A 56888-nucleotide genomic window follows, 5' to 3' on the forward strand; every position below is an offset into this window, starting at 1 on the left:
AGGGAGTGTAGTTTGCTGCACAAAGCCCGTCGAAGGGTCTGTGTAAAGGCTTGCCGTAATCGCCATCGATTCGCGGTCAATTGGGTTATCACTCGATAAAGAAGATGGTCTTTCGACTGTGCCATTCGTATACAGGTCTCCAAAGCAGCTTTCATCTGTCGCAATATTGTCGGGTGAATTCCAAAATGGAAGGGTGCATAGACTTTCTTCAGATGCAGGTGAAGCTTGAAGTAAATTACCAACCAACATGGTGGCGATGGTGCCAGTAAGGGCTACAGCGCTTCCTTGGCTTGCTTCATTGCCGATCAAATCATTAAATAACATCCAGGAGGAACCACGGAGAGCCCCACCTAGGCCCTCAGGCGCAGTGTTATCGAGAAAGATTGAGTTGAGAATCAGAGACTGTCCGTCATTGCCAAGATTAATTGCGCCCCCATCGCCGGTTAAAGCGGTGTTGGATTCAAAAATAACCCGAGCAAGGCGCACAATGTCTGCATCGATTGCTCCTCCGTTATCAGAAGCCTCGTTAGATGTGAAAGACCCGTCTGTAACAGTTACAAGTGTTGTGCTATAAATCGCGCCACCATCGTCTGCCGCCTGGTTGCCAAAGTAATGAGTATCGGAGATGTTTAATTGTGTATTTGTTACATCGAGAGCGCCTCCATCATTGTCTAGCGATTGATTGAGAAGAAAACTAGAACTTTGAATATTTAGCTCTGAATCACGGGCGCCGATTGCACCACCTTCTTCATAAGAGGTGTTTGCGAAAAACTCAGTGCTCTCTATATTCATAAGCTGATTATCAATATAGAGCGCACCACCGCTCGAATCTTTGGAGATGTTATGTGAAAACGAAGAATTTGAGATTGAAGAATTTGCCGGAGGTGGTGTGTCTTCGCCCCCGTCGTATTCGTAGTTCTCGAGATAAATCGCACCCCCACTTGTCCAGCTAAAATTGTTCACAAAAGTGCTTTCACTCACGCTTAGTGATCCATTATTAAAAATCGCACCTCCACTTTGCCCAGCATTATTTCCTAAATCTATATATTCTCTCTCATCTTTAGGCTCACCCGTGATTTGAAGTATTTCAATAAATTCGTCTGGACTGTAAGCCGGATTTGTAATCATAGATCGCCAATCAAGTGGCTTAGATTGGTCTAGCAGATAGGTGATGGACTCTCGGCTATCGTAGTCACGATTTGGTTCGGTCTCTTGGGTATCAATCACCAAGCCAGAGACTTGAAGTGGATACCGAATTGGTTGACCGTCACCTCTGTCGGTCCCCATGAAAAAACATTGTCCGTCGTAATCAAGGTACTCCGGATACAAATTACAATCTGGATTGGGAACCCAACCCATGATTTCCAACCCGTAATTGGGATTGGGTAGATTCTGTGGCACATTAATGTTGTAGTCGGGATTGGGTTCTGTGATCTGAGGGTTAAAGTCAGGGTTATCAATAGTTTGACGAGTATCTCGATCTAGGTTTTCTTCAATACTCACCACTGGGTTGAAATCTGGGTTAAGAATTTCAACTGCGCCAAAAGTTGAATTCTCTACCGTCACTGACCCCCAAGCATTGATTGCGCCTCCGTCATAGTCAGCGCTATTTGCATTTAAGGCACTTCCATTTACTGACACTGAAGAACCAGAAAATATTGCACCTCCACTTCCGCCCTCCCAAGATTCATAACCTTCTAGTGCCTTATTGAGTTCTAGCGTTGAATTGTGAACGGTGACCGAATTATCTGTATAAATTGCCCCGCCATCACCGCCTGAAGGAGTTGAAAAAGGGATCTCTGATCCGTCATACCAACCTCCGGCAATATTCCGACTTAACACCGAATCTTCAACTATGACGTTACCGCCAGCAAAAATCGCACCACCATGATTTTGCGAGAGACTGTCAGTGACTTGAGTGCGGTGAAGTTCGACCGACCCACTCGCTGATATTGCGCCACCTGAACTCTCTGACCAGTTGTCATCGAGAACTGTCTGGATCTCTAGTTCCACAGAGCTGGAGATTGCAGTCACGCTCTCACTCGCAGAGATCGCACCTCCATTTGACGAGGCGTAGTTACTAGATATTTCCGTTGCAGTTGTTGTGGCGCCCATAATGACGCTCTGAGCGTTGATAGCGCCCCCAGAGCCATCTGCGGTGTTACTTGAAATTGTGGAACCTAGAACCGTCACACTCTGAGCCGCGAAAATAGCGCCGCCGTCACCTGAAGCGCTCAGACTGCCTGATCCACTGGCCGAATTTTCTGAGACTACGGAATCTGTGATTGTTACATTTCCTGCAGAATTAATTGCGCCACCGTTGCCACCGGTTGAAGAGACTACGTATGTATCTTCTGACTGAGCCGCTTGCCCCGAACGATTGTTAAGGATTTGAGCCTGTGTGACGCTCACATCCGCGCTCGCAGATATTGCGCCACCATTTCCTTGCGCAGCATTCAGGTGGAGCTGAGACTCCACCCCTCGGTCGTCGAGGGCCACAATTACAGAAGATGCCGCGATTGCACCACCATCGCCAGTGGCTGTATTCATATTTAAAGCTGATCCGAGAACTGTCACAGTGCCTTCAGCGTTTATGGCGCCACCATTTGTCGCAGCACCTCCGTCTGGGGTGATTGCAGAATTACCCGTGAGCGTCGATCCTTCAATTCGGACATCGCCCGACGATGTAATTGCAGCCCCACCTGTTTTTGAAACGGAGTTGATTATTTGTGAGTCCTTTATAACTAATTCAGGAGTAAAGGTGGCGTCCCCTTCTGGGGTTGTGACAATGGTTTGGTTCACTTCGATAGCCACCCCTGGCTCCGAGCGCGTCCCCGAACCAAAATTGGGATTTGAATTTGAATCGACAGTGATATGTTCAATTTTTACCTGCGTGTCTGCCCCGTCGACCTGAATTTCCGCTTGGTTGGGAGAGTTGATAGCAATCAGTGGCTCACCTGATCCGATGCTTACACCTCTCTTGATTGTGAGAATCGGAGCAGAATTTCCAAGGTCCGGAGCCGTAATCGTTAGGTCTGAACGGACTTCTAGCGTGCTTTCCAGGGTTATGACAACGGGATTTACTGAAGATGCCGTCGATGCAGTCACCTGCCCTGAAGAGTCTCGAGAAATCCCAAAGAGCGAATCGGCGAATCCAATTACATTTGTGGCGCGCGTACTGACATTCGCCTCAGCGACGGCAGACCTCAGCGTGTGTTGGTTCTCAATAATCAATAAGTCGTCGCCATATGAGACCACACAATAATCATGGCTCCCGAAGCACCCATCGGCCCACGCAGTAGTCAGGCCGGCAGAGATCCCTTGAAGGAGCGCGACAGTTAAAGTGATAGCTGAGGCTCGCAAGAACTTACTTTGAACCCGAAAGCATGTGGAAGTTTGAACTTTATTGTGTGGTGAGCGCATAAGTTGAGGTTATTAAGCCTCTTTTGAAATTATTCTTACAGAGAGGGATAACCCTTTAACTTTGTAGGGTTTTCCCTCAAAAGAATTAAAGTAATTCGCAAGTGGTGAATAATTGGGATATGTCTCTGGCCCGAGTACTTATTGTCGAAGATGATCCGTTTATCAGAAGCGCCATGACGACACTACTTCAAAAAAGTAACTTTGAAATAATGGCAAGTGTTGGATCTTCTCGTGAAGCTATGGCACTTTTGAAATCGGATAAGCCTGAGGTCTTATTGGTAGATCTCGACCTGGGGCCAGGTCCCAATGGAATAGATATTGCTCATGCTCTTCGAGAAGATAACCCCACACTAGGCGTCGTCATTTTGACCTCATTCAGCGATCCCAGGCTCTTTGTCAAAGGAAATCGAGCGCTACCAACCGGGTCGCTCTATTTGACTAAATCTCGCATTAACGATTTTAATCTTCTGTACACCGCCATTCTGCGGGCGAAGCATTATCCACTCGCCACCACGCGTCGCTCAGATCTTCACCCCAGTGAATTATCAGAAACTCAAATTGAGATATTAAGACTGGTTTCTGAAGGGTATACAACAGCAAGTATTGCAACTCAGCGCGGCGTCACCGAAAAATCAATTGAGGCAGCAATATCGCGAATACATCAGATATTAACTTTGCCGCGGACAAAAAATTTGAACCCTCGAATACAACTTACCCGTGCCTACTTTTCCTTAACTGGAAAAACTCCACCCGGGGAGATACATGACTAAGTTCCAATCTGATAATCAAGTATCAAAGATCTCAATCTCGAAAGAATCCTTTCTCCTCTATGCACCTATTTCAGTAATTTCCGTTCCTTTAGCAATTACCGAACAACTAACACCTGAAAAATTATTGACATCATTACTTGGGGGTATTTCTGCAACCATTTTATGTGCTTTTTACTTTGTCATATCCTCAAGATTTGTTCGAAATTTCACGCGAACGAAAAATATCTCGAGCTATTTTGTTGCAAATCTATTATTTATCATGAGCATCGGAGCCATACGTGGACTACTGGTGTACAAGATATTTACGCTCGCAAACATTACAAACCCAACATCGATATCGATAAGAGTGCTCACCTCGACGGCCACTACGCTGTTCTGGCTATGCAGTATTTCTGTAATCGTAAATGATTTTCGCAGTTACCGTGACAAACTAGAAACCCTCATACGTACATCACTCTTTAACTACATGAAAATTGAGAAGAAGCCAAGGCATCAATCCGTCGACTTGAGTCAGGAATTTGAATCGATTGAAACGATGTTGCGGCAGGTACTGGGGGAGATAAATACCAACGCGCACGATAAAAATGCCCTGATCGCGGCTGCAACTCATGTAAAAGGAATCATTGATCAGGTAGTTCGGCCCCTTAGCCACAGACTCTGGGTCGATAGAAATAGCCTCATCCCTCGGATTAAGGTTCGCGATACCGTCATCGACGGTATCCGTCTCTTAAAAGTTCCTCCCCATACAGTTTCTAGTCTCCTATTACTTCTTAGCTTATTTAATCTCTCAGCTGATTATGGAGTCAAAAGGGGGATTGGCGGTTCGCTTGCCTTATGTTTCACCAGCTTCATCCTATTCTTTTTTATTCAGAAATACACAATACGAGCAGAAAAAAATCTATTTCTAAAAAAGCTCTTTTTGCTCTTTCTCATAAGTCTTTCAATCAGCGTGGTAATTTACATACTGAATGTTTTTGGTTTTAATCTTGAAACAGCAGAGTACAGTTTTGTATTCGTTCCTTTGATAATGTTTTTATCAGTTCTCATTTCTATTCGAGAATTGACTGTAAAAGACAGAGATTATCTAGTCGAACAACTTGAAAAGAATCGAATCACCGCGACAGACAATCAGTACAATCAAATTTCTAATAACGATGCAGCATCATTTCTGCATAATTCTTTGCAATCCGAACTGTTAGCTTTGAGCCTACAACTCGAGAATATTGCCAAGAATCCCGACTCGGAACGAACTCGCGCAATACTCGAACAGATTGGCGCTCGAATTAATCGTTCCATTGGTGAGGAATTTCAGGACTTTGATGAAGCGCCGATTGATCGGCTCCACCGAGTAATCTCTGCATGGGAAGGGATTGTGGAAATTCACACGGATATCCCCGAAGAAGCATTTGAAAATCTACGTCGAAATCGGTTACTGGTGCAAATTATTGAGGAAGCCATCAATAACGCTGTCAGATCTGCACAATCGAAAAGGATTGAAATTCGTGGCAGGCTAGGAAGCGATGGAAAATTGCTGCTGATTATTCGAAATCAAGGGAGTTGGGATCCTCAGGAGCGACGAAGTTTTGGAAGTGATTGGTTGGATGAAGTGGTTGCGGGGAATTGGAAAAGGCGCAGAGAAGGCGATTGGACGATTCTTGAGATGAAAATTTAAGCAAACACTCGTAATGCTCCTGAAATAGCTCGCCCCAACATAACATTCGGTAATGGGAAGCAAAAAGTTTAATAGAGCTCTTTTCTTACCATTAACTCTTTCACTTCAAATTATTTCTAGTCCAGTTGAGGCCTCTAATCCTCAAAACCAGCCCATCATTATCAATGTCGTTGGTGATGTCCATGGGGAAAGTGCGATTAATCGAAAAGCTATCCCTGCTTTGAAGAAGTACTTTGCAGATGGCGACCTCAATATCTTCAATCTCGAAACTTCAGTTACATCTGAGACTAAGAAAGAAGAGAAGGAATATAACTTCAAGACCGATGTCCGGTTTTTAAAGTCGTTACGCGCCGTCGGTTTTAACGTTGCCAACGTTGCCAATAATCACAGCTATGACTATGGACTTGATGGATTCATTGATACTTTACAAAATTTGAGATCCACCGGTTTTACCTATGTAGGTGGTGGCAGGAATAGCGAGAGCGCCTACCAAGGTCGCATATACACAATCAATGGAATCAAGATTGCACTTCTTGGTCTTGCCAAGGTTCACGGTGGACCTGATTCAATCGCAAGGAAGGATAAAGCCGGCACCACTAATGGTTATGACTCAGCTTCATCCGAAGCGGCAATCACTCGCCTTGATAAAGCAAGTGATGTACTCATCGTTCTTACCCACTGGGGAGAAGAAGGCACATTTACTCCAAGAAACTATGAGATTGCCAGCGCAAAGAAGTGGACCTCACTTGGTGCTGACATCATCGTAGGAAGCCATTCGCATACTCTTCAGCCAATTACCTATGTAAATAAGAAGCTTGTGGCCTATTCACTGGGCAACTTCATCTTTTATTCATCGCATATAGATAATCGAAAAACGGCAATCCTTAAGATTCAAATCAATTCGAAGAAACGCATCTCTTACAAAGTCAAGCCATTCATAATTAATAATCTGACGAAGGTCCCAGAAATCGAAGTTTCTGAAGCTACGGTTTAGGCAAATACAACAGTGCGATGACCGACGATAAAGATTCGATCTTCGGCATATAACTTCACTGCACGAGCAAGAACTCGACGTTCAATATCGCGACCCAGCGCAATCATCTCTTCTGGAGTTGCTGAATGGTTCACGTGCGCAACATCTTGTTCGATGATCGGACCTTCATCCAGATCAGCAGTAACAAAGTGAGCTGTTGCGCCAATAATCTTTACGCCACGGTCATGCGCTTGGTGATATGGCCTTGCACCTTTGAAGCCAGGTAAGAATGAGTGATGAATGTTGATGATTTTTCCTGGCATTGCAGCGCAAAATGTTGAAGAGAGAATCTGCATGTATCGAGCGAGAACTACGAAATCTATCTTGAGTTCTGCAATCTTTGCCAGCATTACCTTCTCTTGCTCGGCCTTGTTCTCGGCTGTGACTGGAAGATAAAGGAATGGAATTCCGTGTGATTCAACGAGTGACTTGAGTTCTTCACGGTTAGAGATAACCAATGGAATTTCAATAGGGAGTTCGCCGAGTTCAAGCAAATACATCAAATCGCGTAGGCAGTGGCTCTCTTTAGTAACAAGAACGAGTGCACGAGGCTTCTCAGCGGTGGGGCGAATATGAAGTGCTGGTGAGAACTTACCGAGACCTTCATTAAGGCTCTTATGCGCAGCATCGAGTCCTTGTGAAGTCTCAAAGCGAGTACGCATCACAAAGGTATTTGTTGTGTGATCTGTGAACTGTTGGTTCTCAATGATGTTACCGCCGCAATTAAGCACGGCAGTAGTCATCGCGTGAACGATGCCTGGCTGATCCGCACATTGCAGGGAAGCGATGAGATCCATGCTCGTAAGTTTAAAGGGAACTAGTGAGTAATGGTAAATCGCTGCATCCACTTAGGTGCCCACCAGTTGCGCTCACCAAAGAGGCGCATCAAAGCAGGTACCAAGAGGGCGCGAACGATTGTTGCATCGAGAATCACCGCAAGGGCAACGCCAAATCCCATCGACTTGATGGAAGTGACGCCGCTCGAGATAAAGGCTGCAAAGACAACTGCGAGAAGAACTGCTGCTGCAGTAATAATTCGCGCAGAACGTTGAAGTCCAGTTGCAACGGCTTCGACATTATCTTTGCCAGCTAGGTGCTCTTCGCGTATGCGAGAAAGTAAGAAGAGTTCGTAGTCCATAGAAAGCCCAAATACGACGACGGCAATCAAGATAACAATGGATGTATCTAGTGTTCCGGTGAGAGTAAATGAGCCAACGAGCCACTGAAGATGTCCATCAATGAAGACCCAAGTAAGAACACCCATAGTTGCGGCGAGTGAGAGAACGTTTAGCAGCACTGCCTTAATTGGAAGAATGATCGAACCAGTGAAGATGAAGATGAGCACCAATACGCTTAGCGCAATCCAACCCAGCGCCCAAGGTAACGTAGATGAAATGCCATCTTGTGAATCGGTGTAATCCGCAGCTACTCCACCCACCAGCGTTCCTTCAGGAGAAGATAGATCGCGAATCTCATGGATAAGCGCTTGCGCTTCAGGTGTTCGCGGAAGCATTGATTGATATGCAACAAGTCGAACATCTTGACCAATTACTTGTGGCGGAGCAACAGCGATAACGCCAGAGACTTGACCAATCTTTGCAGCGTAGGTTGCGATCTCTTCGGTCTTATCAATTCCATCGAAGATTACAATTTCAATAGGGGTTCCTGTTTGTCCAGGGAATCGCTCTGATTGGAGCGCAGTTGCAACTGCTGCAGGATTATCTGCAGGAAGCATTCGTGAATCACCTTGTGCGAATTTAATGTTCTGCACAGGAGCCGCCATGATGCCAAGAACAATGAGTGAAAGAATGACAACAGCGGTAGGGCGCTTCATCACCATACGTGCAGTGTTTGCCCAGCGACCATCTTCTTTCGGCGTGATTGCTGATTTTCTAATGACGCCCTTGTCGATCTTCTTTCCAACGAGAGCAAGAATTGGTGGCAATCCCAAGATTGCGCCGACAACAGCAAGTGCAACTACAGATACACCGGCATAGCCAAATGATTTAAGGAATGGAAGAGGGAAGAAAGTCAGCGAGACCATGGTGACAAGAACGGTAAGACCTGAGTAGAAGACAGTCTTTCCTGCAGTTGCCATAGTGGTGATGACAGAGTCTTCAACGCTCTTGCCGTGATGGATCTCTTCACGGAAGCGATTGACCATCAAGAGCGCGTAATCGATTCCCAGCCCTAACCCCATACCAGTTGTGAGGTTGAGTGCGTAGACGCTTACTTCAGTAAAGAGTGAGATGAGATAGAGGATAAAGAAGGCTCCCAAGATTGCTGCAACGCCAACAATAAGCGGCATTGCAGAAGCGGCGAGAGCGCCAAATACAAAGGCAAGGAGAACAAAGGTAAGTGGAATAGAGATTGCTTCTGAGATTTTTAAGTCTTTGCTGATCTTCTCAGTGATGGCATTTCCAACTACACCAACGCCACCTGCATAGAGAGTGAGGCCATCAATTTTTCCATCGTACTTTTCCTGGAAGATCGCGCCGAGCTTCTGGCTCTTAGGTGTAAATGCTTCTCCATCGCCGTAGATAAGAATGAAACCAGCCTTTCCGTCTGAAGATTTCAGAGTTTGTTCGCCACCTGAACTCCAGAATGAAAGTGTTTTAGTAACGCCTTCTTCTTGCGCCATCTTCTTCTCTAGCGCAAGCGCTTTCTGAGTAACGATTGGATCAGTGATATCGGTATCACCCGAATCAAGAACAACTACAACTGCAGGATCTTGAACCTTTAACTCGTCACGAAGATATTCATAGACCTTGTATGAGTCACTGTTTGGGTTTGAGTAGCCACCTGAATCGAGTCTGCTGAAGATCAGTGAACCGATTGCTCCTGTAAGCAAGATTCCAATGACAAAGAGGGCAACTGCGCTCTTCTTATAACGGACAAGAACATGACCAAGGCGCTCAAACATGAGTTAAGTATGTAGGATTGCGTTATCGGTTTCGAATTTAAAGAACAGGTGTTCCCTCATGAGCGATGTGTTTCCTACAACAACTGAGGATGAACGCGACCCTCGTGAGGACCAGAATGAAGATCGACGTCGCGAAGAAGAGATTAAAGGCGATAAGCCGCCACATCACGGTTAATTTATTCTGAAGTTGAAGCTGGCTTTGAAACGGAGTCGGTCTTGTAGAAACCTGAACCCTTAAATACAACGCCTACTGCCGAATACACCTTACGAACTTCGCCCTTGCATTCAGGACATTCTGTCAGCGGTGATTCAGAGAAACTTTGGAAAGCTTCGAAGGCGTGGTCGCACACGGAGCATGCATATTGGTATGTAGGCACAATGTGACCTTTCTTCTATTCGTTCTTGGGTATCTATGCCTAAGTCTAAAGAAGTGAGACGATAGGCGCGAATCCACGCGGGTTCTGAGCACCGATATCGAAATAAAAGAGGAGTATGTGAGCATGAAGAAGGTCAGCGTTATCGCATTGGTCATTGGAGCAATTTTCTTAACACCCATGACTGCCTTCGCCAATACTCTCGTTGCAACTTCTCCGCTTTCTGGAGCAACTCTGCAAAGCGCACCGAGCGCCGTAACCATCACAACAGAACTACCTTTGATGGATACTGGAAACGAAGTTTCAGTGACTGATCCAACGGGTGTCCGAGTAGATGATGGCGCGCTCACCATCGATGGCATCAATGCCGTTATCGGTCTTAAGCAGTTAGTGAAGACCGGAATCTATAGCGTCAACTATTCGCTCTTGGCAGAAAATGATGTTCCGCTCGTTGGAACATTTACATTTAATTTTGCTGAACCTACTGTGATTGCAACAGTGGCTCCTGAACCATCAAAAATTCCAACACCTTCAGGAAATAATCTTGGAACAACAATTTTTGTTCTTGGGCTTCTTGCGGCAGCAGTAGTAGTCACTATTGCGCTCTCTCTATATGCGAGAAAGTTATATAGAGATCGATGAATTTTCTGTCAGGCAATCTGACTTCTGTTGAATTTCTAGGAACTCTCAACAAATCAGTTTCAACTCTTGCCGCATTTGCATTTATCGGCTGCCTCCTAGCAACGTCGTTTCTATTGCCAGAGCATGAAGGTGCATTTGAAAAGAGCTCACTGGCGCTGCGTAAGAAGCTTCGTATCTTCGGATTTATCTGGCTGGCTACAAGTGCCTTCCAGATCATTCTCACCCTTGCAAATATCTTGGGAACATCTCTTCTCGATGCCTTTGACACGACATCGCTTAACTCCTTTCTCACACAGGTAGATCTCGGTAAGTACCTGGGATATCAATTGGCGCTGATTGCTGTGGTCGTTTTGGGTATTAATCTCGTCAACAAAGTTCTCGCTAGCACTATCTTCTTGGGACTTTCACTGATTGCCCTTGTCATACCGGTCTTTCAAAGCCACTCTGCAGCAAGCGGATCGCACTCATTAGCAATTGGTGCTCTCGTCATACACGTTGCGGGTCTATCGCTCTGGGTCGGTGGAATTCTCGCGCTACTTCTTATCTCATCCGATGATCGCACCATGGCACTTCCTCGATTTAGCCAACTGGCTTTATGGGCTGCAATCTCTGTTGTAGTCAGTGGAATTGCGAGTGCATGGACGCGACTTAACTTTGAGGCAGCATGGTCAACTGGGTATGCACGGGTCATTCTTCTCAAAGCGCTCCTTACCCTTGTCCTGATTTTCCTTGGCTATCGAAATCGCAAGACTCTTCTAAGCAGCGATAAAACTGGCTGGAATTTAATGGGTCGAGTCCTTGCAATTGAAGCGCTGATCATGGGCGTGACAGTTGTTCTAGGAAGTTGGTTATCGAGTTCTCAGCCACCACTTGCGCCCAATGTGAAGTACAGCCCAGCGCTTTCGATCGTTGGAATGGCTACACCAGAAGCACCTAGCTTCACGCGTTTACTTACCGCATATAACCCAGATGCACTCTTTATCGGTGTACTCATCATCCTTGTCGCTCTCTATATCAAGGGTGTAATTATTCTGAAACGTCGTGGTGATTCATGGCCGGTGGGAAGAACAATTGCATTTGCACTCGGTATTTCTGCACTCGACTTTGCAACAAGTGGCGGCTTAGGCGTCTACGCCCTCTTCTCATTTGAATATCACATGATCGCTCACATGGTCATCGGCATGGTGGCCCCAATCGGAATCGTGCTGGGAGCACCAATTACTCTGGCTCTGCGCACACTTCCACTGGGTCGTACAAAAGACGAACGTGGCGTACGTGGCATGTTGATTGCATTCCTACATTCACGTTATTCCGTGATTCTCACCAACCCATTGACCGCACTTGCTTTATTCGATGGCTCACTCTTTGTTCTCTACTTCACCAATCTCTTTGGAAACCTCATGCAATCGCATGCGGGCCACCTCTTTATGAATATCCACTTCTTCCTAGCTGGATTCCTCTTCTTCCATGTCATTATCGGAATTGATCCCAACCCAAAGAAGATTCCTCACATTGTTCGCATCGTGATGCTCTTTGCTGCCATGAGCATTCACGCATTCTTTGCAATCTCATTACTTGCAACAACTACCTTGATTGATCAGGGTTACTACGCTTCTCTTCAAACACCATGGCTTACTGACCTACTTGCAGATCAGCATGCAGCTGGTGCAATTGCATGGGGGATGGGCGAAGTTCCAATTATCTTGGCGCTGATTGCCACCTTTATTCAGTGGATGCGTGATGATTCACGCGAAGCTAAGCGCATCGACCGCAATGAAGCTCGTCTTGCCGCCATGGGTGAACCTGATGAATTAGCGCAATACAATAATTATCTCAGCCAATTGCAGCGTCGCGATGAGAGAGAAGGAAAGCAATGAGTCTTGAAAACATCTTTACTCTCCCATCTGAGTACAACGATTTACGCGATAGCTTGCGATCACTTTCCGAAAATGAAATTGCGCCATTTGCGCGCGAAGTTGATGAAGATCATCGCTATCCCCAAGAAGCACACGATGCACTTGTGAAGTCAGGGCTTTTCGCAGCGCACGTTCCTTCCGAGTTTGGTGGAGATGGCGCAGATGCACTTGCAACATGCATCATCATCGAAGAAGTCGCACGCGTATGCGGTGCCTCATCTCTAATTCCGGCAGTAAATAAGTTGGGCTCTCTGCCACTGATTCTTGGTGGAAGTAAAGAACAGAAAGAGCGCTGGCTACGTCCACTCGCTCAAGGAAAAGGTTTCTCTTACTGCTTATCCGAATCTGAATCTGGTTCTGATGCTGCATCTCTAAAGACAAAGGCAGAGCGCAAAGGCGATTCGTGGGTAATTAATGGAAGCAAGAAGTGGATCTCAAACGCCGGTGTCTCTGAGTTCTACACAGTCATCGCTCAGACAGATCCTTCACTTGGCTCTAGAGGGATAACAGCATTTATTGTTGAAAAGTCGGATCCCGGAGTCTCTTTCGGTGCACCAGAGAAGAAGATGGGATTCCGCGGTTCTCCAACGCGAGAGGTCTACTTCGACAATGTAACTATTGGAGATGATCGACGCATCAGCGAAGTCGGAAAAGGTTTTGCTCTCGCAATGGATACCCTCGATCACACCCGCATCACCATTGCAGCGCAGGCACTTGGATTGGCGCAAGGCGCACTCGATGCCGCCAAGAAGTACTCGCATGAACGTAAACAATTTGGCAAAGAGATCTTTGATTTCCAAGGCGTTCAATTTATGTTGGCCGATATGGCAATTGCAGTTGAAACAGCTCGCCAAATTACGTATGCAGCTGCAGCTAAAAGCGAACGTGGCGATAAGGATTTGAAGTTCTTCTCAGCAGCAAGCAAGACCTATGCAACTGATGTCGCCATGAAAGTGACAACTGATGCAGTGCAGGTACTTGGCGGGTATGGATATGTTTCAGATTACCCAGTCGAGCGAATGATGCGCGATGCCAAGCTGACTCAAATCTATGAAGGCACCAACCAGATTCAGCGAATTGTTATCGCTCGCAATCTTCCTTAATTGAATTTTTGAAATCTAAGGATTAAATCGGGCGTTGCCGCTGCATGTAATGGAAAATCCCATGGTTCGCGCGGTAGATCTTCACTTGAAATCTCGTCGGGATGAATGAGACCAATCGACCAGGCAGCTAGTTGCGGAAGTGCACGGTCGTAATAACCACCACCTTGGCCAAGACGATAACCACTTCGATCGATACGAAGTGCGGGAACAATGACAATTTCAATCTTGCCAATATCGCTGATTGCCGGACCCACGGGTTCAAGAATTTTCTTTGCTTTCTCTAAACCTTCTGGCTCGCCAGTCCAGCGAACCCATTCGAGCTGATCGCCATTGATGCGGGGAAGAACGAGAGTTTTTCCTGCTGTGATAAGTGCTTGGTTGAGTTGATGAGTATCTGGTTCATCGCCATATGACATGTAACTTGCAATGGTGGTTGCGCGAGTGAATTCTGGAGAACTCACAAGAAATTCAAAGGTATGTTCGATGTAACGCGCGTTACGTTCTTGGCGGTATCGAGTTCGAAGTGATGACTTTTCTTCGCTGATACCCATGAAATCCCCTAGTACGTAGACCTGTGCAAGTAAGGTTAGTGATTATGTCAGAACGATTGCGCGTAGATGAAGTACTTACTTCTCTTTTAGAAATATGCCGTCCTCTCGACCCATTTGATATGCCGCTTCTTGATGCGCATGATGCAACCCTTGCTGAAGATATCTTCGCCGGCGAACGTCTTGTCATGAAAGCCGGAAGTCGTATTCGCTCAACTCAGATCGGTCTTGCTGCTTCAATCGGACTTGATCACCTGCCCACTCGACCACATCCACGTGTTGTCGTGATTTCGGCTGGCCCGGATTTAGTTGAACCAGGAACTCCGCTCAAAGCTGATGAAGAGTACGAAACAAATTCTTGGCTGCTCACCACAGCCGTGCGCGAAGTCGGCGCAGTTGCCTATCGCGTTCACTCGATTCCAGATGATGAATCACAATTGCAGAGCGTGATTGAAGATCAGCTGGTCCGCGCAGACCTCATCATTATTAGCGGCGAACGCCATGACGACTCTTTCGATCTCATCACTCGTACCCTCGAAAAGATGGGTGAAGTGAAGACAGTTGATATTGCCATTGAATCCAGCGGTCGCCATAACTTCGGAACCATCGGACCAGATAAGACTCCGGTAGTCACGCTTCCTGGCGACCCAATCGCTGCCTACATCTCATTTGAACTCTTGGTCAGACCCATGATTCGCACCATGCTTGGTACAGCAACAATTCATCGCCCATCAGTAAAGGCGAAGCTTGAGAAGGCGCTTACTTCATCCGGTGGCGATCGCTCATACGTTCGCGCAATCTTGAGCGAAGATGGAAAGTCTGTAACGCCACTGAGCTCGCAGGATGAGCAGGCAACGCTTTCTGATGCCAATTCTTTTATCGCAGTACCCGAAGGCGAAACTTCACTGACTGCAGGTGCCGATGTCACTGTTGTCGTGCTCGAACGCCGATACCTCTAAAGCGCGATTTCTATGTGGCCTGTAGTTCTTCACGGAGATGAAATCACTCTGAGGCCCGCTAGATTTCGAGATCGTGCTCGCTGGAATAACGTCCGTGCCGAAAACCGAGAGTGGTTAAGCCCTTGGGAAGCAACGCTTCCGCAGATTCCAGAAGATAGCCCGGCTAGCGAATTTCACACAAAGCGCCCTTCTTTCTTTGAGATGGTCGCAAATCTCAATCGCGAAGCTCGTGCAGGTCGCTCATATTCATTCCTCATCTGGAACGGCAGTAATCTGGTCGGACAGATAACTATGGGTGGCGTTATGTATGGAGCTCTCCGTGGAGCTCATATTGGATATTGGATCGATCTCAATTTCGCCAACCGTGGGTTCACAACCCAAGCGGTGAAGTTGGTATCTGCCTTTGGTTTTTCACAGTTGGGGCTACATCGCATTGAGATAAATGTGCGCCCTGAAAATGCAGCATCATGCAGGGTTGCCGAGAAGGCAGGCTTTGAATTAGAAGGCCACCGCAAGGCTTTTCTGCATATTGATGGAGCATGGCGAGACCATGTCTGCTTCGTTAAGAACAATGAATTAATCAAGTAAACCCCCCTTGAAATCCAAGGAGTTAAAGGCCTGCACCTCTAATCTTTACCCATCATGGCTTCGGGAATTATCTATCTAGCGATTATTGGCATGTGGGTTGCCTATTTTCTGCCTCGCTGGGTACATAACAAGAACGAATTTTCGGGAAAGAGCGTTGAAAGATATAAAAGCGCTCTTCGTGTAGTTGCAAGTAATACTCCGGGAGCAAATACAACTTCCGGTGTTATCTATACAGATGTCGATCGTGCAGGACGCGTAGCCCAACAACTTATGCGCCGCAGAATAATTTTCTCTCTCATCACAATCACAATGATTCTTACAACGGTAGGTGCAATCATGCAGACCTTCACATATTTAGCCATCGCTCTTCCAGTAACTGGATTGGTTATCTACATCGCCCACGTGCGACGTCAAGAAAATAGTGATCGCATTCAACGTCGTCGCGTTGATCAACTGCATCGCACCACTGAAGGTGTTTCACATACAAACCTTGCTGATGTACTGACAACAAAGACACATCATGAAGTAAAGATTAATCAGGACCACTGGGTGCCTCTTGCAGAGCGCGAACTCACTGGAGTGACTTTGCTTCCAAAAGGAACAGCACAATCACGTGCCGAGTGGCAACCAAATGAGATTCCAGTCCCAACATATGTCAATGCGCCTAAGGCAGTTCAGGCAAAGCGCGTTATTGATTTAACTGAGCCAGGTAAGTGGACTGAAGAACAAGAGCGTCTTGAGCGCGAGGCACTTGCTGCAGCTGCGCCTTCACGCGATGAAGTATTTGATCAGCAATTAGCTGATGAAGCAGTGCAGCGTCTGCGCGAAGTTCGCGCCGCGAATCAGTAACTAAACCTTTAAATCCAGCTCGGGAACCACATGCGAGAGCGCCATGCCTCGTATGTGATGACATCGCCTAAATAGACAGGCAAGAAGTAGAGAAAGTTAAAGAAGAGCACGACAAATGCTGCAGCGATAATTACTTCTCCCACCCGTGCATAATGAGAAAGTATCCAGCGCGCACAATAAAGAAGAGCAAGAATCAAGAACGGTTCAAAGACAATTGCGTAGAAAGTAAAGACTGTGCGTTGTTGATAGAAGAACCACGGAAGATACCCAGCTGCTATTCCGGCAACAATCAAAGTAAGTGCCGGCTCCATCTCCTTAAGAACAATTGCGCGGATCCACATTCCAAATACAACAAAGATTGCGATTGCACCTAGCCACCATAAGAAGGGTGTGCCCAGTGCGAGAATTTCTTGAGAACAACTTTCGCTTCCACATCCTTGCGGAGTTTCGTAATAGAAAGATGTTGGCCGACCCATGACAAGCCAGCTCCAGGGGCTTGCTTGATAGGTGTGTTTATCTGTTAAGCCTGTATGGAATCCCAACATTTGTTGGTGGTAGTAAATAAAGGACGAAAATACATTTGATGAGTAGTTACGATCCCAACCGCGGTTACTTGCAAACCATCCAGCCCAAGAAGATATGTAGATGACTAGCGGAGTAATCCCAAATTGTCCGATGCGCGCAAGTGTTGGCTTGAGCAAGTCACGACCTGAGTGGTGAGTGAATGCTCGGTACAACCCAATCGCTCCGAAAACTGCAATGAAATAGAGAGCGCTCCACTTTGTTCCAAGTGCCAAGCCCAGTGCTATTCCGGTCCACCAATAGCGTTTGGTAAGGAATAAATATGTTGCAACAAGAATAAAGAAGGCAAGGAAGTTATCAAGTAGCGCAGTTCTGGAATGGACTAAAGCAAGACCATCGATTGCCATTAAGCCTGCAGCAAGAGCTGTGAGAACCGTCTTTCTAAAGAGGCGATGAGCGATAAGTGCAATCAATAGAATCATCAAAGAACCTACGAGAGCGCTGGTGAATCTCCAGCCAAAGCTATCGTCGCCAAATACTTTGATTCCAAGTGCAATCAACCATTTACCAACAGGTGGATGCACAATGAATTCAGCTTTATCTCCAGAGACTTCAACGCCGTATGCCAGCAAATCGCGTGCACCATCGACGTAATAGACCTCATCGAAGATAAATCCCTTTACTCGTCCCAGATCAACGATGCGGAGTATGAAAGAGAGAAGTGCGATGAGTATCGGAGCAATAGCTGCAACCATAAGTACAGAATATGGGAGGATTCGCATATGGCCCTAGTTCTTGCAGCGACTCCACTTGGAAATCCGCTCGATGCAAGCGCACGCCTCAAGAACGCTATCGAATCTGCTCAAGTAATTGCCGCAGAAGATTCACGTCGATTCCATCGCTTAGCCTCAGATTTGGGCGTCACATTTACCGCTCGCATCATCTCTTTCTTCGAAGGTAATGAAACAGATCGCACCCAAGAAATTCTTCAACTGCTTCGAGAAGGCAAAGAAGTACTTGTTGTGACAGATGCAGGAATGCCAACAATCAGCGATCCTGGTTTCCGTTTGATGCGCGATGCCATCGCTGAAAATCTTCCTACTGTTGTTATTCCTGGACCAAGTGCTCCAACGATGGCGATTGCCCTTTCTGGACTTCCTACCGATCGCTTTACCTTTGAAGGTTTCGCACCTCGCGCACAAGGTGCGCGCAATACTTTCTACGAGTCACTCCGCTTTGAAGAGCGCACGATGGTGATTTTTGAAGCGCCTCATCGACTCCATGAATCACTTGTCGATGCTGCAGCAATCCTTGGTGAATCTCGCAGAGGTGCAATTTGTCGCGAAATGACAAAGACCTACGAAGAAACAATTCGTGGCACTTTGGCTGAACTCATTACCTGGGCTGCTGGTAAAGAAGTACTTGGTGAAATCACATTGGTCATCGCTGGAGTTGAGGCTGGCTCGCAGAGCAAGACCGCCGATGATGCAGTTGCTCGAGTCCGCGAATATGAGGCCGCTGGAATGGACCGAAAAGGCGCGATCGCTACCGTCGCCGATGAATTCGACCTTCCAAAGAAGATCGTTTATGCAGCCGTAGTCGATGCGAATAAGATGAGCAGATGAAGTCTTTCTACCTGACTACGCCTATTTACTATGTAAATGATGCGCCACATATTGGCCATGCATATACAACTGTTGCCGGCGATGTCCTGACTCGTTGGCATCGCCAGCGCGGTGAGTCAGTCTGGTTCCTTACCGGAACAGATGAACACGGTCAGAAAGTCATGCGCACTGCAGAACAGAACAGCGTTGCACCGCAAGCGTGGGTCGATAAGTTAGTTGCCGATGCGTGGAAACCTAATTGGGAAGCGCTCAATATCGCTAACGATGACTTTATCCGCACCACCGAACCGCGCCACACAGAGCGCGTTCAGAAGTTCTTGCAATCACTCAAAGATTCTGGCCATATCTATGCAGGTAAGTACGAAGGTCCTTACTGCGTTGGCTGCGAAGAATTTAAGCTACCTGGCGACCTCATTGATGCCGATGGTGAAAAGCTCTGCCCAATTCACAGCAAGCCAATCGAACTCGTTAATGAAAATAACTGGTTCTTCAAGCTCTCTGAATTCGCGCAACCACTTATTGATCATTACAAGAACAATCCTGAAGCGTGCCAACCAGAAAGCGCGCGCAATGAAGTCGTTTCATTTCTCGAAGGCGGCGTTTCAGATCTCTCAATTTCACGCTCGACATTCGACTGGGGTATTCCTGTTCCTTGGGATACTGATCAAGTTGTCTATGTTTGGTTTGATGCTTTGCTCAACTATGCAACAGCAGTAGGACTTACCGATGCACCAGATTCTGAAGGTGGCAAGAAGTTTGCAGCGACATGGCCTGCAGATGTTCACCTCGTCGGAAAAGATATTTTGCGCTTCCACGCAGTGATCTGGCCAGCAATGCTTATGGCTGCCGGAATCGAGATTCCCAAGAAGGTATTTGCACACGGTTGGTTGCTCGTCGGTGGCGAGAAGATGTCAAAGTCCAAGCTCACCGGTATTGCTCCATCAGATATCACCGACCACTTTGGCGTCGATGCATTCCGCTATTACTTCTTGCGCGCAATTCCATTCGGCAGCGATGGATCTTTCTCTTGGGAAGATATGAGCGCTCGTTACACATCTGAACTCGCAAATGACTTCGGCAACTTGGCATCACGCCTTGCTGCAATGATTGAAAAGTACTGTGGCGGAAAAGTCCCTGCAGTTGCTAAGGATGCAGCTCTTGCTGAGTCACTTCAGATAACTGTCGATAAGGCAGATGCAGCAATGGTCGCACTCGATTTCCAAGGTGGAATCAACGCGGTGATGGATTACTGCAAGCAGGTCAATGGCTTTGTCACAATCAAAGAGCCTTGGATTCTTGCGAAGGATCCTGCCAACCAGGCTGTCCTTGAAGAAGTTTTATATAACACTGCTGAAGCACTTCGCGCACTTGCTGTTCTGCTCCACCCAGTTATGCCTGCAACTACAGAAATCTTGTGGGAATCACTGGGCGCAAAAGAGGCACTTGGCGAAATTGGAAAGCAAGAAATTTCTAACGTTGCGACCTGGGGTCAGTTGCCACAAGGTGCAACTGTCACAAAGACTCCGGTCTTATTCCCACGGTTAGAAGTTAAAGAGTAAATCTCTAATGGCCGATCGCCACAACCGCGATATAGATCGTCAACCTGCTCCACTTCCTGAACCGCTTCCTGTCCCAACAGTTGATGCGCATGCGCATATTGAAATCGTTACCAATGAAGCTCCTGATTCGGATGCGGTGCGCCAAGTTCTTGATGATGCCAAGTCAGTAAATGTTGATCGCATCGTGCAGGTTGGATATTCAGCAGAACAATCGCAGTGGTGCGTCGATATGGCGAACGCGTTTCCAGGCCGCGTACTAGCAGCTGTTGCGCTGCACCCCAATGAAGCACCGGTTGTTCCAGATCTTGAAGCTGATTGGGCAATCATTGAAAAACTTGCGCAGGATCCACGTGTTCGTGCAATCGGTGAAACTGGTCTTGATTACTTCCGCACCGAACCTGCGCTACAGAAACGCCAACAAGAATCCTTTAAATGGCATATTGATCTAGCAAAGCGCACCAATAAGGCACTTGTTATCCACGACCGCGATTCACATGACGATGTGCTTTCCATTTTGCTCGAAGTAGGAGCTCCAGAAAAGACTGTCTTCCACTGCTTCTCAGGCGATGTTGAAATGGCAAAGACCTGCATCGATCGTGGCTACATCCTCTCTTTCGCCGGCACTATGACATTTAAGAATGCGCCAGCTCTGCGTGATGCGGTCAAACTTGTTCCGCACGACCAGTTACTGGTCGAAACAGATTCACCGTTCTTAGCTCCATCTCCTCACCGCGGAGCTCTCAATACACCTGCGCAGATTGCCAACATTGTGCGAGCAATGGCCGCAGAACGCGATGAAGATGTGGCAGAACTAGCCACCGCACTATCTGTAAACGCTGAACGTATCTTCGGATCCTTCGCATGAGCCTGCTCGGCGCCGCTGAAATTCGCGAGCTTGCTGAAGCTCTCGATCTCAAACCCTCAAAGTCCCTTGGACAGAACTTTGTTCACGATGGAAATGTCTGCCGCAAGATTGTGCGCACAGCAGGTTTAACCCCAACTGATATCGCACTCGAAATCGGACCCGGTCTTGGGTCACTGACATTGGCAATGTTGGAAGAAGCGCAAGCAGTCGTTGCTGTTGAGATCGATTCTCGCTTGGCGAATCAATTACCGATCACTGCTGCAAAACATTCAGAGCGTGCAGATATCTTGACTGTCATTAATCAGGATGCGCTGACACTGAAGAGCTTGCCGATTGATCCAACTGTCTTGATTGCAAACTTGCCATATAACGTCTCTGTTCCTGTCTTTCTACACCTGCTGGAAATCTTGCCTTCACTGCGCAGTGGAGTAGTCATGGTGCAGGCCGAAGTTGCAGATCGATTAGCGGCCAAGCCGAATTCAAAAGAGTATGGAATCCCCAGTGTTAAAGCTGCATGGTGGGCTGATGTCACAGGTGCAGGTTCTGTTTCGCGCAGCATCTTCTGGCCACAACCCAATGTGGATTCAAAGTTAGTTGGCTTTAAGCGCCGCGAAACTCCAGGGGATGAAGAGCTACGCAAAAAGGTATTTGCAATTATTGATTTAGCTTTTGCACAACGTCGCAAGATGCTCCGTTCGGCACTCTCTTCAATGTATGGCGGATCTGCTGCAGCCGAAGCGGTATTAAGTGCTGCAGGAATTGACCCAACTCTTCGCGGAGAAGCGCTCGATATTCATGGCTTCTGCGCGATTGCATCTCAACAGGTAGAGTCTTAACGTGGCTAAGAATTCAGTGACGGTACGCGTACCTGCAAAAGTTAATTTGCAGCTATCTGTCGGACCTCGTGAGGCCGATGGGTATCACAACCTTGTCTCTGTCTTTCAAGCAATTTCTATCTTTGATGATGTCACCGTTACCAAATCAAACCCTGGAAGTGGCGTTACCATCTCTGTCACCGGCGAGCACACACACGGCGTTCCTGAAGATCACTCAAATCTTGCTGTAAAGGCTGCACAGTTAGTTGGTCAGAAGTTTGATTTCGATGTCGATGTTCATATTGAAATTAAGAAGTCGATTCCGGTTGCAGGTGGCATGGCTGGCGGAAGCGCCGATGCTGCAGGCACTTTAGTTGCGATGGATGCCCTCTTTCAGCTCGAGATGTCACGAGAAGAGTTGCACGCACTTGGTTCACAACTTGGCAGCGATGTTCCTTTCATGATCTCTGGTGGCACAGCAATTGGTCAGGGCCACGGTGATCAACTCACTGCAGCGCTATCTCGCGGTACCTATCACTGGGTATTGGCACTTTCCAGCGTTGGTTTATCAACACCTGCTGTCTATACCGAATGCGATCGCATGCGTGCTGAACTCGATATCGCACCGCCTCAAGTTTCAGATCAATTGATGCAATCACTTCTTGCAGCAGATGCCGATGCAGTGGGTCGCGCACTTACCAACGATCTACAGAACGCAGCGTGTTCATTGCGCCCAGCACTGAGCCTTGTTCTAGAAGTTGGTCGTGATTACGGCGCACTTGGTGCAATTGTTTCCGGCTCTGGTCCAACAGTTGCGTTCCTTGTTGCCGACGAAGATTCAGGACTTGATTTAGCTGTGGCGCTCACTGCAAGCGGTGTAGTCGGAAGCGTTGCTCGTGCGCATGGACCAGTGCACGGCGCAAAAGTTATTTAATTAATTCTCGTCAAACTCTGTAACAAGTTTGCTTAATAACTCTGCCAAAGTTTCACGGTCGCCTGCAGATAGAGTTCCAAGCAGTTCGCGTTCATTTTCCAAAAGATCTTCAAGTGCTGAATCAACTGCGCGCATTCCAGTTTTTGTAAGGGTCACTAATGAACCGCGACCATCATCAGGATCTTGTTCGCGAGTAATCAGCTGAAGTTCTTCAAGGCGATCAAGGCGATTTGTCATCGTTCCACTTGTCACCATGGTCTCTTGCATTAATTGACCAGGTGAAAGCTGATGTGGTTCGCCGGCACGACGCAGAGCAGCCAAAACATCGAAGCCCCAATTTTCAAGATCGCCGAATGCATCGCGACGAGCGATATCGAGGTGGCGGGCGATACGAGTGATACGGCTAAGGACAGCTAAGGGGGAGAGGTCGAGATCTGGCCGCTCGCGCTTCCAGGCCGCTATGAGACGGTCTACTTCATCCCGCTCAAGAGGATTCGAATTGCTCTGCATAAGAAATGAGTTTAGTGGTCGCGAGCACTACCGAAGATAAGGGAGAATATAGGTTCCGCCATTGTGTAGTGGCTAGCACATGGGCCTTTGAAGCCCAGGGTCCAGGATCGATACCTGGTGGCGGAGCAATGTATTGCTCAGCCGATAGGTAAGGCGGAGCCACCGTTTCAATCTCAGCCTTAGCAAGTAGACTGCACACATGAGCCTCGAAACAGTAGTGATTCTCGCTGCTGGAGAAGGCACTCGCATGAAGTCGAGTACCCCCAAGGTTCTCCATCCAATCTCAGGTCGTTCCCTTGTCGGCCACGTTCTCCATGCTGTCGATGCGCTCGCACCAAAACATGTGTGCGTTGTTGTGGGCGCAGGTCGCGAACAAGTAGAAGCTCACCTTTCAGAAGTTGCTCCACATGTCACAACAGTCTTCCAAGAAAAGCGCGGCGGTACAGGCCATGCAACTCAGTTGGCACTCGATGGTTTAAAGGCAACCGGAACAATCTTGGTTCTTGCCGGCGATACTCCGATGCTTACCGGCACTTCACTTGCTCAACTTCTTGAGCAACACCATGCAGGTGGATTCACTGCATCAGTGCTGACAGCAGAACATCCCGATCCAACTGGGTACGGCCGCATCATTCGTGGCGATGATGATTCACTCTTGCGTATCGTTGAAGAACGCGATGCCGATGAAGTACAGCGCGATATTCTCGAAGTTAACTCAGGCGTCTATGCATTTGATGCAATCAAACTTGCAGGAGCAATCGGAAAGCTTAAGAACGATAATTCACAAGGCGAGCTCTATCTCACCGATGTTATTGAAATTCTTCGCAACGAGGGCGGAAAAATTGCTGCAGTTCTTATCGATGACTTCATTGAAATTCTCGGCGTCAATGACCGCGTTCAGCTTGCAGAATCAGCAGCTCTTTTGCGCGATCGCATCAATGAAGATTTGATGCGCGCTGGCGTGACAATCGTTGACCCATTAAGCACTTGGGTTGATGCAACTGCGACAGTTGCAAACGATGTGGTCTTGATGCCAGGCACTGCAATTAGCGGCACAACCACAGTAGCTACCGGCGCGGTTATTGGCCCACGTACAACTCTTGTTGATTGCACCGTAGGTGCGGGTGCTCGCGTTATTGAATCTCGCGCATCTGAAGCAATTATTGGCGATGGCGCAAACGTTGGTCCATATACATTCTTACGCCCTGGAACTAAGTTGCTACCGAATTCAAAGGTCGGCGCATATGTCGAAATGAAGAATGCGACTTTGGGCGAAGGTTCAAAGGTTCCACATCTTTCATATGTAGGAGACGCGGTTATCGGCGAAGGTAGCAATATCGGCGCTGCAACTATCTTTGTTAATTACGACGGCGTTGAAAAGCATTACACAGTCGTTGGCGATCACGTCCGAATCGGAAGCGATTCAATGTTGGTAGCCCCAGTCACAATCGGCGATGGCGCTTACACAGCTGCTGGATCTGTGATTACTGAAGATGTTCCTCCTGGCGCAATTGGTGTCGGTAGGGCAAAGCAGCGAAATGTAATAGGTTGGGTTCTGCGTAAGCGTCCCGGCACTAAATCTGCTGAGGCGGCATCGCGCCACAGCACCGATGAGCAGAAGGGCTAACTTCCTTGAGCGAGATCCGTTTATCCTCAGAGAAAAAACTTCGTCTTTTTTCAGGCCGCGGATTTCCAGAGTTATCAGAGCAAGTTGCCACCGAACTAGGTATTCCACTTACCCCAACATCTGCATATGACTTTGCCAACGGCGAAATCTTTGTTCGCTTTGAAGAATCTGTTCGCGGTTGCGATGCATTCGTTATTCAGTCACATTCAGCACCAATCAATAAGCAGATCATGGAACAACTCATCATGATCGATGCTCTCAAGCGCGCATCTGCAAAGCGCATCACCGTTGTTGCTCCGTTCTATGCATACGCTCGCCAGGATAAGAAGAGCCGTGGTCGCGAACCGATTACTGCGCGCCTCATGGCAGATCTCTTTAAGGCAGCAGGTGCTGATCGCCTCATGGTTGTTGATCTTCACACTTCTCAGATTCAAGGATTCTTCGACGGTCCCGTCGATCACTTATTCGCACTTCCAATGCTTGCCAATTACGTTGGCAGCAAGGTCGATCGCTCAAAGCTCACCATCGTTTCACCTGACTCAGGTCGCGTTCGCGTTGCAGAACGTTGGTCAGAACTTCTCGGTGGTTGCCCAATCGCATTTATCCATAAGACTCGCGACCCACTTATTCCAAATGAAGCAGTTGTTGGAAAAGTTGTCGGAGATGTCGAAGGCCGCACATGCGTCGTTATCGATGACATGATCGATACAGCGGGAACAATCACCAAGGCTGTCGATGCTCTCTTCGAAGGTGGCGCAAAAGATGTCATCATCGCTGCAACACATGCAGTCTTCTCAGGCCCTGCAGTAGATCGCCTACGCGACTGCCGCGCTGTAGAAGTAGTCGTCACAGACTCACTTCCATTGTCTGAGGACCAGAAGTTCGACAAGCTCACCGTGCTCTCAATTGCCCCACTTCTGGCTCGCGCCATCCGCGAAGTCTTCGAAGATGGCTCAGTAACTAGCCTTTTTGACGGCCACAGCTAAGTCACGCTAATCTTCACCTCGTTCCGGCGAGGGTGAAATTTATCCGTGATCGACGGCGTAGGTATTAACTCCTGCTGGAACTTCGCAATATAAAGAAGTCCGATAACAGCAACTAAATGAATTTATTAGGGGAGTTTCGAAATGGCAGAAGTATCAATCAAGGGAACAACACGTACCGAATTCGGTAAGGGTGCTTCACGTCGCGCACGCGTTGCAGGTCTCGTTCCAGCTGTTATCTACGGACATGGCGAAAAGCCACTTCACATCACTCTTCCAGCACGCGAACTCGGCGTAGCTCTTAAAGAGTCAAACGTTCTTCTTAACATCGATATCGATGGAAAGGCTGAGCTCACACTTCCAAAGTCTGTAGTTCGCCACCCACTCAAGCAGATCCTCGAGCACATCGACCTCGTACTTGTTCGTCGAGGAGAAAAGGTAACTGTTTCAGTTCCAATTCACACTGAAGGTAAGCACGATCCAGACGGCATCCTTGAGACACAGCACAACTCAATCGAAGTTGAGGCAGAGGCAACAGCAATTCCTAAGTTCCTCGTTCTTAACATCGAAGGAATGGCTGCTGGAACTTCAAAGCATGCTTCAGATGTTGTACTTCCTGCCGGCACAACTCTTGTTAGCCCAGAGAACACAATCATCGTTCACCTTTCAGAGCGCTCAACAGCTGTTGAAGAAGTTGCTGTTGCAGCTCCTGCTGCTGATGCAGCTGCGGCACCTGCTGCAGATGCAGAGAAGAAGGACTAATAACCCGTACGATTTCGCGTTATGACGTGGTTGGTAGTGGGTCTCGGTAATCCCGGGGATGAATACGCTGCCACCCGTCACAATGTGGGTCAGATGGTCATTGATCATCTAGCTAAACGCCACAATGTAAAACTTTCTACACATAAATCTCGTACCGATATCGCCGCTTACAAATTGGGCGTTGGGGTCGATGCGCATTCAGTAATTCTCGCTAAATCAAAGAGCTTTATGAATGAATCGGGTGGGCCTATTAAGGCACTCGCATCTTTTTACTCTGTTGAGCCAACAAAAATTATTGTTCTGCATGATGAACTCGATATTCCATACGCAGCTATTCGCACCAAGGTTGCTGGTGGCGACAATGGCCATAATGGATTGAAATCACTTACTTCTTCCTTTGGAACAGCAGATTACTTCCGCGTGCGTCTAGGCATCGGTCGTCCTATGGGGCAACAAGATCCAGGTGATTTCGTTCTCAAGCAATTTAGTAAAGAAGAGAAGAAATCCATCGATGAATTTATCGATCGCGGAGCAGATTGCGTTGAGTTCCTGATTGAAAAAGGGCTCGACCTCACGCAATCAAAGTTCAACTCTTAATCAGGTCGCATGAAGACTCTCTACGCCAACGGTGAGATTTGGTGCTCACGAGGGCGTTATACCGAAGCTGTTCTCGTCGAGAACCACGAAATCATCGCACTTGGTAGCGATGCTTTATCTGCACAGTACGACGAGAAGATTGATCTCGAAGGAAAATTCCTCGCTCCAGGATTTATCGATGCACATGCACATCCGCTCTTTGCTGGGCGCGAGAGCCAAGGTCCATTACTCAATGGGCTGCAGAGCGTTGATGAGATGGTCGCTGAAGTCGCACGCTATGCCGCAGCGAATCCCAATAAGAGTTGGATCATCGGCGGCGCATACGAAGCATCCGTTGTTGCGGGCGGAGATTTTGAAGCAGCCTGGCTCGATAAAGCTGTCAGCAATATTCCTGTTGTTCTACATGCTGTTGATCATCACACCGTATGGGTAAATTCCAAGGCGCTCGAACTTTCAGGCATTACTGACGCTACGCAAGATCCTGATGGAGGATCTATTGCACGGTATGCAGATGGTTCACCTAAAGGAACGCTGCGCGAACCTTCTGCAATTGATTTAATCCTTTCCAACACACCAGTGCGAACTATCGAAGATGATGTCGCAGCAATCGCCTGGGCTTGTGAACAATACCGAGCAGCAGGTGTCACAAGTACTACAGATGCTTGGGTTGAACCAGGTATGCCCGAGGCATATATCGCCGCATCTCGTAGCGGTGCTTTAACTATTGATACAAATCTTTTCTTCCTAGCTCAACCTGAATCTTGGCGTTCACGTAGTAAAGATTTCCTGCACTTCCGCAAAGAGATTGAATCACTCGGTGAAGATTCCAAACTTCATGCAAAGACGGTGAAGTTCATCTGTGATGGTGCGTTATCAGCGGGCACGGCCGCCCTTCTTGATCCTTATCTCGATGATCCACAATCTCGCGGATTAATGATCTGGAACGATGATGAACTACTGGATGCAATGGTTCATTTTGATGCAGCAGGCTTTCAAATTCATGCCCATGCCATAGGCGATGCAGCAATTAGACAAGCACTTGATGCTATCGAAGCCATGCAAAGAGTTAATCCACGATGGGATCGCAGACCTGTCATTGCGCATGCACAACTGATTCACCCAGATGATCTGCCACGTTTTGCCAAGCTTGGTGTGATTGCAAATATCCAACCGCTCTGGACATATCTCGATCCAATGAATGCACAGCTCATCGAGCCACGCATCGGGGCAGATCGCAATAACCAGCAGTACCAGTTAAATTCACTACAGAAGAGCGGAGCACGTATCGCCTACGGAAGCGATTGGCCTGTTACGAGCCATCTTCCACTGGAAGCACTTGCCGTTCCTACGCACAGAACAGCGCCAGGAAGCGATAAAGCTTGGAGCCCACAGGAAGCTATTTCAATAGAAGATTCGTTGGTTCATTACACAGAAGATGCTGCGTATTCAAACTTCTGGAATAAGGGAGTAATTGCAGTTGGTGCAGATGCTGATTTTGTAATTCTGAATCAGAACCCAATAAAGACTGATATCAGCCAGTGTTACGTAGTCCCGCAGCCACACCGTTAATTGTTAAGAGCAAGGCGCGGATAAGCGTTGGATCTGCTTCACCTTCGGTACGTACACGATGCAAGAGATTTACCTGTAGCAACTGCAATGGAGCAAGGTAGGTATCACGAACCTGCAAGGTACGAGCTAAGACTGCTTGATCACCAAGAAGTGAACTCTTTTCGGTCAGCGTAAGAATTTCTGCAACCGTTAATTCGAACTCTTCCTTGATTGTGTCGAGGAAGTGGCGAAGTTCTGCTGGCACCAAGGTGTCGACATAACGCTGAGCAGTTGTTAAATCTGTCTTCGCAAGTGTCATTTCGACATTGCTAATAAAGGTTGAGAAGAAGTGCCACTCTGCGAGCATCTTCTGAAGCACATCTGTCTTTCCTGCTTCACGAGCTGCTTTAAGCCCAGAACCCACACCAAACCAGCCAGGAACAATCTGACGTGATTGGGTCCAGCCAAATACCCATGGAATCGCACGGAGTGAATCAAGACCGCCGGCAGCATCAGGACGTCGTGATGGACGAGAACCGAGGAAGAGATTTCCTAGTTGTTCAACAGGAGTTGATGCATAGAAATAAGCAGGTAGATCAGGATGATCAATTAAAGAACGATAACGAGTAAATGAGTTGTCACTGACAAGGTTCATGCACTCATTCCACATAGCTAAATCTTCTGGGCTTTGACGTGGGCCGCGGTTAAGGACCGTTGCTTCAAGGGAAGCGGCCAAAGTGAGTTCAACGTTCTCGCGAGCAAGGGCAGGAAGCGCGTACTTATCGGAGATAACTTCACCTTGTTCAGTCATCTTGATCTGGCCGTCGACAGAACCCCATGGAAGAGCAACAAGTGCTTCATAGGTAGGTCCGCCACCGCGACCGACTGAACCACCGCGACCGTGGAATAAACGAAGTTTGACGCCATATTTGATGGCAACGTCGCGAAGCTTGCGCTGCGCACGGTGGATCTCCCACTGCGATGTCGCGATACCTGCATCTTTATTGGAATCTGAATACCCGAGCATTACCTCTTGTACATTATCGCGAAGTTCAACGAGCTTGCGATATGTGGGATCGGCAAGAAGCTTCTCAAGAATTTCACCTGCAGCGCGAAGTTCAGCAACAGTTTCAAGAAGCGGTGCGAAGCCAATCTTGGCAACCTTCTTATCGATATCGACAAGACCTGCCTGCTTACCAAGAACAGTTGCTGCGATGAGATCGTCAGCGCCTTTGGTCATAGAGACGATGTATGTCTCAATAACTTCAGGCCCGAAGCGTTCAATCAAATCATCGATTGCAATAAAAGTGCCAAGCGTCTTAACCCCTGCTGCATCCAGCTTTGAAGCATCGAGCTTTTCAGATGAAGCGAGTTGCTTCACAAGTACAGGGAATTTATCTTCATGAGATAGACCGATGTAATCGCCAGAAATCATCTGCTTGATTGCGTTGTGGTGAGCATCTGAATGTTCGCGAATATCAAGAGTTGCGTGTGTTAGCCCAAAGGCAGCAACGGTGCGGATTGTGCGCTCGAGCAGGCCAGTTGCAAGGAGTTCGCCACGGTGAGCAAAGAGTGAATCGCGCATCAAAGTTAGGTCTGCAAGGAGTTCTGCTGTGTTCTTGTAATCGCGACCTGGAACATGCGGGCCGTTGACGCTATGGCGATTACGGGTAAATGCCAGACGGTGCACGATGGCAGTTGCCTTAAGTCGGTATGGCTCTTGCACATTGAGGCGTAAGAAACGTTCTTCGAATTCAGGGATGTTCTTGAGATCTTCTTCAACAGATGCGCTGAGTTCAGGGGTTGCACCTGCAATACGAGTAGAGACCGAAAGCATCTGGCGCAGGCGGTTCATTGCAGCGATTGTTGTACGAATGGCATGGCCCGCTTGAAGAACAACTGCTTCTTCGGTGATTTGAGGAGTGATATTTGGATTACCGTCGCGGTCTCCACCGATCCAGGTACCGAATGTCAGTGGGCGAGCAGTTACGGGCAAATCAATATCAAGGCGCTTGAGTTCGCGAGCAAAGTCATTGAGAACTTCTGGAACTGTATTTGTTGCAAGGTCATCGAGGTAATAGAGAGCGTTCATCGCTTCATCGAGCGGTTCAGGGCGATCGAGGCGAAGCTCATCGGTCTGCCACAGAAGATCAACAGTCTCGGCCAGACGTTCTTCTTGTGTCACAGTCTTTGGTGTATCGAGAAGCGATGCAATTTCACCAAGCTTGCTCAAGATGGAACGGCGCGCTGCTTCTGTTGGGTGCGCTGTAAAGACTGGACGAATATCGAGATCGTTAATCCACTTTTCAAGATCAGCATGAGAAATTTCGTGACCGGAAACGGGATTCTTAATTGCATCTTCAATCTTGTCGATGGCTCGAGTAATCCAAGAACCACCTTGTGCACGAACTTCTGCAAGAACGCGTGAACGGTGAACTTGTTCTGCAACATTGGCTAAGTGGAAGTAAGTGCTAAATGCACGTACCAGCTGAACTGATTCATCGACTGAAAGCTTTTCCAGAATTTCGATTCCGCCACCTTCGCGGACTCCCTTGCGAACACTTTCAACGAGATCAAGGAGATCTTGTCCTTCTTGTCGAACAAGAGACTGTCCTAGGAGGTCACCGAGTCTGCGCACATCGCTGCGCAACGTCGCATCATCAGATGCAACGAGGTTCTTGGTTTGTGGGCTCTCCATCACCCGAGAATTATCACAGATAGACGGGTGCCGATAGACTGTAATTGTTCGCCCCCCTTCTTTTTGAAGTGGGGCTTTAAGCCGTTTATTGGATGAATGGGGGTGCGCGATGAGAGGAATTCTCTCGGTATTACATAGTGATACTGAAGTCTCTTCTGCGCTCAATGATTCAACCAAGATCATTGCACCTGCATCTAGCTATCCATTCTTAATCGCTCTGGCTGCACAAGAGAAGCCACTTCTGATTGTCACTAGTTCCAGCCGCGGCAGTGAAGATCTCTCTGAATACCTCAAGAGCCTTCATCCCACTGTCTTTGAATTTCCTGCCTGGGAGACCCTTCCGCACGAGCGCTTGAGTCCACGCAGTGACACCGTAGCTCGCAGACTTTCGACTCTATATTCACTGACCGAAAATCCAAATAATCCAATCGTTGTTGCACCTGTGCGCGCAGTTATTCATCGCTTCATTGCAACTCTTGCAAAGAGTCCGCTGTGGACACTCGAAATTGGTCAAGAGATTGGCCTTACTGAACTCATTACACATTTAACAGAGTTAGCTTTTTCTCGTACTGACCTTGTAGAAAAGCGTGGAGAGTTTGCCGTTCGCGGCGGCATCGTCGATGTCTTCTTGCCACTTGCGATGCATCCAGTGCGCATTGATTTCTTTGGTGATGAAATTGAAGAGATGCGCTACTTTGAAGTTGCAGATCAGCGCACCAGTGAAGCTGTTGTTGGAAAGTTAGCAATCTTGCCTTGCCGTGAATTCTTACTCACCGACAGCATCCGCGAGCGAGCAGAGAAGATTAAGAGCCAGTATCCAAGCGCTCTGGAAATCCTCGACAAGTTAGCGCAAGGAACAATCGTTGATGGCATGGAATCTCTCATTCCATTACTCACAGATGACTTTGAAACAATTCTGGATCGCATGCCTAAGGGCACCCAAGTTGTATTTATTGACGATGAACGCATTCGTTCTCGAACCGCTGATCTCATTGAAACTAACCAAGAGTTTCTAGAAGCCTCTTGGTCCAATGCCGCGATCGGGGGATCAGCGCCGCTACCGGTAAAGAACATCACTTACTTTGATTGGAAAGAGCTACAAGAAGAGATTGCTCGCCTTGCTCTACCCGTGCGCGCACTCAATGCATTTGGAAGCGACCTCGATGACGATGCACGCTTCCTTGATATCTCAGCAATCGATCCGATGCGCGGAAATGTGGAAGCACTCTGCGAACTTCTGCGCACTGGTTTAGAGGCCCACCAATCAGTCATCTTCTCAACCACCGGCCACGGAATGGCTGAGCGTTATGCAGGAATCTTCCGTGATGCAGATCTGCCCGTGCAGATGGTGCAGAACTTAAGCGCCCAACCAACAAAAGGCTCAATTCACGTTACTCAATCCTCTTTAGGTTATGGGTTTAAGAGTGATCACGCCGAAATTCTCTTTGTTACTGAACGCGATTTATCGGGCAGTAAGACCAGCAGTAAAGATGGTGCCCGCATGCCCTCAAAGCGCAAGCAAGCTATTGATCCACTCGAACTTCGTGCAGGTGACTTTGTTGTTCACGAACAGCATGGAATCGGTCGGTACGTCGAACTTATTCAACGAACTGTCGGGGGAGTTACCCGCGAATATTTAGTCATCGAATATGCACCAGCTAAGCGCGGCCAACCTAGCGATCGCATCTTTGTTCCCACAGATACTTTGGAGCAGGTAAGTAAATATGTTGGTGGTGAAACACCTACGGTGCACCGCATCGGCAGCGGTGAATGGCAGAAAGCAAAGGGCCGTGCGCGTAAAGCGGTTCGACAGATTGCTGGCGAGCTCATTCGACTCTATGCAGCGCGCACAAGTGCTCCAGGCTTTGCTTTTTCACCTGATACGCCGTGGCAGCGTGAACTCGAAGATGCATTTTCTTACATCGAGACCCCCGATCAGTTATCAACCATTGAAGATGTAAAGCGCGATATGGAACGTCCATATCCCATGGATCGCATCATTTGTGGCGATGTGGGTTATGGAAAGACTGAGATTGCAATCCGTGCCGCATTTAAAGCGGTGCAAGATGGCAAGCAAGTAGCCGTTCTTGTTCCTACAACTCTTCTTGTTCAGCAACACTCAAAGACATTTGCAGAACGTTATGCAGGTTTTCCCATCAAGGTTGCAGGTCTCTCACGATTTAACACTGCGAAAGAGAGTAAAGAAATTCTTGCTGAACTGACATCGGGGGCTGTCGATGTTGTAGTAGGTACCCACCGAATCCTTTCGCAAGATGTGCAATTTAAGGATCTCGGGCTTGTTATCGTCGATGAGGAACAGCGCTTTGGCGTTGAGCAGAAGGAATCGCTGAAGAAGATGCGCACGACGGTCGATGTCTTAGCGATGTCGGCAACGCCTATTCCACGCACACTTGAAATGGCTGTTACCGGTATTCGCGAGATGTCCACGATTACAACGCCACCAGAAGAGCGCCATCCCATCCTTACCTATGTAGGACCTGCTGAAGATGCTCAGATTAAAGCTGCTATCCACCGTGAACTGCTGCGCGATGGTCAGATCTTCTATATCCATAACCGCGTGGAATCCATTGATCGTGCAGCTTCAAAGATTCAAGAACTCGTTCCAGAAGCGCGCATTCGAATTGCTCATGGGCAGATGTCTGAAGGCCAATTAGAAGATGTCATCTTGGCATTCTGGAATCGCGACTTCGACGTTCTTGTCTGCACCACGATTGTGGAAAGCGGCCTTGATATTGCAAATGCCAACACTTTGATTGTGGAACGCGCAGATAACTTCGGCCTTTCGCAGCTTCACCAATTACGAGGTCGAGTCGGTCGCGGCCGCGAACGTGCGTATGCATACTTCCTGTATCCGCAGGATCAACCGCTGACTGAAATTGCGCTCGATCGTTTAAAGACAATTGCCACCAACACGGATTTAGGTTCTGGAATGCGCGTTGCACTCAAAGACCTTGAGATTCGCGGCGCTGGAAACTTGCTGGGTGGCGAACAGTCAGGTCATATCGCTGACGTTGGCTTTGACCTTTATATGCGCATGGTCGGTGAAGCGGTAAATGATTACAAGACTGGCATCATCGAAACTGAAGAGAAGAACCACGAATGCAAAGTCGAACTTCCGGTTAACGCACACCTCTCTGAAATCTATGTTCCAGGTGAGCGACTTCGCCTCGATCTCTATCGTCGCTTAGCTGATGTCCGCAATAACGAAGATGTGGAATCGATTCGCGAAGAGTTAGTTGATCGCTTCGGCGAACTTCCTGAAGAGGCGCAATCACTTCTGCAGGTCGCGCAGCTTCGTGCATTTGCGAAATCACTAGGGATTACAGAAGTTGTAGCGGCTGGAAAGTTCCTCCGAATCTCGCCCCTAGTTCTGCCGGAATCGAAACAGCTGCGCCTGAACCGACTATTTCCTGGTTCGCTCTATAAAACTGCGACAAATACAGTGATGATCACAATTCCTCGCGCAGCAGCCTGGACCCCAACTGCACAAGGTTCGGCCTTGATAGGGGATACTTCTCTTCTGGAGTGGGCGTCAAAGTCCCTCGATGAATTAACGAAAGCGAGCACTAAGTGAAGAAGTTTCTAGCACTCTTGGCCGTCGTATCGGTATTGGGTCTTTCTGGATGCGGCAAAGTAGATAGCGCAGCAACTCTTGGCGACATCACAATCTCGCAAGCTTCTGCTCAGGCAATCGTTGATGAAGTCCTCGCTGAGCGCGCAAAGGTTGATACTTCACAGATGCAGCTTCAGTCAGGATCTGCACTCAACCGCAGCCAACTTCGTTTTACTATCGTCACAACTCTCTTCGATGAGATTGCTAAGGAACTTAAGCTCAGTATTACATCAACTGAACTCACACAAGCTGAGTCTGAACTCATTACTCAGAGCGGTGGCCAAGAAGCACTTGCTCAGAACCTTGTCGCTGCAGAAATTGCGCCAAAGAACTTTGATCGTTATATCCGCGCAATTGTGACTTCAAATAAGATCCAAGATGCACTCATTGCATCTGGTGTTGCGCAAGAAGAAGTTTCAGCACGAATTTCACAACTTGTTAATGCGAAAGCTGCGCAGTTGAAGGTTGAAGTAAATCCACGCTACGGAACATGGGATCCAACAACTGGAGATATCGTTGCAACGGATTCAGCTGGATTAGCTGTCACCAATTCCGGCAAGTAATTCAGAGACTTTCATGGCTGATTCACAACTTCAACGCCTTGTTGAAGTCATGGATCGTCTCCGTTCACCCGGGGGCTGCCCGTGGGATGCAGAGCAAACTCACGAATCGTTGATCAAGTATTTACTTGAAGAGTCATACGAATTTATCGATGCCATCGAAACCGATGATCGCGCAGGAATGCGTGAAGAGCTTGGCGATGTTCTCTTGCAGGTCTATTTCCATTCACGTATTGCGCAAGACCATCCAACTGATCCATTCTCAATCGAAGATGTTGCCGGCGCAATCGCAGATAAGTTAATTAGCCGCCACCCTCACGTCTTTGAAAATCTTGAAGTCAGTGGCACCGATGAAATCATTGAGAACTGGGAAGCAATCAAAGCTCGTGAAAAGGGCCGCACATCAGCAATTGATGGGATTGCGATGTCACAACCTGCGCTTCCACTCGTTGCGAAGATTCTCTATCGCGCCGAGAAATACAACGTTGATCTGGATCTGAATTCTTACTCCTCTGAAAAAGCGACAGAAAAGTCTGTGGGAGTGGCGCTTGCATCAGTTATTGCGTGGGCCCATGAAAACGATATTGACCCTGAAAACGCCTTGCGTGCGCAGGCCCGCGAGATGATCCGCCAGATTCAAGCGTCAGAAAAGCAGGCTTAGCTTCGCGGTAGTATTGCCTCCTGCCGTTCAGAGTTGAGCGCTGATCTTAAAATGCTTAAATCCACACATTCTTGGGAGACACCTCATGGCAATTATCGATGCAATCTACGCTCGTGAAATTCTTGATTCGCGCGGAAATCCAACTGTTGAAGTAGAAGTTCAGCTCGAAGATGGAACACAGGCACGCGCTGCCGTTCCAAGTGGTGCTTCCACTGGAGCTTTCGAAGCTTCAGAACTTCGCGATGGCGATAAGGCTCGTTACCTCGGCAAGGGTGTTCAGAAGGCGATTGCATTCGTTAACGATGAGATTGCTCCAGCTATCGAAGGTTATGACTCACAAGATCAGCGCCTCATCGATTCAGAGATGATCGCTCTCGATGGCACACCAAATAAGTCACGTCTTGGTGCAAACTCAATTCTTGGTGTCTCACTCGCTGTTGCTAAGGCATCAGCTGATTCATCTGATCTCTCATTGTTCCGCTACGTAGGTGGACCAAACGCACACGTTCTTCCAGTTCCGATGATGAACATTCTCAACGGTGGCGCACACGCTGATACAAACGTTGATATCCAGGAATTCATGATCGCTCCAATTGGCGCTGAATCATTCCGCGAATCACTTCGTTGGGGCGCTGAGATTTACCACGCACTCAAGGCAGTTCTTAAGAAGCGCGGACTTGCTACATCTGTTGGCGACGAAGGTGGATTTGCTCCAAACCTCGATAGCAACCGTGCAGCACTTGATTTGATCATCGAAGCAATTACAGCAGCAGGCTTCAAGCCAGGTTCAGAAATCGCACTTGCGATGGATGTTGCTGCAACAGAATTCCACGATAACGGTAAGTACAAGTTCGAAGGTTCACTTCGCACATCTGACGAAATGATTGCGTACTACGCAGAGCTCGTGAGCGCTTACCCAATCGTCTCAATCGAAGACCCACTCAACGAAGAAGACTGGACAGGCTGGAAGTCAATGACTTCATCTCTTGGCTCAAAGATTCAGATTGTTGGAGATGACTTGTTCGTAACTAACCCAGTGCGTCTTGCAAAGGGAATCGAAACAGATACAGCTAACGCACTTCTCGTAAAGGTAAACCAGATCGGTACTTTGACTGAGACTCTTGATGCAGTTGATCTTGCACACCGCGCAAACTACCGCAGCATGATGTCTCACCGTTCAGGTGAAACAGAAGACACAACAATTGCTGACTTGGCTGTTGCAACTAACTGCGGTCAGATCAAGACAGGTGCACCATCACGTACAGAGCGCGTTGCTAAGTACAACCAGCTTCTTCGTATTGAAGAAGAACTCTCTGACGGCGCTGTTTATGCAGGCCGCCAGGCGTTCCCACGATTTAAGGGATAAATACTTCGATGGTGCGCAGATCCTCTGGAAGAAGGAAGAGTTACCGTTCACGTAACTTAAACTTCAACCGTAACCAAGGATCTGGGCGCACATTCGCAGTTGCCGCAATCTTCTTTATGTTGGCGCTCTTTCTCGCCCCACCAATTAAGAGTTACTTTGTTCAGCGTGCGCAGATAAGCGCTCTTCAATCTCAACTCAAGAGCGATAACGCTGCTCTCGTGGCTGCTCGCAAAGAGTTAACGCTCTGGCAAGATCCTGATTACATCAAATCTCAAGCACGCGAACGCCTGCACTTTGTGATGCCAGGTGAACGTCAATACATCGTTACTGGTACTGATGGAACTACTTCCGACGAAGCAGCTCAGACAGATGTTGTAACCAATCTTCCTGAAGGACAACCTTGGTACACACGCATGATTGCATCCATTACTGAAGCAGGAAAAGCATGAGTATTGAGAGTCGTAAAGCCACCGAAGAAGATCTCAAAGTTATTGAGAACCAATTGGGTCGCACACCTCGCGATGTCCATGCGATTTCATATCGCTGCCCATGCGGAAAGCCTGCGGTAGTTGAAACACCACCACGTCTTTCTAATGGCGAACCTTTCCCAACCTTCTATTACGCAACCTGCCCACGTTTAACTGCAGCTATTTCCACCCTTGAAACAACAGGGATGATGGAAGAGATGACCAAGCGCCTTGAGACAGATGCTGAACTAGCTGGCGCATATGCCGCAGCTCATGATGATTACATCGCAGCTCGATCAGCGCTCAAGATTGAAGTTCCTGAAGTTGAAAACATCTCTGCGGGTGGAATGCCTAACCGCGTGAAATGTCTGCACTCTCTCATCGCGCATTCACTCTCTGCAGGTCCCGGAGTTAATCCACTTGGCGATGAAGCACTCGCTGAACTTCCTGAATGGTGGAAGCACCTGCAATGCGAGTAAACACATGCGAGTAGCAGCCATCGATTGCGGCACCAACTCAATTCGTCTTCTGATTGCAGATGTCGATGGCACTAACTTCCGCGAAATCGTTCGCGAGATGGAAGTTGTTCGCCTAGGACAAGGTGTTGATAAGACAGGTCAATTCCATCCTGATGCAATTGCTCGCACTCTCGCAGCCGTTGATAAGTACGCGCTCGAGATTGCAAAGCGTGGAGTTGAAAAGATTCGCTTTTGCGCAACCAGCGCTACTCGTGATGCAACCAACCGCGATCTCTTTATAAATGGCGTCAAAGAACGTCTTGGCATCGAACCTGAAGTAATTCCGGGAGAAGTAGAAGCTGCGCTTTCTTTCCAAGGGGCAACAAAAGATTTCGATAAAGCTGACGGTCCATTCCTGGTCATCGATATCGGTGGCGGGTCAACTGAATTCGTATTCGGTACCGACCACGTTGAATTCGCCAAGAGTATGAATATCGGATGCGTGCGTATGTCTGAACGCCACTTCACTGGTGGAGATGCTGACCCTGGCCAAATCGCTGCAGCGATTGAAGATATTGATGAAGCAATTAAGCAGGCAGGCAAAGTCGTTCCCATTACTCAAGCGAAGACTTTGATTGCAGTTGCAGGTACTGCCACAACTGTTGCTGCAGCTGGCCTTGATCTACCTGCCTATGACCGTTATGCCATCCACCTTTCACGCATCTCTGCAGAGAAGGTTCATGCCATATCAAAGAAGTTCCTTGCAATGAAGCGCGAAGACCGCGAAGCACTTGGCTATATGCACCCAGGTCGCGTCGATGTAATTGGTGCAGGTTCACTTGTTCTTTCGCGCATCATGCTGGCCACCGGCGCTACCGAATTCGTTGCATCTGAATCTGACATTCTCGATGGAATGGCTTGGTCGCTTGTATAAGTCGATCGAACTTCTCGATAAGGCGATTATTAAATGCCATCAATGTCCACGGTTAGTCGAGTGGCGAGAAGAAGTAGCTGTAACAAAACGCAAGGCGTACGAGAACGAGAAATACTGGGGTAAACCAGTTCCAGGATTTGGTTCAAGTAAACCAAAGATGCTCATTGTCGGTTTAGCTCCTGGTGCTCATGGCGCAAACAGAACAGGTCGAATCTTCACTGGTGATTCATCAGGTGATTGGCTCTACGGTTCCCTTCATCGCATTGGTATTGCAAAGATTGCGACTTCAACTTCTCGTGATGATGGTCAAGAGTTACGAGATACACGCATCTCAATGGCAGTTCGTTGCGCGCCCCCAGAGAACAAACCCACAACTGAAGAACGTGATGCGTGCGCACCATTCTTTGAAAATGAGTTAGAACTTATTGCTCCCACCGTACGTTCTTTTGTTGCGCTCGGAAGCTTTGGTTGGCAGGTACTTATCAAATCTCTCAAAACCCAAGGTCATAAAGTCCCTGCTGAAAAATTTGGCCATGGATCGACGATCAAGTATTCACACGATGGCGTTAACTATTTAATTGTTGGTAGTTACCACCCAAGCCAGCAGAACACATTCACTGGCAAACTCACCAAACCAATGTTGGATTCAGTACTGAAAAAAGCAGCTAAGTTCGCGGGAATTCTCTAACTTTTCACCTAGTAGACTTTCGCCTCTATTGGCCCCCATAGTCCAATGGCAGAGACAGAGGACTTAAAATCCTTCCAGTGTCGGTTCGAGTCCGACTGGGGGCACAGTTCACACCCTTTTCTAAAACACTACGCTCACTAAAAAGTGGAAATTTCCCCACTTTGCCGTATTTTAGGAAGCGTACGGAGAGACTTTCTTCGCACATATATAAGGAGAAATTAATGCGCAGTTCTAACCCAGTCCTTACCGGCCGCGGTTTCGCTCGTATCAAAGAAAGCACCACTCAGGTTCAAGATCTCAATACGCTCGAGAGCCGCCCAACATCTGCACCAATGTCTATCGACGATGTCGTCATTAAGACAGCAGGACTCTTTGCGGTCCTCGTTGCAGTCGGAACCTTTGCATGGCGGGCAAATAGCCCTGGCCTTGCACTCATTGGTTTCATCGGTGGATTCATTCTCGCGATGGTCAATTCATTTTCTAAGAAGGTTCGCCCAGCTCTTGTCATTGCATACGCTGCTTGCCAAGGTCTAGCGCTCGGAACAATCAGCGCACTTTATGAAGCGCAGTACAACGGCATCGTAAGCCAGGCCGTCATCGGTACAGCTTGTGCATTCGGTGGAGTACTTCTTGCATACCGCAGCGGAAAGATTCGTGTAACTCCAAAGTTCACACGCATCATGATGGGCTCACTCATCGGTTACTTTGTCTTTGCTCTCATCACAATGTTCACAGGTCGCCCAACAGGCGGACTTGGATTCCTTATTGCAGTTGCTGCAGTAGGACTTGCAACAATGTTTATCGTGATGGATCTAGATCAGATTGAAAAGGCAGTTGCTGCACGCGTTCCTCAAGAAGAGTCATGGCGTATGGCATTTGGTCTTATGGTCACACTCGTATGGCTCTACCTCGAAGTCTTGAGACTGATCTCAATTCTCCGTAGCGACGACTAATTAATTAACGGCTAGATTGCCCGAGATGCGAAGCCCGCGTCTCGGGCAATTTTGTTGATACCAGCACTGCGAAGAGCATTAAAGCCGCGCTGACTAAGAACGCTGGTCTGTAGCCGTAACCATCAGCGATGGCACCAAGAATTACAGGAGCCACCATTGCACCGGCATCACCTGACATCTGGAATAAGCCAATTACTTGTCCGCCCTTTCCTTCAAGAACATCTCCAACAATGGCCGATGGAGTTGTAGAAATAAATGCGCCACCAAAGCCAACAATCACACTTGCTGCAATGAACATCCATGGCTCGGTTGTGAAGGCGATTGCGACGATAAAGAGCGTGATGAATGAGGTTCCAATAACAGCTGAATAGCGACGGCCATTGATATCCGAAAGCTTGCCGGCCTTAAGCAGTAGCAGGCCGTTGATAATTGTTGTGATTGTAAATCCAAGGCCCATAAAGCTCGGGCTCACTTTTATCTCTTCCACCATGAAGAGCGGCAAGATTGATCTGCTCATTCCAAATAGCACCCAAGAGGTGCAGAAAGAGATGATGAGCGCACTGCGGTAAGGCTTGATTGCAAGAGCGGATTTAACTGTGATGGTTTCGCGCTCTTGTTGCGCAGTTGGTTTAGCAGCAAGAGTGGAATTGCGAAGTAATACGGCGCCCGATGCGCTGGCCGCAATAAGCAAGAATCCATAAATGATGAGTGGTGCACGGAGTGAGAATCCTGAAAGCGCACCACCCACTACAGGACCAGCCATCATTCCAATGAGAAATGAGCCGTTATAGAGCGACTGTGCTCGTGCGCGATGGTCATCATCGACTGCGCGGAGCAAGATAGAACCGGCTGCCACAGAGAACATAGACGAACCAAAGCCGCCTACTGCGCGGAAGATAAGAAGCTGTTCGTAGTTCTGTGCAAGGCCTGCTGCAAATGAAGTGAGAGATACAAAGCCGATTCCGAATGAATAAACGAGACGTTCACCGAAGTGGTCGACAAGTTTTCCAGAGATCAAACCTGTCGCAAATCGTGCAAATGCAAAGGTTGCAAGAATCGCTCCCACTTGCGCATTGCTCACTCCGAATGAGCGAGCAAAGAGCGGCAAGGTAGGAGAGATGATTCCGAAACCGACCGCAACAAAGAAAGAAGCGAAGACAAGAACACCAACCTCCCGCGGGAATTCCGCAAAGGGATTAGTGACCTTACTTTTCAATTTCTCGCGAGAAGAAGATTGTGGTTGTGGTGCATTTGATGTCATTAGCGGTAAGTTTAGTGCGTGAAATCAGTTATCGCCGAAAACCTTGTAAAGACCTATGACAAAGGCAAAGTCCGCGCACTCGATGGACTTAGCCTGGATGTAGAAGAAGGCACCGTATTAAGTGTTTTAGGACCTAATGGCGCAGGTAAGACAACCGTTGTTCGTATTCTCACAACACTCTTACGCCCAGATTCAGGAAAAGCGAGCGTTGCAGGTATCGATGTCATCAAACATCCTGAAAAGGTCCGCGAAGTAATTGGGCTATCTGGTCAATATGCAGCAGTAGATGAAATTCTCACTGGTTATGACAACTTGGTGATGTTCGGAGAGCTGTATCACTTGGGCAAGAAACAATCAGTTATTCGTGCAAATGAATTACTCGAGCGCTTCTCATTAACTGAAGCTGCAAAGCGCCCCATCAAGACTTATTCAGGTGGAATGCGCCGTCGCCTCGACCTTGCTGCATCACTGATTGTGAAACCAAAAGTTCTCTTCCTCGATGAACCCACAACTGGCCTTGATCCTCGCGGTCGCCAAGAGATGTGGGGAGTTATCCAAGAGCTCGTTAAAGGTGGAGTAACACTTCTATTGACAACTCAATATCTGGAAGAGGCAGATCAACTAGCTGATGAAATCGCTGTTATTGATACCGGCAAGGTAATTGCTCGCGGTACATCTGATGCGCTCAAGAAGCAGGTTGGCGGCGAACGTCTTGAAGTAGTTGTAGAACAGGCCCATGTTGCAAAGACGATGGAGATTGTTGCTGCTGTTAGTGGTCAGAAGCCAGCTCTCGATGAAGGTCTACGTCTGATCTCAGCTCCAGTTTCAACAGGGTCAGCTGCTCTCTTTGAAGTGCTTAAATCACTAGATACAGCAGGAATCCACGCACTCGATGTGGGTCTCAAGCGCCCATCACTTGATGACGTATTCCTTTCATTGACTGGCCACGTAGCTGAGGAGAAGAGCGCATGACAGCGTTAAATGACATCTACATCATTACTCGTCGTCAGCTTCTACTGCTCACCCGCGTACCTGAAGTTCTCATCTTCTCAACCATTCAGCCGGTCATGTTCGTCTTGCTCTTCCGTTATGTATTCGGCGGATCAATCGAGACAGGACAACCTGGGGGATATGTACAGCTCTTGATGCCCGGAATCTTTGTGCAGACCGTTGCATTTACTTTGGCCGGAACTGCTTCTGGCCTTGCTGAAGATATGAAGAAGGGGCTAATCGATCGATTCCGATCACTGCCGATTTCTCAATCCGCGCTCGTTATTGGACGCACACTCGGTGACTCACTTCTTAACATCGTCGTTCTTGCAGTGATGGGTATCGCGGGATATCTCGTTGGATGGCGTCCATCTGCAGGGCTAGCAAATGTTGCACTGGGATTCTTATTTTTACTCTTCTTCGGTTACGCACTCTCTTGGGTGGGCGTACTTGTAGGGCTGTCAGCTAAAGATGCGCGCGTTGTGCAGAACGTCAGCTTTATCGTGACATTCCCACTGACATTCCTATCGAATGCATTTGCACCTACAACAGGTATGCCACGTGCTCTTCAGTACTTTGCAGAGTGGAATCCGGTATCAACAATGGTTGCAGCTTGCCGCGAACTCTTTGGTCTGGAGAATCAATTTGGCGCTACTGCTGGATCATTTCCAAGTGAGCACCCATTGACCACTTCACTGATTTATATGGTCATCATCATGGTGATTTTTATTCCGCTCAGCGTTCGCAAGTACCGTAATTACGCTGACTAGAAAGAGTAATTAGGCGTAGAACTCTGCTGCTTTAATCTCGACCTTGATTTCGCGACCATTAGGTGCGGTGTATGAAACAGTTGCACCGATTTCAGCGCCAAGTACAGCTGCACCAAGTGGAGATTTTTCAGAGTAAACATCGAGATCACCTGATGCGATTTCGCGAGAGCCGATTAAGAACTTCATCTCATCTCCTGCAATTACTGCAGTAACAACCATCCCGGCGCCAACTTTTCCATCGGCGCTTGCAGGTGGTGTTCCAATATGAGCATTCTCGAGCATCTGCTTGAGCTGACGGATACGAGCCTCCATCTTTCCTTGCTCATCGCGTGCTGCGTGGTAGCCACCGTTTTCTTTGAGATCACCTTCAGCGCGAGCTGCTTCAATCTTTGCAGTGATCTCTTTACGACCTTCACCTTCGAGGGTCGCGAGTTCAGCAGCTAAACGATCAGCTGCTTCTTGGGTAAGCCATGTCTGTTGTGAACTCATAGTGGGCAATCCTAGCGCGCACTTTTAAGGGATGAGTCGGCAGCGTTCGATGCCGACATTGACCGCATCAGCACGCGTAGGGATGCTGATTACACGCTGAACATCCTTGGCGCCGGCTTCGATGGTGTCTTCAATCTGCCCCACTACATTCATATCGAAGTCGCGGGCAGCAAGAGTGCAGATAACTTTCTGCGAACCATCTTCACGATAGATTGAATAACGAATTTCTGGGTTACGAGGATCTTGGGTAATAAATGAAATTAACTCACTTCGTAGCGCAGGTTGGGCATGATGAAGTCCTGCCCATAAAAGCCACGCTGCTCCTAGAACTGCAGTGACAGCTGCATATCGAACCCAGGTGCGCGCAGGCTTGATTCCATAACGATCATTGAAATCGAATTGGCTCTTATCCTGCGACATGGGAGAATCTTCTCATGGCTAAAGATGTAGAAGTAGGTGTGGCTGGTTCGCTCACAATGATCGTGCTCTTCACCACGATGACTCTCTTGCTACGAAATTTCTACAAGCGATTTAAACGTTTCCAAGATAATCCCGCTCCACTTCAGGAGAATGAGGACAGTGACTAAAAAGCTCCTACAAGCCTTTACTGTGCTTGTACTTGCCTCCATCTTTATCGGACTTGGCATCTGGCAATTACAGAGAGCCCAAGAGATGGATGATCAGAAGAAAGTCTTGGTCGATACAACTATTTATCCTCTGGCGCAGAAGGCAACACCCACCGGAACTATCCCGCCTGAAAGCATTGCCAAGCTAGTAACTACCGAAGGCCATTACATCGCAACCTATAAGGCACCTAATCAGAAAGATGGATCAGGCAAGGTTGCTGACTGGGAAGTCGCCCTGCTGGAAAAAGATGGCGAGAACGCAATTCTGGTGGTGCGCGGATTATGGGCCGATCGTTTAACCAATCCAGAAATCGTGATGTCTAAACAGATCACCTTGACCGGCACCCTGTTGCCGAAACAGAATGATGACCGCGCAGCAAATACTTCAAGCCAACTATCTCGCCTCGATAGTTCAATACTTGTCTCTTCATACCCCGGACAGCTCTACGACGGCTTCATCCTTGCCACCAATGAAGTTGTCGACGGCCAGAAAGTTGATCGCGTAAGAATCTCTGCCCCTGAACTCACATCGGGAGTCCCTGGCTATTATTGGCAACATATTTCCTACGTAGTTGTCTGGTGGTTTATGGCGCTTCTCGTTCTTTGGGCGCCTTTCTACCGTCGCAAGGATTAGGCTGTACTCATGGCAAAGACAGGTAATTCAGCGCTGCTGCGCTTTCGAGTAATGGCAATCCTCTGCGGAGTAAATCTCTTGCTCCTTATCTTGGGATACATGCCAGCGAAGTATCTCTTTGATGCCCTCGATAACAACGGCTGGTTGATCGCAATTCCGATCGCCCACGGCTATCTCTATATCGTCTACATCCTGACCGCTCTTCAAATTGGCGTGCAGAAGAAGATGTCACTCTTCTCAATCTTGGGGCTTACCTTGGCCGGAACTCTGCCGGTGGCTTCCTTTATCGCTGAACGCCGAATGGTGAAGAAGTACAGCTAATTCGGTCTTAAGTTAACTCTTGATGACGTCTTTCTGATTAATGGCGTGTCGCACCAAAAGTCCGAATCACTCGTTCTATCTTTTGCGAGTCAGAAGCAATCTCCATCTCTTCCCCACCGCATCAGTGATGCGGCTAGTTACAACTAAAGAGAATGGTTAAGCCTTGGCTACTTCAAAGTCGGCAGCAAGTGCGAAGAGCAACCCCGCACGCAAAACCTATGTCCTCGATACCTCTGTACTTCTGGCAGACCCCGGGGCGATAAAACGATTTGAAGAGCATGAAGTCATCATTCCGATCGCCGTCATTGGCGAGCTCGAGACAAAGCGCGACCATCCTGAACTCGGCTACTTCGCCCGAGCAGCTCTGCGCGCGCTCGATGATCTACGTATTGAACATGGCCGCCTTGATGCGCCACTGACAGTAACTCCCGAGGGCGGCACGCTCTCTGTAGAGCTCAACCACACCGATTTAAGCACCCTGCCACACGGCTTCTTGCGCGATGGAACTAACGATTCGCGAATCCTGGCAATCTCAAAGAATTTAATGTCAGATGGAAAGCACGTCGTGCTTGTCACTAAAGACCTTCCACTTCGCGTTAAAGCATCATCAGTTGGAGTTGAGGCACAGGAATATCTCGCTGAACTCGTCTCCAATAGCGGATGGACCGGCATCGAAGAGATCTCTGTTGGTCACAGCGTGATCGATGAGCTCTATGCCTCAGATCGCGCAGATCATGAATCTGCTCATCAGTATCCGGTTCACACTGGAATCGTTCTTCACTCTGAAAAGGGAAGTGCGCTCGCCCGCGTTACGGCAGATAAGCAGTTGCAGTTGGTCCGTGGAGATCGCCAAGCTTTCGGACTTCATGGTCGTTCTGCAGAACAACGGATCGCCCTCGACCTTCTGCTCGATGACAGCATTGGAATTGTTTCCATGGGCGGTCGCGCCGGAACTGGAAAGTCTGCGCTCGCACTCTGCGCCGGACTTGAGGCTGTCATGGAGAAGCGCCTTCATAAGAAGGTAGTCATCTTCCGTCCGCTCTATCCCGTCGGAGGACAAGAGCTGGGATATCTGCCGGGAAGCGAAGGCGAGAAGATGTCGCCTTGGGCTCAGGCAGTCTTCGATACTTTGGGTGCGCTGGTCAGCCAAGCTGTCATCGATGAAGTCATCGACCGCGGACTGATCGAAGTTCTGCCGCTGACCCATATCCGTGGCCGCTCACTTCACGACTCATTTGTGATTGTCGATGAAGCCCAGTCGCTCGAACGCGGAGTTCTGCTCACAGTCCTCTCCAGAATCGGGCAGGGTTCACGAGTTGTGATGACCCACGACGTCGCCCAGCGCGATAACTTGCGAGTGGGCCGCCATGACGGCGTCGTCGCCGTGGTCGAAACTCTCAAAGGCCACCCTCTCTTCGCCCACGTAACCCTGACTCGGTCAGAGCGCTCGCCGATCGCTGCACTGGTCACGGAGATGCTTGAAGGGCCACAGGCGTAGAGCGCCTCAAGTGGACCTCTTTAAATGTCACAGTCACATTTCGGACATTTAGGACTTTGCCCTAACTGACCTGCGCTTTTACCTATCCACAGCGTTGGCCTTTCCTGAGAATTTGCGACTCACGCACGACAAAATTTGCGACTCACCCCATCCCTTGCCAGCCTTTACCCATTCCCCCACGGCCTTAGCCTCATATCGAGGCCATGGCGCCATGGGGCAAGAGAAGGAAGGAGCAGATCTATGAAGGCACATCTACGCGAGTTCTTCATCGCTCTCTCCACCCTGCGTATTTCTCGGGCAACAAAGCCAGCTCTCTGGACAATCGTCGGCTCGATGCTCTTTATCGCCACCGCCCAGACAACTGCCTATGGTCTTGATTTCCCGATGACAACTCGAATGACTCTTTCCGAGTCAAAGAACCTGACAGTGGCAAAGCTTCCAGACCTTTCGCTGACAACTCAGATCTCTGAGATGGCGTTGGTTGCCGATATCAGCGCGCAGGTCGAAATGGCTCGCAGCGAGATGGGTGCCAAGAAGGTCACCAAATCAATCATGGATGCTGAGTACCAATGGGGCGAAGATGAGTTCTCATGCCTAAATCGTCTCTGGACTAAAGAGAGCCACTGGAATTACAAGGCTCACAACAGCCGTTCCGGTGCACATGGAATTCCGCAGGCACTTCCTGCAATCAAGATGGAGGTCATCTCCAGCGATTGGCGCACCAACCCGGTAACGCAGATCCGTTGGGGACTTCGCTATATCGATATTCGCTACGAGACTCCATGCCAGGCATGGTCAAAATTCAAACGTAGCCGTTACTACTAAAAGTTAGCTTTCTAGGAATTAATTTTCTGACTTAATACCGATAGTCAGCGGGCGCATCGTTTCAGCAAAGAAATCATTGCCCTTATCGTCAACAACGATAAATGCTGGGAAGTCGACAACATCAATCTTCCAGACCGCTTCCATTCCTAGCTCTTCAAAATCGAGAACTTCAACTTTCTTAATGCAATCTTGAGCAAGGCGCGCAGCAGGTCCACCGATAGATCCGAGATAGAAACCGCCGTGCTTTGCACATGCATCTGTCACAGCCTTGGAGCGATTGCCCTTTGCCAACATGACAAAGGAACCACCAGCTGCCTGGAATTGATCAACGTATGAATCCATACGGCCTGCAGTTGTTGGTCCAAATGAACCTGATGCAAAACCTGTCGGAGTCTTGGCAGGGCCTGCGTAATAAACAGCGTAATTCTTGATGTAATCAGGAAGCGGCTTGCCGGCATCGAGCATCTCTTTAATCTTGGCGTGGGCAATGTCGCGAGCAACCACAATCGTTCCGGTCAGTGAAACACGGGTCTTTACAGGGTGCTTAGAAAGCTCGGCGCGGACCGCATCCATTGGCTGATTCAGGTCGATCGCAACAACGTTGTCGTTGAGGTGCTCGTCGGTGGTCTCAGGCAAGAAGTGCGCTGGTTCGGTCTCAAGCTGCTCAAGGAAGATTCCATCTTTGGTGATCTTCGCCTTTGCTTGGCGGTCTGCAGAACATGAGACTGCAATAGCAATCGGCAGCGAAGCGCCATGGCGCGGCAAGCGAACAACGCGGACATCGTGGCAGAAGTACTTGCCACCGAACTGTGCGCCGATCCCAAGCTTCTGCGTTAACTTAAATACTTCTTCTTCTAGCGCTAAGTCGCGGAATCCGTGGCCAGTTGCAGCATCACCTGTCGTAGGCAAGTTATCTAGGTAATGAGTACTTGCCAGCTTTGCTGTCTTTACTGTGTGCTCAGCACTGGTTCCACCAATGACAATTGCAAGGTGATACGGAGGACATGCAGCCGTTCCGATAGAACGTAGCTTGGCATCGAGCCAATTCATAAATGCAGTGGGGTTAAGAACTGCCTTTGTCTCTTGATACAAGAATGACTTGTTGGCGCTGCCGCCGCCTTTTGCGATGAACATGAAGTTGTACTCATCTTGATGATCACTATCTGCATAGATTTCAATCTGAGCAGGCAAGTTATTGCCAGTGTTCTTCTCTTCCCACGTTGTTACTGGGGCCATCTGCGAATAACGAAGGTTGAGCTTTGTATATGCATCGTAAACACCTTGAGAAAGTGCGACTTCATCCTTGGAAGTAGTCAGCACGTACTGACCCTTCTTGCCCATAATCAGCGCAGTACCTGTGTCTTGGCACATCGGCAGAATTCCACCGGCTGCGATATTGGCATTCTTCAATAGATCAAGGGCCACGAAGCGATCATTTGCTGATGCTTCTGGGTCTTTCAAAATCTTTGCTAACTGTTCAAGGTGTTCTGAGCGCAGGTAATGCGAAATATCGTGGATTGCTGTTTCAGTCAGAAGCGTGAGAGCAGATGGTTCTATCTGCAGAAATTCCTTATCGCCAAGCTTTACAACGCTAACGCCTTCTTTAGAGACGAGGCGGTACTTCGTAGTATCTGCACCAATAGGCAGAAGATCTGAGTAAGTAAAATCTGGAGACATTACTGTTCCTCACCAGCCTCAGAGTTCTTAGCTGGCTTCTTTGCAGCATCTAACTTCTTCTTTGCGCCATCGAGCCACTCTTGGCAGATCTTTGCTAACTCTTCGCCACGTTCCCAAAGCTTGAGTGATTCCTCTAAGGTCGCGCTGCCATCTTCAAGTGATTCAACAATTTCAGCGAGTTCATCGCGTGCTTCTTCGTATGAAGGCTTGATTTCGCCGGACTGGGAATCTTTAGTGGCCATGTGCTCAATCTACTCTCTACTTTTTATTCATTCACTGTGGCGCTGGTCTCGCCCTTAGCCACACGGATACGTAAACGAGTACCCGCCTTTGCCTTTGAAGCATCGCGAACAATCGAGCCATCTTCTAACTGCACAACGGCATAGCCACGATCCATCGTTGATTGTGGCGAAAGGGAGCGAAGGTGGTCCCGCACGCCCTTCAGTTCCTTCTTCTCGATTTCAAGAAGCGAGGCAAAGCTACGTATAGAACGGTCGCGCCAGCCCTTAATTTCATCGCGGCGCGTGGTGACCATAACGCTTGGGTCTTTCATCACTGGGCGATTGCGTAACTGTGCGATCTGATTGAGTTCGTAATCAATCGTTGAAACCAGCCTGCGATACATGCGATCGCGGATCTTCTCGATATCGCTGATCTCTTGGGCGATATCTGGAACTACGCGCTTTGCAGCATCGGTTGGGGTTGATGCTCGGTAATCGGCGACAAGGTCCAGAAGCGGAGAATCCTTTTCGTGGCCAATAGCGCTGACAATCGGTGTGGTGCACGAGGCAGCAAGGCGCACTAGTGATTCATCGCTAAATGGAAGCAAGTCTTCAAATGAGCCACCACCACGAGTAATGATGATGACATCAACTTCTGGATTGGCTTCTAATTCAGAGAGCGCTGCAGATACTTCAACGACGGCAGCTGCACCTTGCACCGCGACTTCGCGGATTTCAAATTGCACTGACGGCCAACGACGTCGTGCATTTTCAACAACATCTTTTTCAGCATCGGTATTTCGACCGCAGATCAGCCCAACAGTTCGCGGCAGGCGCGGCAGTGCAATCTTTCGATCTGAGTTGAAGAGACCTTCAGATGCAAGCTTCTCTTTCAGCGCTTCAAGACGCGCAAGTAATTCGCCCACACCAACTTGGCGAATCTCCTTGGCTGACATAGTGAGTGAACCATTTTTGGTAAACCACGATGGCTTGGCATGGATAACTACACGCGCATTTGCAGGCAGCGGTTGAACACTTGCTAAAACAGTTTTGTAACACATCACCGAAATACTCATATCGGCGCTGGTATCACGCAGGCGCATAAAGGCCATTCCGCCGCTGCGTTCATTGAGTTCAGATATCTCGCCCTCAATCCAGATAGGGCCTAAGCGATCGATGTACTCCTTGATGGCTTCAGAGACCACCCGCACTGGCGCGGGGGATTCACTTGAAGTTTCGAACATAGCGAGAGCCTAATAGACTGCGCGACATGAGCAAGAGAGTTCTTCTAGCCGCGCCACGTGGATATTGCGCAGGCGTTGACCGCGCAGTTGTGGCTGTTGAAAAGTCACTCGAACTCTACGGAGCTCCTGTCTATGTCCGTAAAGAGATTGTCCATAACAAGCATGTGGTCTCAACTCTTGAAAAGCGCGGCGTTATTTTTGTTAACGAGACTGATGAAGTTCCAGAGGGTGCAACCGTTGTCTTCTCAGCACACGGCGTATCTCCAGCAGTGCATGAAGCAGCAGCGGCTCGTAACCTCAAGACCATCGATGCAACCTGCCCACTTGTAACAAAAGTTCATAACGAGGTTAAGCGCTTTGCAGATGATGAAACGGAAATTTTGCTTATCGGCCACAACGGCCACGAAGAAGTCGAAGGAACAGCCGGTGAAGCTCCCGGAAAAGTTCGCATTGTCGATGGTTTAGAAGAAGCACGCACAATTCAGCCAACACCGGGAAAGAAGTTGGTCTGGCTTACTCAGACAACCCTTTCGGTTGATGAAACTATGCAATCTGTTGCAATCCTTAAGGATCGGTTCCCTGAGATTGCTAACCCGCCATCAGATGACATTTGTTATGCAACACAGAATCGCCAAGAAGCGATTAAGGCGATTGCCCCACAGGCTGACCTCGTGATTGTTGTGGGATCAACTAACTCTTCCAACTCAGTCCGCCTCGTTGAGGTTGCACTCGAATACGGTGCAAAGGCGGCCTACCTCGTTGATTATGCAGCTGAGGTCAAGGATGAATGGTTTGTGGGCGTTGAAACTATCGGTGTGACAAGTGGCGCATCAGTTCCAGAAATTCTTGTTGATGACTTACTTAAACACCTGGCCAAAAATGGCTTTGGAGATGTTGAAGAAGTACGCGCAACGGAAGAGACTTTGTTATTCGCTCTTCCTAAAGAGCTCCGTGCAGATTTAAAGAGCGCTAAGCAGTAGCTTCAAGACGCTTTGAAGGACGGTTCTTCGCTTTTTCGTTGAGGAACATAAACCAGCCATAGAGCGCACTAATAAGTAAGAACGGTGCAACGCTGGCAAGGGATGCGATGAAATCAATTCCAACGCGTGATGGACGAAGACCATCGCTCATAATTGTGTAGATAAGAGTTGTTGCTGCATAGGCAAGCGGTGGGGTAACAGCTGATACGTAGCGAGTTCCTGTGCGACCGTATGCAACGCCGCCGTAGGTAACGAGGCAGATAACAAGGCCTGAAAGGATTCCTGCGCCGCTGCGGATCCACATCTCAAGCCAGACAAATACGAAGATAAAGAAGGATTGCAGAACAATAACGCCTTGTTTTTTAAGTCCAGGACCTGAGAGCGCTGGTTTCTTTACCGCTGTTGCCATTTCTTACTCCTCTACTACTTCTACATCAATGAAATCATCACCTTCGAGATCGGGATTATTAAGAGCTCGAACATCTGCAGGCGCATCAGGATATTCGATTGCGAGCTTCTCTTTATCACCCGTAACTCCGAGCTTATGAATGCGTCGAGCAGGTGAGAGAACAGTCTTTTCAGCTGTAGGCACCAAATCTTCGTACGCCTTAGAAGTTGAGTTAATTGCCTTACCGACAGCCACAATCTTGGTGTGAAGAAGAGTGATGTTCTTGAGGAATGTGGCTGCAACCTTGGTGATGTCATCAGCGTTCTCGGCTAATTGGTTACGAGTAAAGATATGTCCGACGGTGCGAAGCAGCGCCATCGTGGTCGTTGGTGTGGCAAGTGTGACTCCGACTTTAAATGCCTTTTCAAGCAGTGTGGGATCGATACGAAGTGCCTCTGCCAGAAGGGTTTCAAAAGGAAGGAAGAGAACAACGAAATCAGGTGATCCTTGTGACTTGTGATAACCGCGCTTGGAGAGCGCATCAACGTGCTTGAGTAAATCTTTTGTGTGTAGCGCTAAGAGTTCATCGCGCTGCCCTTGATCTTCAGTGCCGAATGCTTCGAGGAAGCGATCAAATGGAAACTTGGAGTCGATAAATAACTTTGAACCACCAGGCATGCGCACGGTGATGTCAGGGATTCCTGAAGAATCAGAATCTGTCGTAGATCGCTGTGCATCGTATTCGTGACCTTCGCGAAGACCGGCTTGTTCAAGAAGTAGTTGTAGCTGCGCTTCGCCGAATTTTCCGCGTGTCTGCGAACTTGCGAGTGCGCCAGCGATCTTCTTTGTCTCATCAAAGAATGTTGTCGATGCTTTACGCATTTCATCGATGGTGCTGACTAATTGAGTTTCAGATGCAATTCTTTTCTCAGCAGCTTCTTGCGATTGCGTACGCATACGTTCGACAGTTGCCTTCATCTCTTCCATTTGTGTTGCAATCTTGGTATCTGCTTGCGACTTTTCTTCGGCAGCTTTGAGACGTTCATCAGATGCTTTAAGAAGCACCTTCACATCATTGAGTTCTTGCGCCAATAATTGCGAAGAGCCCGCAGAATTTTTAATCCGAGAAATCCAGATACCGAGGCCCAACCCAAGAAAGAGGCCGATAATCAGAGTTATTAAGGTCACGAGTGCGCTGGACATGGGGCAATCGTGGCAGGAGGCACTGACAATTACGCGTAGGCTGTCCTACTTATGAGCCTCTCTATTGGAATCGTCGGTCTTCCGAATGTCGGAAAGTCGACCCTTTTTAATGCTCTGACCAAGAACAATGTCTTGGCCGCTAACTATCCCTTCGCCACCATCGAGCCCAATGTCGGCGTCGTGGGCGTTCCGGATGAGCGTCTAGCCAAGCTCGCCACAATCTTCGGCTCTGAAAAGCTTCTTCCAGCTGCGCTCTCATTCGTTGATATCGCAGGCATCGTGAAGGGCGCATCAGAAGGCGCTGGCCTTGGAAATAAGTTCCTTGCCAATATCCGTGAGACCGATGCAATCTGTCAGGTCATCCGCGTCTTCACTGATGGCGATGTAGTTCACGTTGATGGTCGTATCGATCCATCGAGTGACATGGAGACCATCAATATGGAACTCGCGCTCGCAGATTTACAGACAATTGAAAAGGCAATTCCACGTCTTGAAAAAGAGGCGCGCGTTGCGAAAGAGAAGGCGCCAATTCTTGAAGCGGTTAAGGCTGCCAATGAATGGTTGCAATCAGGTAAGCCATTGTCACAATCAAAGATTGATCGCGAGCTTCTTCACGAACTTCATCTGCTTACTGCAAAACCATTCCTTTATGTCTTTAACGTCGACGCTGCAGAACTTGCCGATGAAGAGCTGCGTAAGAAGTTATCGGCACTTGTCGCTCCTGCTGAAGCAATCTTCTTGGATGCAAAGACTGAAGCAGAACTTGCTGAACTTTCAGATGAAGATGCTCTCGAACTTCTGCAGGCAATTGGTTTAACAGAGCCAGGTCTTGCGACTCTTGCACGCGTTGGTTTCGACACTCTCGGTCTTCAAACTTATCTAACAGCAGGTCCAAAGGAAGCACGCGCTTGGACTATTCACAAAGGCGATACCGCGCCAATGGCAGCGGGCGTCATTCACACAGATTTCCAAAAGGGTTTCATTAAAGCTGAAATCGTTTCTTTTGCCGACTTGGTAGAAGCGGGCTCTATGGTCGAAGCGAAAGCTAAGGGCAAAGTGCGTATGGAAGGCAAGGAATACATCATGCAAGACGGAGACGTAGTGGAGTTCAGATTCAATGTCTAATACACCGACACAAAACACAGCCCGAGCACGCCTTAACCAGGCTCACCTTAAGGATCTTCCACGGAAGACCCGCGACAACCTTCGCAACGTAGCGATCATCGCTCACGTTGACCACGGAAAGACAACACTCGTTGACGCGATGTTGTGGCAGTCCGGAGCCTTTGCTGCACATAAGAAGCAAGAAGAAGGCCAAGACCGCATGATGGATTCAATGGATCTTGAACGCGAAAAGGGAATTACGATTCTTGCGAAGAACACTGCAGTTCGCCGTGGTGACACCATCATCAACATCATTGATACACCAGGCCACGCAGACTTCGGTGGCGAAGTTGAACGTGGTCTTGAAATGGTTGATGGCGTAATCCTTCTTGTCGATGCATCTGAAGGTCCGCTTCCACAAACACGTTTCGTATTGCGTAAAGCGCTACAGAAGAATCTTCCAGTTATTTTGTTGATCAATAAGGTCGACCGCCCTGACTCACGTATTGCAGAAGTTGTCGACGAGGCATATGCACTCTTCCTTGATCTCGATGCAAATGAAGAGCAGATTGAATTCCCAGTTGTGTACGCATCCGCTAAGGCAGGCCGTGCATCACTTACTCGTCCAGCAGATGGTGGAATGCCAGAAGAAGAGAACCTCGACGTACTGTTCGACACAATCTTCTCTGCAATTCCAGCACCGGTTTATCACGAAGGTGCGCCTCTTCAGGCACACGTAACAAACCTTGACTCTTCACCATTCCTTGGGCGTTTGGCTCTCTGCCGCGTTCACGAAGGTGTCATCAAGAAGGGCCAGACAGTTTCTTGGATTAAGACTGATGGAACTACAGAACGCGTAAAGGTTTCAGAACTTCTGATGACTGAAGCTCTCGAGCGCGTACCTGCACTTGAAGCAGGTCCCGGAGACATCATTGCGGTTGCTGGTATCGAGACAATCACATTGGGTGAAACCCTTGCTGATCTCGAAAACTCACACGCACTTCCACTTATTACTGTTGATGAACCATCAATTTCGATGACAATCGGTATCAATACATCACCACTAGCGGGCAAGAGCGGCAAGATGCTTA

The 56888-nt window shown here is 48.4% G+C and carries 55 protein-coding genes and 2 tRNA genes (2 of these 57 running past the window's edge); 41 read left to right on the top strand and 16 right to left on the bottom strand.

Going from position 1 to position 56888, the window contains the following annotated elements:
* A protein-coding gene (locus tag A1sIA56_RS00545; RefSeq protein ID WP_190277011.1) for a hypothetical protein crosses the window boundary here: on the bottom strand, positions 1–2814 show its 5' portion. 708 nt of this gene lie to the left of the window's left edge; the window shows 2814 of its 3522 coding nt (coding positions 1–2814); its start codon is at positions 2812–2814; its stop codon lies beyond the left edge, outside the window.
* Positions 2815–3067: 253 nt separating this feature from the next.
* Here A1sIA56_RS00545 and A1sIA56_RS06935 point away from each other — a divergent pair, with 253 nt between their 5' ends.
* The 4 genes from A1sIA56_RS06935 (at position 3068) to A1sIA56_RS00560 (ending at position 6859) form a co-directional block, all read left to right on the top strand.
* On the top strand, positions 3068–3265 hold the full coding sequence (locus A1sIA56_RS06935; protein ID WP_190277012.1) for a hypothetical protein: 198 nt from the start codon (positions 3068–3070) through the stop codon (positions 3263–3265).
* 277 nt (positions 3266–3542) lie between these two features.
* Positions 3543–4193 carry a response regulator transcription factor gene (locus tag A1sIA56_RS00550; RefSeq protein ID WP_095673026.1) on the top strand — a complete coding sequence of 217 codons (651 nt, stop codon included), beginning with the start codon at positions 3543–3545 and terminating at the stop codon, positions 4191–4193.
* Positions 4186–5865: a sensor histidine kinase gene (locus tag A1sIA56_RS00555; RefSeq protein WP_095673027.1), complete on the top strand. Its 1680-nt coding sequence runs from the start codon at positions 4186–4188 to the stop codon at positions 5863–5865. The genes A1sIA56_RS00550 and A1sIA56_RS00555 overlap by 8 nt, the downstream gene beginning before the upstream one ends.
* A 52-nt stretch (positions 5866–5917) precedes the next feature.
* Complete coding sequence (locus tag A1sIA56_RS00560) at positions 5918–6859, top strand: CapA family protein (RefSeq protein WP_095673028.1); 942 nt, start codon at positions 5918–5920, stop codon at positions 6857–6859.
* Here A1sIA56_RS00560 and purU read toward each other — a convergent pair.
* The 3 genes from purU to A1sIA56_RS00575 form a co-directional block, all read right to left on the bottom strand.
* Complete coding sequence (purU, locus tag A1sIA56_RS00565) at positions 6856–7695, bottom strand: formyltetrahydrofolate deformylase (protein ID WP_095673029.1); 840 nt, start codon at positions 7693–7695, stop codon at positions 6856–6858. The two genes, A1sIA56_RS00560 and purU, sit on opposite strands and share 4 nt — an antisense overlap.
* Positions 7696–7715: 20 nt before the next feature.
* Entirely contained in the window at positions 7716–9821 is a 2106-nt protein-coding gene (locus A1sIA56_RS00570) for an MMPL family transporter (protein ID WP_095673030.1), read from the bottom strand.
* 176 nt (positions 9822–9997) lie between these two features.
* Positions 9998–10198: an FmdB family zinc ribbon protein gene (locus tag A1sIA56_RS00575; protein ID WP_095673031.1), complete on the bottom strand. Its 201-nt coding sequence runs from the start codon at positions 10196–10198 to the stop codon at positions 9998–10000.
* Positions 10199–10321: 123 nt separating this feature from the next.
* Here A1sIA56_RS00575 and A1sIA56_RS00580 point away from each other — a divergent pair, with 123 nt between their 5' ends.
* The 3 genes from A1sIA56_RS00580 to A1sIA56_RS00590 are packed head-to-tail and all read left to right on the top strand — an operon-like array spanning position 10322 to position 13856.
* Complete coding sequence (locus A1sIA56_RS00580) at positions 10322–10837, top strand: copper resistance CopC family protein (protein WP_095673032.1); 516 nt, start codon at positions 10322–10324, stop codon at positions 10835–10837.
* Positions 10834–12714: a bifunctional copper resistance protein CopD/cytochrome c oxidase assembly protein gene (locus A1sIA56_RS00585; protein WP_095673033.1), complete on the top strand. Its 1881-nt coding sequence runs from the start codon at positions 10834–10836 to the stop codon at positions 12712–12714. The genes A1sIA56_RS00580 and A1sIA56_RS00585 overlap by 4 nt, the downstream gene beginning before the upstream one ends.
* Complete coding sequence (locus tag A1sIA56_RS00590) at positions 12711–13856, top strand: acyl-CoA dehydrogenase family protein (protein ID WP_095673034.1); 1146 nt, start codon at positions 12711–12713, stop codon at positions 13854–13856. Before A1sIA56_RS00585 ends, A1sIA56_RS00590 begins: the two co-directional genes overlap by 4 nt.
* Here A1sIA56_RS00590 and A1sIA56_RS00595 read toward each other — a convergent pair.
* Positions 13853–14407 carry a 5-formyltetrahydrofolate cyclo-ligase gene (locus A1sIA56_RS00595; protein WP_095673035.1) on the bottom strand — a complete coding sequence of 185 codons (555 nt, stop codon included), beginning with the start codon at positions 14405–14407 and terminating at the stop codon, positions 13853–13855. The genes A1sIA56_RS00590 and A1sIA56_RS00595 overlap by 4 nt on opposite strands.
* Before the next feature lie 44 nt (positions 14408–14451).
* On the opposite strand from A1sIA56_RS00595, the gene A1sIA56_RS00600 reads away from it, so the two are divergent.
* From A1sIA56_RS00600 to A1sIA56_RS00610, 3 genes are read left to right on the top strand one after another with little or no spacing between them, the layout of a single operon-like run.
* Entirely contained in the window at positions 14452–15363 is a 912-nt protein-coding gene (locus A1sIA56_RS00600) for a molybdopterin-binding protein (RefSeq protein ID WP_095673036.1), read from the top strand.
* Positions 15364–15375: 12 nt separating this feature from the next.
* On the top strand, positions 15376–15951 hold the full coding sequence (locus tag A1sIA56_RS00605; protein WP_095673037.1) for a GNAT family N-acetyltransferase: 576 nt from the start codon (positions 15376–15378) through the stop codon (positions 15949–15951).
* 54 nt (positions 15952–16005) lie between these two features.
* Entirely contained in the window at positions 16006–16800 is a 795-nt protein-coding gene (locus A1sIA56_RS00610; protein WP_095673038.1) for a hypothetical protein, read from the top strand.
* Positions 16801–16808: 8 nt separating this feature from the next.
* On the opposite strand, the gene A1sIA56_RS00615 is transcribed toward A1sIA56_RS00610, so the two are convergent.
* Positions 16809–18077: a dolichyl-phosphate-mannose--protein mannosyltransferase gene (locus tag A1sIA56_RS00615; RefSeq protein WP_223298440.1), complete on the bottom strand. Its 1269-nt coding sequence runs from the start codon at positions 18075–18077 to the stop codon at positions 16809–16811.
* Positions 18078–18104: 27 nt separating this feature from the next.
* On the opposite strand from A1sIA56_RS00615, the gene rsmI reads away from it, so the two are divergent.
* The 5 genes from rsmI to A1sIA56_RS00640 are packed head-to-tail and all read left to right on the top strand — an operon-like array spanning position 18105 to position 23120.
* Positions 18105–18947, top strand: coding sequence for a 16S rRNA (cytidine(1402)-2'-O)-methyltransferase (rsmI, locus tag A1sIA56_RS00620; protein WP_095673040.1), 843 nt, complete (start codon positions 18105–18107; stop codon positions 18945–18947).
* Positions 18944–20506 (top strand): methionine--tRNA ligase, encoded by a 1563-nt coding sequence (gene metG / locus A1sIA56_RS00625; RefSeq protein ID WP_095673041.1) that lies wholly within the window; start codon positions 18944–18946, stop codon positions 20504–20506. The genes rsmI and metG overlap by 4 nt, the downstream gene beginning before the upstream one ends.
* A gap of 7 nt (positions 20507–20513) precedes the next feature.
* The gene (locus tag A1sIA56_RS00630; RefSeq protein WP_095673042.1) at positions 20514–21371 is read left to right on the top strand and encodes a TatD family hydrolase; all 858 of its coding nucleotides are present in this window, start codon (positions 20514–20516) and stop codon (positions 21369–21371) included.
* Complete coding sequence (rsmA, locus tag A1sIA56_RS00635; protein WP_095673043.1) at positions 21368–22207, top strand: 16S rRNA (adenine(1518)-N(6)/adenine(1519)-N(6))-dimethyltransferase RsmA; 840 nt, start codon at positions 21368–21370, stop codon at positions 22205–22207. Before A1sIA56_RS00630 ends, rsmA begins: the two co-directional genes overlap by 4 nt.
* A 1-nt stretch (position 22208) precedes the next feature.
* Positions 22209–23120, top strand: a complete 912-nt coding sequence (locus A1sIA56_RS00640; protein WP_095673044.1) for a 4-(cytidine 5'-diphospho)-2-C-methyl-D-erythritol kinase — start codon at positions 22209–22211, stop codon at positions 23118–23120.
* Here the strand turns inward: A1sIA56_RS00640 and A1sIA56_RS00645 are convergent, their stop codons facing one another.
* Complete coding sequence (locus A1sIA56_RS00645) at positions 23121–23630, bottom strand: MarR family winged helix-turn-helix transcriptional regulator (protein WP_095673045.1); 510 nt, start codon at positions 23628–23630, stop codon at positions 23121–23123.
* Positions 23631–23684: 54 nt separating this feature from the next.
* Between A1sIA56_RS00645 and A1sIA56_RS00650 the strand changes: the two genes are divergently transcribed.
* The 6 genes from A1sIA56_RS00650 to A1sIA56_RS00675 all read left to right on the top strand — a co-directional run bounded on the left by A1sIA56_RS00650 (position 23685) and on the right by A1sIA56_RS00675 (position 29168).
* Positions 23685–23756, top strand: a tRNA-Gln gene (locus A1sIA56_RS00650).
* Positions 23757–23829: 73 nt separating this feature from the next.
* Positions 23830–25257, top strand: a complete 1428-nt coding sequence (glmU, locus tag A1sIA56_RS00655; protein ID WP_095673046.1) for a bifunctional UDP-N-acetylglucosamine diphosphorylase/glucosamine-1-phosphate N-acetyltransferase GlmU — start codon at positions 23830–23832, stop codon at positions 25255–25257.
* 5 nt (positions 25258–25262) lie between these two features.
* A complete protein-coding gene (locus A1sIA56_RS00660) occupies positions 25263–26243 on the top strand; it encodes a ribose-phosphate diphosphokinase (protein ID WP_095673047.1) in 981 nt (326 codons plus the stop codon).
* Positions 26244–26384: 141 nt separating this feature from the next.
* Positions 26385–27002 carry a 50S ribosomal protein L25/general stress protein Ctc gene (locus A1sIA56_RS00665; RefSeq protein WP_095673048.1) on the top strand — a complete coding sequence of 206 codons (618 nt, stop codon included), beginning with the start codon at positions 26385–26387 and terminating at the stop codon, positions 27000–27002.
* A 21-nt stretch (positions 27003–27023) separates the two neighbouring features.
* Entirely contained in the window at positions 27024–27599 is a 576-nt protein-coding gene (gene pth, locus A1sIA56_RS00670; protein WP_095673049.1) for an aminoacyl-tRNA hydrolase, read from the top strand.
* Between the two features lie 9 nt (positions 27600–27608).
* The gene (locus A1sIA56_RS00675; RefSeq protein ID WP_095673050.1) at positions 27609–29168 is read left to right on the top strand and encodes an amidohydrolase; all 1560 of its coding nucleotides are present in this window, start codon (positions 27609–27611) and stop codon (positions 29166–29168) included.
* On the opposite strand, the gene ppc is transcribed toward A1sIA56_RS00675, so the two are convergent.
* Entirely contained in the window at positions 29131–31845 is a 2715-nt protein-coding gene (ppc, locus tag A1sIA56_RS00680; RefSeq protein WP_095673051.1) for a phosphoenolpyruvate carboxylase, read from the bottom strand. The two genes, A1sIA56_RS00675 and ppc, sit on opposite strands and share 38 nt — an antisense overlap.
* Positions 31846–31954: 109 nt before the next feature.
* Here ppc and mfd point away from each other — a divergent pair, with 109 nt between their 5' ends.
* From mfd to A1sIA56_RS00730, 10 genes are all read left to right on the top strand, one after another.
* Positions 31955–35440 carry a transcription-repair coupling factor gene (gene mfd, locus A1sIA56_RS00685; protein ID WP_095673052.1) on the top strand — a complete coding sequence of 1162 codons (3486 nt, stop codon included), beginning with the start codon at positions 31955–31957 and terminating at the stop codon, positions 35438–35440.
* Entirely contained in the window at positions 35437–36042 is a 606-nt protein-coding gene (locus A1sIA56_RS00690; RefSeq protein ID WP_095673053.1) for a SurA N-terminal domain-containing protein, read from the top strand. The genes mfd and A1sIA56_RS00690 overlap by 4 nt, the downstream gene beginning before the upstream one ends.
* A gap of 13 nt (positions 36043–36055) precedes the next feature.
* Positions 36056–36700: a nucleoside triphosphate pyrophosphohydrolase gene (locus tag A1sIA56_RS00695; protein WP_095673054.1), complete on the top strand. Its 645-nt coding sequence runs from the start codon at positions 36056–36058 to the stop codon at positions 36698–36700.
* 85 nt (positions 36701–36785) lie between these two features.
* The gene (gene eno, locus A1sIA56_RS00700) at positions 36786–38066 is read left to right on the top strand and encodes a phosphopyruvate hydratase (protein WP_095673055.1); all 1281 of its coding nucleotides are present in this window, start codon (positions 36786–36788) and stop codon (positions 38064–38066) included.
* Between the two features lie 8 nt (positions 38067–38074).
* Positions 38075–38515 carry an FtsB family cell division protein gene (locus A1sIA56_RS00705; protein ID WP_095673056.1) on the top strand — a complete coding sequence of 147 codons (441 nt, stop codon included), beginning with the start codon at positions 38075–38077 and terminating at the stop codon, positions 38513–38515.
* Complete coding sequence (locus tag A1sIA56_RS00710) at positions 38512–39012, top strand: DUF501 domain-containing protein (RefSeq protein ID WP_095673057.1); 501 nt, start codon at positions 38512–38514, stop codon at positions 39010–39012. The genes A1sIA56_RS00705 and A1sIA56_RS00710 overlap by 4 nt, the downstream gene beginning before the upstream one ends.
* Before the next feature lie 4 nt (positions 39013–39016).
* Positions 39017–39925, top strand: a complete 909-nt coding sequence (locus A1sIA56_RS00715; protein ID WP_095673058.1) for a Ppx/GppA phosphatase family protein — start codon at positions 39017–39019, stop codon at positions 39923–39925.
* Entirely contained in the window at positions 39900–40613 is a 714-nt protein-coding gene (locus A1sIA56_RS00720) for a uracil-DNA glycosylase (RefSeq protein ID WP_095673059.1), read from the top strand. Before A1sIA56_RS00715 ends, A1sIA56_RS00720 begins: the two co-directional genes overlap by 26 nt.
* Before the next feature lie 31 nt (positions 40614–40644).
* Positions 40645–40717: transfer RNA gene (locus A1sIA56_RS00725), tRNA-Leu, on the top strand.
* Positions 40718–40834: 117 nt separating this feature from the next.
* On the top strand, positions 40835–41566 hold the full coding sequence (locus tag A1sIA56_RS00730; protein WP_095673060.1) for a Bax inhibitor-1/YccA family protein: 732 nt from the start codon (positions 40835–40837) through the stop codon (positions 41564–41566).
* Positions 41567–41570: 4 nt separating this feature from the next.
* On the opposite strand, the gene A1sIA56_RS00735 is transcribed toward A1sIA56_RS00730, so the two are convergent.
* Positions 41571–42827, bottom strand: coding sequence for an MFS transporter (locus A1sIA56_RS00735; RefSeq protein WP_223298442.1), 1257 nt, complete (start codon positions 42825–42827; stop codon positions 41571–41573).
* A gap of 18 nt (positions 42828–42845) precedes the next feature.
* Here A1sIA56_RS00735 and A1sIA56_RS00740 point away from each other — a divergent pair, with 18 nt between their 5' ends.
* Positions 42846–43799 (top strand): ATP-binding cassette domain-containing protein, encoded by a 954-nt coding sequence (locus A1sIA56_RS00740; protein ID WP_095673061.1) that lies wholly within the window; start codon positions 42846–42848, stop codon positions 43797–43799.
* A complete protein-coding gene (locus A1sIA56_RS00745) occupies positions 43796–44587 on the top strand; it encodes an ABC transporter permease (RefSeq protein ID WP_095673062.1) in 792 nt (263 codons plus the stop codon). The genes A1sIA56_RS00740 and A1sIA56_RS00745 overlap by 4 nt, the downstream gene beginning before the upstream one ends.
* 9 nt (positions 44588–44596) lie before the next feature.
* Here the strand turns inward: A1sIA56_RS00745 and greA are convergent, their stop codons facing one another.
* Positions 44597–45076 (bottom strand): transcription elongation factor GreA, encoded by a 480-nt coding sequence (greA, locus tag A1sIA56_RS00750; protein ID WP_095673063.1) that lies wholly within the window; start codon positions 45074–45076, stop codon positions 44597–44599.
* 24 nt (positions 45077–45100) lie between these two features.
* On the bottom strand, positions 45101–45496 hold the full coding sequence (locus tag A1sIA56_RS00755; protein WP_095673064.1) for a DUF4307 domain-containing protein: 396 nt from the start codon (positions 45494–45496) through the stop codon (positions 45101–45103).
* A gap of 14 nt (positions 45497–45510) precedes the next feature.
* Here A1sIA56_RS00755 and A1sIA56_RS06940 point away from each other — a divergent pair, with 14 nt between their 5' ends.
* From A1sIA56_RS06940 to A1sIA56_RS00775, 5 genes are all read left to right on the top strand, one after another.
* Positions 45511–45663, top strand: coding sequence for a hypothetical protein (locus A1sIA56_RS06940; protein ID WP_190277013.1), 153 nt, complete (start codon positions 45511–45513; stop codon positions 45661–45663).
* Positions 45656–46336, top strand: a complete 681-nt coding sequence (locus tag A1sIA56_RS00760; RefSeq protein ID WP_190277014.1) for an SURF1 family cytochrome oxidase biogenesis protein — start codon at positions 45656–45658, stop codon at positions 46334–46336. Before A1sIA56_RS06940 ends, A1sIA56_RS00760 begins: the two co-directional genes overlap by 8 nt.
* Positions 46337–46345: 9 nt before the next feature.
* Positions 46346–46657 (top strand): DUF3817 domain-containing protein, encoded by a 312-nt coding sequence (locus tag A1sIA56_RS00765; RefSeq protein ID WP_095673066.1) that lies wholly within the window; start codon positions 46346–46348, stop codon positions 46655–46657.
* Positions 46658–46820: 163 nt separating this feature from the next.
* Positions 46821–48155 (top strand): PhoH family protein, encoded by a 1335-nt coding sequence (locus A1sIA56_RS00770; protein ID WP_095673067.1) that lies wholly within the window; start codon positions 46821–46823, stop codon positions 48153–48155.
* 240 nt (positions 48156–48395) lie between these two features.
* A complete protein-coding gene (locus A1sIA56_RS00775; RefSeq protein WP_095673068.1) occupies positions 48396–48980 on the top strand; it encodes an aggregation-promoting factor C-terminal-like domain-containing protein in 585 nt (194 codons plus the stop codon).
* 18 nt (positions 48981–48998) lie between these two features.
* Here the strand turns inward: A1sIA56_RS00775 and A1sIA56_RS00780 are convergent, their stop codons facing one another.
* Genes A1sIA56_RS00780 through xseA form a run of 3 tightly spaced genes read right to left on the bottom strand, consistent with a single transcriptional unit; the run spans position 48999 to position 52122 of the window.
* Entirely contained in the window at positions 48999–50657 is a 1659-nt protein-coding gene (locus A1sIA56_RS00780) for a fumarate hydratase (protein ID WP_095673069.1), read from the bottom strand.
* Positions 50657–50899: an exodeoxyribonuclease VII small subunit gene (locus A1sIA56_RS00785; protein WP_095673070.1), complete on the bottom strand. Its 243-nt coding sequence runs from the start codon at positions 50897–50899 to the stop codon at positions 50657–50659. Before A1sIA56_RS00785 ends, A1sIA56_RS00780 begins: the two co-directional genes overlap by 1 nt.
* A gap of 23 nt (positions 50900–50922) precedes the next feature.
* Positions 50923–52122 carry an exodeoxyribonuclease VII large subunit gene (xseA, locus tag A1sIA56_RS00790; RefSeq protein ID WP_095673071.1) on the bottom strand — a complete coding sequence of 400 codons (1200 nt, stop codon included), beginning with the start codon at positions 52120–52122 and terminating at the stop codon, positions 50923–50925.
* Between the two features lie 26 nt (positions 52123–52148).
* Here xseA and A1sIA56_RS00795 point away from each other — a divergent pair, with 26 nt between their 5' ends.
* Positions 52149–53102, top strand: coding sequence for a 4-hydroxy-3-methylbut-2-enyl diphosphate reductase (locus A1sIA56_RS00795; RefSeq protein WP_190277015.1), 954 nt, complete (start codon positions 52149–52151; stop codon positions 53100–53102).
* Here the strand turns inward: A1sIA56_RS00795 and A1sIA56_RS00800 are convergent.
* Complete coding sequence (locus tag A1sIA56_RS00800) at positions 53092–53511, bottom strand: hypothetical protein (protein ID WP_095673073.1); 420 nt, start codon at positions 53509–53511, stop codon at positions 53092–53094. The genes A1sIA56_RS00795 and A1sIA56_RS00800 overlap by 11 nt on opposite strands.
* A 3-nt stretch (positions 53512–53514) precedes the next feature.
* Positions 53515–54693, bottom strand: a complete 1179-nt coding sequence (locus A1sIA56_RS00805) for a DNA recombination protein RmuC (protein WP_095673074.1) — start codon at positions 54691–54693, stop codon at positions 53515–53517.
* Between the two features lie 51 nt (positions 54694–54744).
* Between A1sIA56_RS00805 and ychF the strand changes: the two genes are divergently transcribed.
* The gene (gene ychF / locus A1sIA56_RS00810) at positions 54745–55818 is read left to right on the top strand and encodes a redox-regulated ATPase YchF (RefSeq protein ID WP_095673075.1); all 1074 of its coding nucleotides are present in this window, start codon (positions 54745–54747) and stop codon (positions 55816–55818) included.
* A protein-coding gene (typA, locus tag A1sIA56_RS00815; protein WP_095673076.1) for a translational GTPase TypA crosses the window boundary here: on the top strand, positions 55811–56888 show its 5' portion. The gene runs 851 nt beyond the window's last position; the window shows 1078 of its 1929 coding nt (coding positions 1–1078); the start codon lies at positions 55811–55813; its stop codon lies off the right edge, out of view. The genes ychF and typA overlap by 8 nt, the downstream gene beginning before the upstream one ends.

This window comes from Candidatus Planktophila sulfonica (genome assembly GCF_002288065.1).
GTDB lineage: Bacteria > Actinomycetota > Actinomycetes > Nanopelagicales > Nanopelagicaceae > Planktophila > Planktophila sulfonica.

What these genes read in the sequence shown, in the direction of transcription:
- A1sIA56_RS00720 (WP_095673059.1), top strand. Translation starts at nt 39,900, where the DNA reads ATGGAATGGCTTGGTCGCTTGTATAAGTCGATCGAACTTCTCGATAAG.
- A1sIA56_RS00665 (WP_095673048.1), top strand. Translation starts at nt 26,385, where the DNA reads ATGGCAGAAGTATCAATCAAGGGAACAACACGTACCGAATTCGGTAAG.
- A1sIA56_RS00745 (WP_095673062.1), top strand. Translation starts at nt 43,796, where the DNA reads ATGACAGCGTTAAATGACATCTACATCATTACTCGTCGTCAGCTTCTA.
- A1sIA56_RS00600 (WP_095673036.1), top strand. Translation starts at nt 14,452, where the DNA reads ATGTCAGAACGATTGCGCGTAGATGAAGTACTTACTTCTCTTTTAGAA.
- xseA (WP_095673071.1), bottom strand. Translation starts at nt 52,122, where the DNA reads ATGTTCGAAACTTCAAGTGAATCCCCCGCGCCAGTGCGGGTGGTCTCT.
- A1sIA56_RS00710 (WP_095673057.1), top strand. Translation starts at nt 38,512, where the DNA reads ATGAGTATTGAGAGTCGTAAAGCCACCGAAGAAGATCTCAAAGTTATT.
- purU (WP_095673029.1), bottom strand. Translation starts at nt 7,695, where the DNA reads ATGGATCTCATCGCTTCCCTGCAATGTGCGGATCAGCCAGGCATCGTT.
- A1sIA56_RS00550 (WP_095673026.1), top strand. Translation starts at nt 3,543, where the DNA reads ATGTCTCTGGCCCGAGTACTTATTGTCGAAGATGATCCGTTTATCAGA.
- A1sIA56_RS00705 (WP_095673056.1), top strand. Translation starts at nt 38,075, where the DNA reads ATGGTGCGCAGATCCTCTGGAAGAAGGAAGAGTTACCGTTCACGTAAC.
- A1sIA56_RS00795 (WP_190277015.1), top strand. Translation starts at nt 52,149, where the DNA reads ATGAGCAAGAGAGTTCTTCTAGCCGCGCCACGTGGATATTGCGCAGGC.
- A1sIA56_RS00580 (WP_095673032.1), top strand. Translation starts at nt 10,322, where the DNA reads ATGAAGAAGGTCAGCGTTATCGCATTGGTCATTGGAGCAATTTTCTTA.
- greA (WP_095673063.1), bottom strand. Translation starts at nt 45,076, where the DNA reads ATGAGTTCACAACAGACATGGCTTACCCAAGAAGCAGCTGATCGTTTA.
- pth (WP_095673049.1), top strand. Translation starts at nt 27,024, where the DNA reads ATGACGTGGTTGGTAGTGGGTCTCGGTAATCCCGGGGATGAATACGCT.
- A1sIA56_RS00560 (WP_095673028.1), top strand. Translation starts at nt 5,918, where the DNA reads ATGGGAAGCAAAAAGTTTAATAGAGCTCTTTTCTTACCATTAACTCTT.
- metG (WP_095673041.1), top strand. Translation starts at nt 18,944, where the DNA reads ATGAAGTCTTTCTACCTGACTACGCCTATTTACTATGTAAATGATGCG.
- A1sIA56_RS00730 (WP_095673060.1), top strand. Translation starts at nt 40,835, where the DNA reads ATGCGCAGTTCTAACCCAGTCCTTACCGGCCGCGGTTTCGCTCGTATC.
- A1sIA56_RS00780 (WP_095673069.1), bottom strand. Translation starts at nt 50,657, where the DNA reads ATGTCTCCAGATTTTACTTACTCAGATCTTCTGCCTATTGGTGCAGAT.
- A1sIA56_RS00695 (WP_095673054.1), top strand. Translation starts at nt 36,056, where the DNA reads ATGGCTGATTCACAACTTCAACGCCTTGTTGAAGTCATGGATCGTCTC.
- A1sIA56_RS00645 (WP_095673045.1), bottom strand. Translation starts at nt 23,630, where the DNA reads ATGCAGAGCAATTCGAATCCTCTTGAGCGGGATGAAGTAGACCGTCTC.
- A1sIA56_RS00715 (WP_095673058.1), top strand. Translation starts at nt 39,017, where the DNA reads ATGCGAGTAGCAGCCATCGATTGCGGCACCAACTCAATTCGTCTTCTG.
- A1sIA56_RS00775 (WP_095673068.1), top strand. Translation starts at nt 48,396, where the DNA reads ATGAAGGCACATCTACGCGAGTTCTTCATCGCTCTCTCCACCCTGCGT.
- ychF (WP_095673075.1), top strand. Translation starts at nt 54,745, where the DNA reads ATGAGCCTCTCTATTGGAATCGTCGGTCTTCCGAATGTCGGAAAGTCG.
- rsmI (WP_095673040.1), top strand. Translation starts at nt 18,105, where the DNA reads ATGGCCCTAGTTCTTGCAGCGACTCCACTTGGAAATCCGCTCGATGCA.
- A1sIA56_RS00805 (WP_095673074.1), bottom strand. Translation starts at nt 54,693, where the DNA reads ATGTCCAGCGCACTCGTGACCTTAATAACTCTGATTATCGGCCTCTTT.
- rsmA (WP_095673043.1), top strand. Translation starts at nt 21,368, where the DNA reads ATGAGCCTGCTCGGCGCCGCTGAAATTCGCGAGCTTGCTGAAGCTCTC.
- glmU (WP_095673046.1), top strand. Translation starts at nt 23,830, where the DNA reads ATGAGCCTCGAAACAGTAGTGATTCTCGCTGCTGGAGAAGGCACTCGC.
- A1sIA56_RS00610 (WP_095673038.1), top strand. Translation starts at nt 16,006, where the DNA reads ATGGCTTCGGGAATTATCTATCTAGCGATTATTGGCATGTGGGTTGCC.
- mfd (WP_095673052.1), top strand. Translation starts at nt 31,955, where the DNA reads ATGAGAGGAATTCTCTCGGTATTACATAGTGATACTGAAGTCTCTTCT.
- A1sIA56_RS00785 (WP_095673070.1), bottom strand. Translation starts at nt 50,899, where the DNA reads ATGGCCACTAAAGATTCCCAGTCCGGCGAAATCAAGCCTTCATACGAA.
- A1sIA56_RS06940 (WP_190277013.1), top strand. Translation starts at nt 45,511, where the DNA reads ATGGCTAAAGATGTAGAAGTAGGTGTGGCTGGTTCGCTCACAATGATC.
- A1sIA56_RS00615 (WP_223298440.1), bottom strand. Translation starts at nt 18,077, where the DNA reads ATGGTTGCAGCTATTGCTCCGATACTCATCGCACTTCTCTCTTTCATA.
- A1sIA56_RS00630 (WP_095673042.1), top strand. Translation starts at nt 20,514, where the DNA reads ATGGCCGATCGCCACAACCGCGATATAGATCGTCAACCTGCTCCACTT.
- A1sIA56_RS00765 (WP_095673066.1), top strand. Translation starts at nt 46,346, where the DNA reads ATGGCAAAGACAGGTAATTCAGCGCTGCTGCGCTTTCGAGTAATGGCA.
- eno (WP_095673055.1), top strand. Translation starts at nt 36,786, where the DNA reads ATGGCAATTATCGATGCAATCTACGCTCGTGAAATTCTTGATTCGCGC.
- A1sIA56_RS00585 (WP_095673033.1), top strand. Translation starts at nt 10,834, where the DNA reads ATGAATTTTCTGTCAGGCAATCTGACTTCTGTTGAATTTCTAGGAACT.
- A1sIA56_RS00755 (WP_095673064.1), bottom strand. Translation starts at nt 45,496, where the DNA reads ATGTCGCAGGATAAGAGCCAATTCGATTTCAATGATCGTTATGGAATC.
- A1sIA56_RS00800 (WP_095673073.1), bottom strand. Translation starts at nt 53,511, where the DNA reads ATGGCAACAGCGGTAAAGAAACCAGCGCTCTCAGGTCCTGGACTTAAA.
- A1sIA56_RS00555 (WP_095673027.1), top strand. Translation starts at nt 4,186, where the DNA reads ATGACTAAGTTCCAATCTGATAATCAAGTATCAAAGATCTCAATCTCG.
- A1sIA56_RS06935 (WP_190277012.1), top strand. Translation starts at nt 3,068, where the DNA reads ATGACAACGGGATTTACTGAAGATGCCGTCGATGCAGTCACCTGCCCT.
- A1sIA56_RS00675 (WP_095673050.1), top strand. Translation starts at nt 27,609, where the DNA reads ATGAAGACTCTCTACGCCAACGGTGAGATTTGGTGCTCACGAGGGCGT.
- A1sIA56_RS00605 (WP_095673037.1), top strand. Translation starts at nt 15,376, where the DNA reads ATGTGGCCTGTAGTTCTTCACGGAGATGAAATCACTCTGAGGCCCGCT.
- A1sIA56_RS00590 (WP_095673034.1), top strand. Translation starts at nt 12,711, where the DNA reads ATGAGTCTTGAAAACATCTTTACTCTCCCATCTGAGTACAACGATTTA.
- ppc (WP_095673051.1), bottom strand. Translation starts at nt 31,845, where the DNA reads ATGGAGAGCCCACAAACCAAGAACCTCGTTGCATCTGATGATGCGACG.
- A1sIA56_RS00570 (WP_095673030.1), bottom strand. Translation starts at nt 9,821, where the DNA reads ATGTTTGAGCGCCTTGGTCATGTTCTTGTCCGTTATAAGAAGAGCGCA.
- A1sIA56_RS00735 (WP_223298442.1), bottom strand. Translation starts at nt 42,827, where the DNA reads ATGACATCAAATGCACCACAACCACAATCTTCTTCTCGCGAGAAATTG.
- A1sIA56_RS00595 (WP_095673035.1), bottom strand. Translation starts at nt 14,407, where the DNA reads ATGGGTATCAGCGAAGAAAAGTCATCACTTCGAACTCGATACCGCCAA.